The sequence below is a fragment of the Kitasatospora sp. NPDC089913 genome (genome assembly GCF_044748625.1).
Taxonomy (GTDB): Bacteria; Actinomycetota; Actinomycetes; order Streptomycetales; family Streptomycetaceae; genus Kitasatospora.
Window position 1 is genome coordinate 199,512 of the sequence record NZ_JBIVGI010000004.1, and the last position, 56,557, is coordinate 256,068.

A 56,557-nucleotide genomic window follows, 5' to 3' on the forward strand; every position below is an offset into this window, starting at 1 on the left:
AAAGGCGAGTTGGAATCCCCTGCCGTGGCTGTCGGGCGCCTTCGACGATACGCGGGGCCGGCTGTCGCTGTGCGGGTGACCTGTCGGCAGGGGTTTCGTTGAGTGGATCATGGACTTAGTACAGGAGTCGTACCACCGCATCCCCGACGGCCGCACCGAGAACCAGGAGACCGTGCCCGCGCCCTCCGAAGGCCCCGTGCCCGCGCCCTCCGAAGGCCCCGGGCCTGGAGAGTCGGGACAGGAGGGGCTGGAGCGGATGACCGCACTGCCCGCCGTCGCGACGATGGGCACCAGCCAGCACCTCGACGGCGCCCAGTGGCTCGCCAGGCTCGGCACGGGCCGGGTCTACATGATGGGCGACAACCCGGCCCTGCCGCCGATGCCCGACCGACCGACCCTCGCCGACTTCTTCCGCCTGCGCCTCTCGCAGGACCGGTTCACCGGCCTGCACCTGATCCACAGCGCACGCCGGGCCCGTGCCCTCGACCTGGGCGACACGGTCGTCACCGCGTGCCTGCTCCACGACATCGCCGTCGGCGGACTCCTGCGCAGCCACCACGGCCACTGGGGCGCCCAGTTGGTCGCGCCCTACGTCAGTGAAGAGGTCGCCTGGGCGATCCGCCAGCACGAGATCCTGCGCTTCTTCCCCGACGCCACGGTGGGCTACGACTACCCGCAGGCCTACAACGCCTTCTTCGGACCCGACTACCGCCCGCCGGCGCACGTGCGCCGCGCCTACCACGAGGTCCGTGCCCACCGCTGGTACATGACGGCCAGGTTGGTCACCCTCAACGACCTCTACACGTTCGACTTCGACCCGGCCGAGGAGGTCGACATCAGCGAGTTCGAGGACATCCTCGGCCGCTGCTTCCGCCAGCCCCGTGAAGGGCTGGGATTCGACGGCTCACCGGTGGCCCACATGTGGCGCACCATGATCTGGCCCAACAACTTCCTCTGACTCCAGCGGTGATGGCGGCGGGAATCCACGTGCAGCCCGGTCGACGGCGGCCGACAGGACCGACCTTCGTCACCGGGTGCCGAGTGCCGGTGGACCGAGCACCGGGGCGTCGTACGCCGACGGGCGCATGCGCGACCGGCACCGCCACGTCCATCGCAGCCTCATCCGTAGCCGTAGCCGTAGCCGTAGCCGTAGCCGTAGCCGTAGCCGCAGCTGCAGCCGCAGCCGTTCCGCTCCGAGTCGGGGGGCGGGCGGGGCCCCCCCCGCCCGCCCCCCCCCCCCGCGGCCCCCGGCCGGCCCCCCCCGCCCCCCCCCCCCCCCGCCCCCCCCCCCGACCCGGGTCCTCCGGGACGGCCGAACGTCGAGGTCCGATTCACGCCGGACCGCCGCCCGCCTGCCTGGTGGACTCCGTGGTGACACCCACCCCTCACGGACAGGACCTCCGGCATGGCCGACACCGCTCTCCGTCCCGCACCGCACCCGCCCGGAAGCGGCCCCCGCCGCCCGTACTCCCGTGCGCGCAAGGGCGGTTGGCCCGCCGTGCTGGCCGTCACCACGGGTGTGTTCTCCATCGTCACCACCGAGATCCTGCCGATCGGGCTGCTGACCCCGATCGGTGCGACCTTCCGGATCTCCGACGGCACGGCCGGGCTGATGATGACGCTCCCGGGCCTCGTCGCCGCGGTCGCCGCACCGGTGCTGACCGTCGCGACCAGGCACGTCGACCGGCGGACCGTGCTCGCCGCCCTGCTGCTGCTCTTGGTCGCGGCCGACCTGCTCAACGCCCTCGCCCCCGCCTACGGGGCCGTGCTGGCCGCCCGGGTGGCCCTCGGCCTGGTCATCGGCGCGTTCTGGTCGATCGGCGCGGGGCTCCCCGCACGGCTCGTCCCGGAGCGCCGGCGGGCCCGGGCCACCACGCTGTTCTTCACCGCCGTCCCGCTCGGCTCGGTCCTCGGCGTACCGGCGGGCGTGTTCCTCGGCTCGCTCGCCGGCTGGCGCGCCGCCTTCCTCGTGATGGCCGCGCTGACCCTGCTGACCCTGGCCGGCCTGCTGCTCTCCCTCCCGCCGTTGCCCCCGCTGACGACCACCGGCCTGGGCGTGCTGCGCGGGCTGCTCGCCGGTCGGGGCACCCGCACCGGGCTCGCCGTGACGTTCTTGATCGTGCCGGCCCACTTCGGCGGCTACACCTATGTCACCCCGTTCCTCGAGGGCACCGTCCAGGCCGGCCCCGGCCTGGTCACCGGGCTTCTGCTCGTGTACGGCGCGGCCGGAATGCTCGGCAACGCGCTCGCCGGGGGCCGCGCGGCCGCCGCGCTGCGCCCCGTGTTCGGCACGGCCGTCGTGCTGCTCGCCGCCGCGGCTCTGCTGATGCCCGTGCTCGGCACCGGCGGCCCGGGTGCCGCCGTGCTGCTGACGGTCTGGGGCGCGGCGTACGGGGCGGTGCCGGTCTGCTCGCTGACGTGGTTCCTCGCCGCGGCCCCGCAGGCGCCGGAGGCGGCCGGTGTGCTGTTCACCTCGTCCTTCCAGGCGACCCTGTCGATCGGCGCCCTGTCCGGTGGCCTGGTGGTGGATCGTTCCTCCCCGGCCACGGTCATGGTGCTCGGGGGAGCGGTCGCCCTCCTCGCCGCCGCCCTCGTCCTGGGTCACGGCCACCGGGTGCGACCCGATTCGGCCGCCGGCCCCGTGCGCGGGGCCGGCGCCTGACGACGGACGGACTCCGGTCGCGGCGCGAGGGCTCGCGTCCGGCCGGGAATCCGCGCGGCTCGGACTCCTCCGCCGGGGCACGGATCCCGATCGGTTCGGGCCCGGCGCCGGGAGTCGTGAGCGGATTCGGGCACGATCGAGTTCACCAGGTGGGACGATCGGGCCCCGTGCTGGGCCCCGTGGCGGGTCCCTCGCCCCGCCGTGCCGCCGCTCGCGCGGCGTGCGTCGGCGAGCCGCTCCACGGCCCTCCGGCCTCGTCCCGCCCCGCCGGGCCTTCTGCCGTCCGTGCTGTTCCGAGGACGGGCAGGCCGGGCCCGGGGCGCGGGTGAACCCGATAGCGGATCGTGACATGTCTACGGCCCGTCGAGGCAGAAACGGATGGCAGGATTCCGCCTCCCGGTCGCTGCCGCTCCCTCGTGGATGCCGGTCGCGCCACCCTGCCTCGCAGAGGAGCGCCATCGTGGTCCATCTCCCCGGCTCGTTCCCCCACCGCCGGGCCCTGCCGGCGGCCCTCACCACCGCGTCGGCCCTGCTGCTCACCGCCTGCGCCGGGCCGGAGGCCCCGGTGAGTGTCGAGGACAAGGCCCGGGCGGCCGTCCCGAGCGCGCAGCGCGCCGCCGGGGTCCTGCGGATCGGGTCCGACCTCAACTACCCGCCGGTCGCGTTCCGCGGCACCGACGGCAGGCCGACCGGTCTCGACCCGGACCTGGCGGAGGCCCTGGGGAAGGTCCTCGGCCTGCGGATCGAGATCGTCGACACGCCGTTCGACAAGCTGATACCGGGTGTCAACGGCAAGCAGTTCGACCTGGCGATGTCGGGGATCAGTGACACGCCCGCGCGTCGCAACGCGCTCGGCGACAACGGCATGCCGACGGGTCGGCCGGGCGTGGACTTCGTGGACTACTTCATCGCCTGGACCTCGATCATCGTGCAGAAGGGCAACCCGAAGGGCATCCGGACGCTGGACGACCTCTGCGGCCGTACGGTCGCCGTGCAGCGCGGCACGACCCAGGACGAGATCGTCAGCCGCCAGGTGGGGGCCTGCGAACGGACGGGCAAGCCCCTGCAGGTCCACCGCTTCGACGACGACACCGTGGCCCTCGCCGAGGTGGCGGCCGGCCGGGCGGTCGCGGACTTCAACGACCTCCCGGTGGCGGCCTACGCGGCCAGGACCACCGACGACGGCAACCGGTTCGAGGTGACGGGCGCGCTGTCGCAGTCGAGCCCGTACGGGATCGCGGTGAACAAGAGCGACACCGTTCTGCGTGACGCGGTGGCGAAGGGGCTGGACGAGCTGATGCGCAGCGGGGAGTACGACGCGATCCTCGCGAAGTGGAACGTCAGTGCCGGTGCGGCCCGGGTGGCGGCGGTCAACGGGGGACTGTGATCCGGACGGCGGGCGGTGGCGCACGCAGCTCCTCGGTCCGGGAGCGCGGCGACCCACAATGCAGCGTGACAATACGATTGTTGGTGTGCGACGCTGCACCTCGCGCGGTGCCCTCCGTGCTGCGGGGGAACCAGGGGTGGCCGCATGAACGACGAAGCGCAGCCGAGCGGGCCTCGGTACGACGGCCGCGAGGCACCGGGCGACAGCGCGGAGGAGCCCGCCCGCCGGTCGGGCGGCCGGATCACCGGTGCCCTGGTGACCGTCGCGGGTCTGCTGCTCGCGGCCTCGGCACTGCGGCCGGACGGCGGACTGCTCGGTGCGCCCCTCGCCAGGGTGCCGGTCCGGGCCATCGGGTTCGTCCTGCTGCTCGCGGTCGGCTGGCTGATCGTGGCCGGCCGGTTCGCGCTGCGCTTCCGGGCGGAGGTCCGCCACCTGGACGGGCCCACGCCACGGGCCGAGCGCCTGCGGGAGGCCGCCGCCGTTCTGCTGCCCGGGGCCGCCGTCGCGGTGCCGGTGCTGATGTTCCTCTTCCACAACCGGGCGGACACCGGGTCGGACGGGCCGCACCGGGCGCGGCCGTTGCCGGACTTCGCGCTGCCCCCGGTGCCCACGGTGTCGCCGCCCGAACCCGGCGAACCGGTCTCCGACAGCTCGCTCTCGGGCGTGGTCCCGCTGCTGTTCGGCGTGCTCCTGGTCCTCCTGGTGATCGCGGTGGTCGTCGGCGCCGTCCTGCTGCTGCGGCTGCGGATCGTCCGCCGGCGGCCGCCGACGCCGTTGCCCGCCGCACCGGACCGGAGCGAGGACGCCCTGGCGGCCGCGGTGGTGACGGGGCGCCGTGCCCTCACGGGCGCCGACGCGCGGGCGGCGGTGATCGCCTGCTACGCCGCGATGGAGACCTCGCTGGCCGCCTCGGGGCTCTCCCGCCGGGCTCCTGACAGCCCGACCGAACTGCTGGAGCGCGCGGTGGCCGACGACCGCGTCGACCCGGTCCACGCGCGGGCTCTGACCGCACTGTTCCGAGAAGCCAGGTACTCCACCCACCCGATGGACGAGACCCATGTACGCCGGGCGCGGACCGCCCTGGACGGCCTCGCCGCGAGACTCGCGGAGCGGGCAGGCCCGCTGCCGGAGCCCGCGGCGGCGGGAGCGTCCGGGGGCGCCGACCGGGCCGGAGGCCGGCGATGAGCGCCCGCCGGGACCGACGCACGGCCGGTCCTGCCGCGTCCGCCGCCCCGGAGGATCCGATCGCCCCGGCCGGTCGGCCGGAGGATCCGACCGCCCGGGCCGGTGGTGGCCTCGCCGCGCCCGGCTCCGTCCGGCACAGCCTGATCGAGCTGACCGGGGCGGCCGTGCTGGCCGAGGTCCTGCTCGCGCTGGTCGGCGGCGCTCCCGCGGCCGCCGCGGGCGCGGTCCTGCTGACCACCGGTGCCCTCGTCACCGGGCGGTACGTGGCCGGCGCGGGCTTCCTGGACATCGGCCTGCGCAGGCGGCAACGCGTGCTGGACGCGCGCGAGTTGGGCCTCGGCGACTGGCGCTGGACCGTCCGCGAGGGTCTCGACCCGAAGGGCGACGCCGGGCCGTTGCGCGGTCGCCTCCGGAGGCTGTTCGCGGCACGCCTGTCCGAGACCCACGGCGTCTCGCTGACCGCCGACCGCGACCGGGCCGCCGAACTGGTCGGGCCCCGGCTGTGGCCGTGGATCGATCCGGAGGCCGCGGACCGGGACGGGGCCGTGCCGGCGGCCGTACTCCTCGCGCTCGTCGACCGGCTCGAAGCCCTGCAACCGCCCGGCCCGCCGCCGCCGAAGTCCGGTTAGCGGGCGCCGGCGCGGTGTCCACCGCTCCCCGCACTCCGCTCACCGCCCGCCTTTCCCGCACCCCCGCCTTTCCCGCACCCCCGCATTCCCGTACTTCTCGCCGGTTCCGACAGCCGGCTGACCGACGCCGTCCTCCAGGAGAGTCATGACCGCCGTTCCCCAGGCCCCCGCCCCGGACACCGAGCAGGCCCGGGCGGCCGGGACGAGCCCGGGCCGCCCGACCGAGGCCGCCGTGCTGACGCCGCAGGAAGCGGGTCGGCGTGCCCGCGCGGTGGTCGAGGAGATCGAACGCGCCGTGGTCGGCAAGCCCGAGGCCCTCCGACTGGTGATGCTCGGCGTGCTGGCCGGCGGCCACGTGCTGATCGAAGACCTGCCGGGGCTCGGCAAGACCCTGCTGGCACGCTCGTTCGCCACCACCCTCGGCCTGGACTTCCGCCGGATCCAGTTCACCCCCGACCTGCTGCCCTCGGACGTCACCGGCGCGCCGTTCTACGACCGGCGCAGCGGCGAGATGGTGTTCCGTCCCGGGCCGCTCTTCACCCAGCTCCTGCTGGCCGACGAGATCAACCGCACCCCGCCGAAGACCCAGGCGGCGCTGCTGGAGGCGATGGCCGAGGGCCAGGTCTCCGTCGACGGGGCCACCCGCCGGCTGCCGCAGCCGTTCGTGGTGATCGCCACCGCCAACCCGATCGAGTACGAGGGCACCTACTCGCTGCCCGAGGCGCAGCTCGACCGCTTCCTGCTCCGGGTGCGGATGGGCTACCTCTCCACCGGGCTGGAGGCCTCGATGCTCCGGGCCCGGCTGGACCGGGCGACGCCCGAACCTGAGCTGGAGACGGTCAGCAGTCCGGCCGAACTGCTGGCGATGCGCGCGGCGTTGGAACGCGTCGAGGTCGACGACGACCTGGTCGACTATGTGATCGCACTGGTCCACGCCACTCGCGACGACGCGCAGATCCAGGTCGGCGCCTCGCCGCGCGGCGGTCTCGCGCTGGTCCAACTGGCGCGTGCCCGCGCGATGCTGGAGGGCCGCGACTACCTGACGCCGGAGGACGTGAAGGCGCTCGCGGTTCCCGCGTTGGCCCACCGGATCACCCTGACACCGGAGTTGTGGGTGCGGCAGGTCGAGGCGGACGAGGTCCTGGCGCGTCTGGTCGCCACCGTTCCGGCGCCGCGGACCCTGCCGCGCGCGGGCGGCGGTGCGGAGAGCGGTCCGGGGAACGGTCCTGGGAGCGGTCCGGTGGACACCCCGGGTGCCGCCCGGTGAGCCCCGAGCCCGCCGCCGGCCAACGGCGCGGGGGGCGGGCCGGCCGACTCGCCGCCCAGAGCGCCGCGCTCGGCACACGCCCGGTCCGGCGGCTCGCCGGCCCTGCCGCCAGCCCCGCCACCGGCCCCGCTCCGCGCCCCGCGCAGAAGCGTCCGGCCCGGACCGCGGGCCCGACCGGCGCAGGGAGCGATGCCCGCACCGACGCCGGCCCCGGCCGTCGTACAGGTCGTCGGACGGGCCCGGCGGGCCCGGAGCGGGCCTCCGCGCGCCTGGTCGCCCGCAGCGCCAGGGCCACACTGGCCGGACTGCCGACCGCACCGCCCTCCCCGTACTGGCGGCCCGGCGAGCGGACCCTGCGTCTGCTCACGGTGGCCACCGTCGCGGCCGTCGCCGCACTGATCACGGGTCACCCCTGGCTGCTCGCGCTGGCGGCCGGCCCGGCCGTCCTGCTCGCCCTGGCCGCCCCGGGCAACGACCGGCCGTCCCGGCTGGACGCCGGGAACACCGTCACACCCCGCCGCTGCCTGGAGGGCGAACCGATCACCGTACGGATCACCGTCCGCCACGACGGGCGGATCGGCCGGCTCGATCCGGCCGCGTCCCTCGGCCCGGGCGTCACCCTGACGGCGGTGACCGTCGGCACCTCCGAGGTCGACCTGGTGGTCCGGGCCGAACGATGGGGCCGCTGGACCCTGGGCAGCGTCGACATCGACGTCTACGACGCCGGCGGACTGGCCCGCCGGACGGTGCGCACCGACCTCGGCACGGTGGACGTCTTCCCGGAACCCAGCGCGGCCCGCCTCACCCCGATCCCGGTGCGGCTGCCCGAGCGCCTCGGCGAGCACACCACCACGCACGAGGGCACCGGCGTCGAGGTGGTCGGCGTGCGCCCGTACGTGCCGGGTGAGCGCCAGCGGCGCATCCACTGGCCGTCGACCACCCGCCGCGACGCCGTCCAGATCAACCAGTTCGCGGCCGAGCGGGCCACCGACGCCGTCGTCCTGCTGGACACGCTGGCCGACTTCCGCGACGCGGCCACCGGCCGCTCCAGCCTCGACGAGACGCTGCGCGCGGCCACCGGGCTGACCCGTGCCTATCTGCGCCGGCACGACCGGGTCGGCCTGATCGCGGTCGGCGGGAAGCTGCGCTGGCTCACCGCGGGCAGCGGGGAGCGGCAGTCCTACCGGATGGTGGAGAGCGTGCTGGAGGTCCGTCAGGACCGCGGCCACCGCGGCCTCCTCGCGCCCCGGCTCCCCGTCGCGGCACTGCCCCGCCACGCGCTGGTGTACGCGTTCACCTCGCTCGCCGACCAGCGGATCCTGGACGTGCTCGGCCGGGTCCGCGACCTCGGCAATCCGCTGGTCGTGGTGGAGATCCCGGCCGGCGAGCCGGCGGTCGAGCCCGGTGACGAGATCGATGCGGTGGCCCTGCGCCTCTGGCGCGCCGAACGCGAGGCCATGCGGTCGGCGCTCCGGGCCAGGGGCGTGCCGGTGGCCCGCTACACCCCGGGCGAGGCGCTCGACCTGGCGCTGGCGCCACTGCTGCGCCGCCGGATCGGGGGAGGAACGCGATGACCGCACCCGATCACGTCCCGACCCCGGCCGCGATTCCTGCCGCGGTTCCGGCCGTGCCCACTGCGCCCAGCGCGCCCACCACGTCCACCGCGCCCGCCTGGTCCACCGCGTCCACCACGTCCACTGCGGCTGCGGCCCCGTGGGCGCGCTGGACCGAGCGGGCCGCGCTGCGCTGCACCGGTGTCGCCCTGGCGCTCACCGCCGCCGGGGTCGGCGCCGCCGACGGTGCGGCGGACCGGTTCGGGCCCGCCGCCGCGGTGGCCGCCGCGGGCTTCGCCCTCTGGGCCGCCCCGCCGCCCGAGGAGCCCCCGCACCGCCCGCACAGCTGGCCCGGTCGGCTCGTCGCGTCGCGCACCACCGTGCTGGCGGGCGGGAGTGTCCTGCTGGCCGCGCTGGGCGAGCCCGCGTTCGGCCGGATCGCGGCGGTGGCCGCGCTCCTGATCGGTTATCTGCTGCTGGTCGACGTCCTCGGCCCGCAACGCGAGCGTGCCCGGCCCGCGCACGTGCTGGCCGCGGTCGCGGCGTCCGGGCTGGTCCTGTGCGTCGCGTTCGCCCCGACCGGCGCGGGGGAGTGGTTGCGTCCGATCGCCCTGGCCGGTCTCGCGGTCGCGGGCTGGGGCGTCGCGCGGGCTCTCCGGCCGCGCGGCCGGAGGGAGCGTGCGCACGGGCCCCGCCCCGGCGGCTGAGCGGCGCCGGGGCGGTCGCGGCGGCGGCCGGACGGACCCCGCGAGCGTACGGCCGTCCGCCGCCTCCCGCCGCCGGAGAACCGTCCGCCGGAACCCGGATCCCGGCCGATGTCAGTGCCGGGCGCCATGCTGGTGGGCATGGACGAGGAGGCATTGATGCGGGGCCGGGTGTACGGCGCGGACCACGACGACCCGGACCCCGGCCCGCGGCCCGGCCGCGTCTACCGGGAGCTGTGCGGCGGGCCGCTCGACGGTCTGCTCCTGGACGTCACCGGTTGGGGCGCCGAGGCTCTCGCCGACGGCGCCGCGCTGCCCACGGAGATCGGCCGCTTCGGCTCCGGCGGCCGGGCCCACTACGAGCCGCGCCCCGTGGACCCGCGCCGGTGGGACTGGACGGGGGACAGCGCCTGACGATCTTGAACCGGCCTCCCGGTCCGGGCCCGCCGCCGGTTCGGGTCGGCCGCCGGTCCGGGCCTTCCCCCGGTCCGGTCCCGCACCCGCTCCCGCTCGCCCCGTCGGAAGGTCAGCCGGTGTACGTACCGGCGGCATCCGTGCCGATCGGTTCCAGAGCCTCGGCGACGACCTCACGGAGAGCCTCGTCGTCGTCCTCCGCGAGCTCCTGAAGAAGAGCCCGGGGCCGGGGATTGGCCGACCACAACAGGGCCGGCAGCCTGACGGCCCGGACCCTCACCTCCGTCGACTCGTCGCGGCGCGCACGCTCCGCGGCCGGGCAGATCGTGGGCCGCCGTCGAGCGAGCAGCACCAGCGCGGTGACGCGCATGCTCGGATCGGCGGCCACGACCCGGCGAGGAGTGCGCGGCACGTCTCCTCGCGCTCGCCCCACCGATCGGTCAGCCTCGCCCCACCGATCGGTCAGCATCTCGAGCGCGGTGGTTCCGACCCGCTCCCGGACGTCGCCGGATGCGGCGAGGGTGGCGGCGAAAGCCTTTTCCCGCTCACCCCAGTGGGTGGCGAGCAGCGCCGGGGCGATGCAACAGACTGTCCCATGGGTGTCGGTGGTTGCGGCGAGGGCCGCGGCTGAAGGCCTCCTGCCGGCCGCCCCACCGAACGAGGTCGTGGGGACGGGGACGGGACGCGTGGTCGGTGGCAGCTGCCGGAGCCGTGGTCGAGCTCTTCCGCGCACGTGACCCGGCCCCCGATGGCGGCGTGCGGGGCCGTGGTAGTGCTGGCCTGTGGCGGTGACTTGGTCCCCGTACGGCCCCACGCCGGGCCGGACCGGGGGCTCCCTCGAGCGTTGGGGTGACCGAGGACGGCAACAGCCGGTGTACCACGGCCCTTTCGCCGTCCTCATTGCTGCCGCCCGGTGGTCCCGTGGTGCGTTGTCCGCTCAACGGTGAAGCGCGGCACGAACGTTCGGTTGCCGTCGCCCTGACGCGGTGGGAGTGGAGCGCGACATCCGGCGTGCCGGTTATGCGGACCCGGGTGGGTTCGGCCGACTCGTCCGATGCCACTGGATCCCAGGAGGCGTCGACTTCGCGGCTGCGGTTGTGTTTGTCGGACGGCTCGAACCAGGAATACCGGTACCGGATTCCTTGCGACTACCCGGTCGGCGAGATGTTCTTCCCGTACTGAAAGGGGAGTTGGAGGGAAGGCCGTGCGGCGGTGCGGGTGGACCGGGATCGCGCGGGGCCGGCCGATGCGGCACGACGCCGGCAACTATGTGGGATGAATTCTGCTTACTCCTGTGGCATTTGGGAATGCAGGTCGTAGATTTACCCACAGGAAGCGTGATTGACGAGGCGACAGGGAGTCCTTGTGGAAGACACAGAGGCGTTCGGCGCGGACAGCGGTGTGGGATCGACGATCGCCCTGTTGGAGGCGAGGCTGCCCGGCGTGCGGGAGCGGCGCCGACAGTTGGAGGGCGAGCTCGCGGCCGTCGTCGCACAGGAGAACGCCATGGTCAGCGTGCTGCAGGGCCTGGAGACCCTCGCGGACACGCTGCCGGCCGGCGGGAGCGCGACGGTGGAACCGGCCGAGGTGGTCGAGCCGGCAGCCACGGAGGCCGAGCAGGCGACCGCGAAGGACGAGCCGGCAGCCACGCAGGACGAGCCGGACGCCGCACCGGCGCCCGCGGAACCGGCCGGCAGCGCGGACGTGCCGGTCGCGGGGGAGGCCGAACCGCCGACCATCCCGACGCAGACCGCCCGTAGGCGCACCGGCACGACCCCCGCCCGGAAGCCCACGGCGAAGAGGGCCCCGGCCAGGAAGTCCGCCGCGAAGACGACGGGCGGGCGGACGACCCGTCCGCGGAATACGGCAACGGCGAGTGCCCCGGCCACCGTCGCCCCCGAGCAGGACATCGCGGCGGAGCCCGTCCTGACGGAGAAGACAGCCGCACGAGGCGCGGCCAAGAAGGCGGCCGCGAAGAAGGCAGCCGCGACGAAGACCGCGGTGACGAAAGCAGCGGTGACGAAAGCAGCGGTGACGAAGGCAGCGGCGACCAAGAGCGCGGCGACGAAGAGCGAGGTCAAGAAGACCACGGCGAAGAAGGAGGTCACGAAGCCGGCCGCGGACGCCGCTCCGGCTCCTGACGCCCAGCCGCAGACGGTCTCCGCGCCGGCCGACGAGTCCGGCCGTAGGCGGCGCACCGACGCCGGCAGCGTGCTGGCCGTCCTCACCGGCACCAGCGATTCGCTGCGGGCCCGCCAGGTGGCCGACCTGCTCGGCCTGGACGGCACCGACACCGACGTGAACGCGGTGCGCACCATGCTGGAGCGCCTGACCAAGAGCGGCACCGTGCAGCGGACCGGCCGAGGTCTTTACACCGCCGTGTCCGGCTGACATCACGGCAGGAATCACGGGCGAACGGTCCCGGCCGGCGTGCGAGGCCCCGGCCATGGTCCGCCACCAGGAGTTACCGTTGCGGCTGAGGGTGCGACGGTCCCACCACTGACCTGTCGCAGCAGGCCGGTGAAGGCCGAGGGCGGCTGCCCGGCTGCCCGGCCGGAAGCCCGATTGGCAGGGCGCGCGGGACCCTCCGGGCGAACCGGCCGACGACTGCGCCGGTCCGAGCAAGCGCAGGTACGCTCCCGCAGCCCGGCGCACGCGGGCGGCGAGGGACCGCACCCGCTCGGGTACGAGCATCCGCCGGCAGCCGACGCCGCGAGGGCACCGGGCCGTTCGTGGCTGTACACGCCCGGCCCCGCTCCGCACGCATCTGCGCCGGAGCGGGGCCGGTCCCTGCCGCGAGACGCCGCCGTCGGTCGGCTCGGTCCGGCCGACCGGCCGGCTCGGCGCGGGTGATGGAGAGTTTGCTCCGGGCCGAGGGGGCGGTCCACCGGTGGACCGCCCCCTCGGCCCGGAGGCGCTGGGTCGCGGTTCAGGGCCTGCTGTGCATGATGCCGCCGTTGGCCTCGATGAAGCCGATGTAGTAGAGCACCGCGGCGATGGTCGTGACGGTGTGGCCCATGACGCTGACGCTCTGGCCGGAGGGGTTGGCGCGGGCGTTGCGGATGAACTGGCTGATGGCTCCCCACTGGTTCTGCACATTGGCGGCCAGGACGGTGCCGCGTGCCGGGTCGGGGTCGACGTAGTTCAGGGTGCGGTTGCGGTTGGGGTTCTGGATGTTGCCCCGGACGACGTCGAAGACCACGCCGAAGCGCGCCGCCTCGGAGAAGATCTGGGTGGCCATCAGCACGGCCCGCCCGGTCGCGTCGTTGTAGGCGGTCGCGCGCCCGAGGGTGCGCATGGCGTTGTAGATGTTCTCGGGAGCGGGGGCGAGGCTCCCGCGGTTGTTGCCGCCCGGGATGTCGGAGTAGTTGCCGCTGGCGATCCGGCGGTTCTGGGGCACGGTGACGCCCAGCGCCGTCTGGAACTCGTTGATCCGGTCCTGGAACGCCCAGTGGGTGTTGGTCTGCGGCGCGTAGAACCCCGCGACGTAGAGGTCGTTCGCCCAGAGGTAGACCGAGGCCAGGTGGGTGTTGTTGGTGTCCAGGACGCGGACCTGCACCAGCCTGCCGCGTTCGGTGGTGGTCTCGGTGACGTTGTTGACACCGGTCACGTCACCGTAGGTGTACCGGTGGATGGCGTCGATCAGGTTCCAGTAGTTCTGGTGGTGGGTGTTCCCGCCGGCGGTGATGTTCGAGATGTTCCAGTCGATCACCTGGTAGTTGGTCGCGGACGCGGTGCCGCTGAAGGCCGTCACCAGGCCCAGGGAGAGGGCGAGCGTCAGCAGGGCGGAGCAGAGGCGTTTCAGCACGGTGTTCTCGATGTCCTCGACATGATGGCCTGTCAGGCCCGTTGCGGCACGACACTAGGAGCCACGGCGGCGGCGGGCTCGGCCGACCGTGCATCGCCGTTCGCCCGAGAGCGCACCGATGGTCCGGGGCATCGCCCGGTGTCGTCGCGCAGCTCCCGCCCGGCGGCCGGCCCGAGCCGGCCGAGACGTTCGGCCCGGTCCGGACACGGCCTGGGGCGAGGCCTCCCGGCAGGGCCGGTTAGGCTGCCGCCGAGGAGGCGGTCATGGGGATCGAGATCGAACTGCACTCCGCTCGACTGGCGCTGATCGACTGGGACACGTCCAGGGCCTCACTCCTGCACGGCTCCTACGAGCACGGCGAGGCGCTGGGGGAGGTACTGGCGGGACTCGCGGTGAACCACCCGGGCAAGCTCCGGACAGTGGATCCGTACGGCGACACGCAGTTCGACGAGCAGGACGCGCGAGCCGCGCTCGGCGAGATCGCCGGACTGCGGAAGCAGTGCGCCGACGCCGCGCAGGAAGCTGCCGTGCGGGACCTCGCGATGCTGCTGGAGTCCTGTGCGACGACGCCGGGAAGCCACCTCTGGTTCATGGGCGACTGAGGCGGCCCGCCGGGGACAGCGCGACCCCGCCCCCGGCGGCCCTGTCAGAGGTGGTCGTTAGGCTGCGGGGGTCGCCGGGCGAGCGTTGCCCGGCCGCTGGACAGCACGGGGGAGTGGCGGGTCGTGGTCGGGGAGATCGGTGCGCAGGGTTACGTCGCGCGGCTGGAGGACGAGAAGGTCGTCTTCCGCAACGAGCGCGGGCGGGTGCTGAAGAAGGTGCCGCCGGCGCTGGCGGGGCATCCCGGTCTGCCGCGGCTGGTCGCGCTCGCCGCCGGTGCCGAGGCGCATCGCCGGGTGTGCGGCCAGGAGGCCGAGCGGTTGGTGCGCGACGGTGTCGCGGTGCCGGCCGGAGTGGTGGAGCTGCTCTCGGTGGACGCCGCCTGGACGGACGCGCTGGCCCGGGCCGGAATCACGCCGACCGGAAACGCGCGGGTCGGAACCGCCCGGGCCGGAGCCGTTCCCTCCGCCGGGGAGCCGGACGACGAGGGCGCGCTGCTCGCCCGCCGCTACCGGCACCAGGCGCTGCCAGACGCCGAACGCGTGCTGCTCACCACCCCCGACGCCGCACGCCACCGCGACCGGCTGATGGCCCACCAGGGCTGGCAAGCGGTCGGGCCCCTGGCACCGACCGGCCTGCCGGCCGACGGAGCGGTGCCGTTCCCCGAGGCCGCACTCGCCGGGCATCCCGCCCGCGAGCAGGAGGTACTGCGGTACGTCGAACGCCTGGAGGAGGTCACCTCGGTCTGGCGGGTGTGGGTGAAGCGCGACGTCGACGCCGTACTGAAGGCGATCGCCGCCACCGATCCGGTGCTCTCGCGCTGCTTCCTGGACGGCGTCGCGGACCTGTGCCTCCGCCACGGCGGGGAGCGGGCCGACGCGGCGGCGTGGTTCGCCCGCGCCAGAACGGCGGAGCGCGCCGCCGGCGAGCACGTCGACCAGGAGTGGCTGGACGCCCGCTACGCCGCCGCGGACGCGGCCGGCGCGCTCACCGACACCGCGCTGCGCGAGCGCGTGCGGCAGGTCACCGCGCGCGGTGCCGACCGCGACGCGGCGCGTCGCACGCTGACCCTGCTCGGCGACCGCACGGTCCGCGAGGGCACCCGTCCCGGACTCGTCGACGACCTCGTGCGCACCGCCCGTGCCGCCGGCCTGGATCCGTCCCGCGAGCTGGCCCGGCTTGCGGGCCGGAGGTTGCCGGCCCGCGACCTGTGGCACACGGCGGCCCGCGAGTTCTGGTCCGCGCTGCTGACCGGCCCCGCCTGGGAACTGGTCCTGGCCGAACGTCCGCACCTCGGCCGGGAGGTGGTCGCGGCGGGACCGCAGTCCGGGATGCCGGAAGCGGATCTGACGCTCGACTACCTGGAGCGGACCGGCGCGCTGGCGCACCTCACCACCGACGCCGAGGCGGGCGGCGCCGCACCCGGCACCGCCGCCGACTGGCTGCGCGCCCTGGTCGTCCTCGCCGACCGCTCGCTCCGTTCGAGGGTCGGTCCGGTCGTGCACCGGCTCGCCGCGCTGCTGGCGCCCCGCATCGCGGCCGACGGCGTGCCCGTCGACCTGCCCTACCCGAGCCGGTGGGACCGGCGGGTGCCGGGGAGCCCGGTCCTGCGACTCGGTGTCCTGGACGTGCTGCTGGCCGCGGGCGCGCCGGTGGCCGACCCGCCGCCCAGGCTCGCCGACCCGCGCCTGCACCGCGTCGACGCCGCGCCGCGTCCCGGGCTGCCCGCGCTGAGTGCCGATCCGAGGTTCGCCCGGGAGCTGCGGGCACTGCTGCGGGCCGAGTTCGAGCTGACCAACGGCGGTGACGCGGACAACCTCTGGTACCAGCCGCACGACCCGAAGGGGTGGACGGAGACACCGGCCCTGGTGGACACCGAGCCGGGGCGCGCCGAGCTGGCGCAGTGGTGCGAGGAGGAGCTCACCGAGTTGCCCGTGCTCGACCTGGACGGGGTGGCGCTGACGCTCGCCCGCTTCCAGCACATCGGCGCCGCCGCCGCACTGCTCGCCGACCCGGAGCGGGCCCGGCGACTGGCCGCCGTCGACGTCCCCGCCCTGCTGCTCGACGCGGTGCGGGCGGAGACCCCGGACACCGGGCTGGACCGGGCGGGCGCCGAGCTCCTGCTCGGCGCGGTCGAAGCGCGGTCCGTGTTCCGCGACGCCGCCGCCGGCCCGGTGCGCCAGCGGATCGGCCGACTGCTGGGGATCGACGACGACCTGGTCGGCCGGGAGTTCACCCGTCTGGTGCAGATCGCCGCGAACTGCCGGGACGGTCTGGCGCACCTGGTGCCGCTGCTGACCCCCGCGGCCGCGGCGGCCTCCGTGCCTCCCGTGCCCGCCCCTACCGCGCCCGCCCTTCCCGCGCCCGCCGCCCCGCCTGCGCTCGCCGCTCCGCCCGCCGCCCCGCCGTCCCCGCCCGCCGCCCCGGCACGGGTGCGGGTCGGCCGGCTGCTGCGCGACGCGGCGACGAGCAGCCCCCTCTGGGACGGCGACCTCGACCGTCCGAGCGCGATCGTCCCCGGGGCGTCCGCCGCCTTCCCCTACCTGGTCGTCGACTGGCAGGCCGAGCTGCTCCGCGGCGACACCACGACTCCCGGGCGACTGCGTGAGTACGCCGACCTGGCGTTCGTGGCGGAGCGGGGCGAGGGCCGCTGGCGCACCGTCACCCTCTCCCGCCCGGACCACCGGCCCACCCCGCCGGCCGGCCACCTCTTCCGGACCGCGCTGTCGACCGCGCTCGTCCTCCACAGCACCTTCAACCGCGCCGTGCTCCTGGAGTACGCCCCCGGCGGCACCTTCCCCGAGAACGGTCCGGCGGCCGCCGCCGGCTGCGAGGTCCGCGCCGACGCCGACCTCACCGCCGAGCTCGACCCCGACCTGCTGCACGCCTACCTGGAAGGCTTCGCCGAACGCGGCCCGCTGCCCGCCCACCCCGGGACGGTCGAGCACCTGGCCGAACGGCTCGCCCTCACCCCGGCGGAGGCGGGCGCCCTGCTCGCCGTCCGCACCCACCACCGGGACTACGAGAGCGCCGCCGAGAAGGCCCTCACCCGAAGGATCGGGGCGGACGCCGTCCGGGAGTTCCGCACCCGACTGGTGCCCGCCGAGCCGGAGCGGCTGTGGACGCACGGGCCGGACGTGGACCGCGCGGTGGCCTGGTGGCACGAGCGGTACGGCGCGCCGCCGGCCGACGCCGACCTGATCGCCCTGGCCCGGCGCGAGCTCCGCTTCCCCACCGGCGAATGGACGCCGGCGGGCCCCGGACCGGCGGCCGACCCGGTCCCACCGGGCCTGCGCCGGCGCTGCCGCCACCCCGAGGCCCTCCTCGCCGCCGCTCTCGCCACGAAGAGCGACCCCGACCACGCACCCGCGCCCTACGCCTCGCCGTACGCGATGGCCTGGCTCGCCTACCGCACGCCCGCCGGCCACCCGCTGCGCCCCGCGCTCGCCGCGGCCGCACTGCGCGTCAGCTCCGAGCGGGAGGATCCCCGAGCGGTGTGGCGAGTCTTCTCCGTCGACCGCCGCAGCGCCGCCGGCAGGCCGCCGACCCCACCGGCCGACCTGCCCGGTGTGGAGGTGGTGGACGAACCGGCTGTGAGCCGGTGGCACGTCCTGGTGCGCCCCGGCCTGCTCACCGGCGCCGACGACCCGGTCCTGGACGCGCTCGACGACTACTACGACCGGCTGAAGCCCTCACAGGCCCGCCCGTCCGGTTCCGGGCTGCCCGCCCTCGCGGACCTGCGCATCCTGCTGTCCGGCGACCTGGCGGCACTCGGCCACCACCTCGCCGCCGACGCCGACCGCGCCCCCGGTTGGGAACAGGACCCGCGCCGCAGCGCCCCGGACGTCGTTGCCGCCTGCGCGGACGCCCTCGACCTGACCTCGGACGCCGCCGCGCTGTACCTGATGCTGCTGGCCCTGCCCGATCCCACCGACCGGCAGGTCCGGCAGTGGACGGGCTGGACCCCGGCCGTGCTGAAGGCCGCCCGGCAACGTCTGTCCGCCACCGGCCGGGTGGTCACCGCCCGCCGCTCCCGCGCCGGCCGGACCCTCGTCCTGCCCGGCCCCTGGCTGGACCTGAAGGCCCCCCGACTGCCCGTCGAGGCCGCCAAACTCGCCCACCTCACCCTCGCCCCCGAACGCGCGAGCACCGCCCACACCGCCCTCGTCCCCACCCGGCCCCTGCCCACCCTCTTCACCACCGCCTGGCACACCACCTACCCCTGACACCGCCGCCGGGCGCCCGGGCCCGGCTGTCGGAGGCCTCCTCCCGACCGCCCGGCGCGGGAGAGAGGTCCATTGCGGCGGTCTACGGTCGGTCGAACGTCCAGGTGAGTACCACCTGTCCCGCTTCCGTGACACCGCCGGCGCGGCGGTACGTCGCCCGTGCCGCCGCGTTCTCCTCGTCCGTGACCGTCCAGACGCCGTAGCAACCCCGCTCACGTGACAGGTCCGCGAGCGCGGACACCAGCGCCCGGCCGACGCCACGCCCACGGAAGGACTCGTCCACGCCCAACTCGTACAGGAACATCTCGGTCCCCTTGTCGGGGTGGGTCATCTCGACACCGGTGACCATCCCCGCCGGGACGTCCTCCACGTAGGCGATCAGGAGGTGATGGCGCTCGTCCGTCAGGAACCGTTCCGTGGCCCGCCGTTCCGGAGCGGAGTCGAAGAGATGCCCGGCGGCGTCGACCGCCTCGACCTGAGTGACACGACGGATCTCCATCCAGGAATCCTGACACGTCCCGGTGCCGGGGCCGGCCGTTTTTCGGCCGAGCGGTCCCGCCCCGGGCCACCGCCGGACGGACCCGCGCCGGCCCTGCCGCGGCCGGCCGCCACCGCCCCCCGACCACTCCCGTCGTCAGGGGCCTCGCGTGTCCTCGTGCGGCCTCGCCGGGTCGTCGCGCACCGCGCTCGCCTACTCGGCCCTGCCGCTGCTGGCGCATCGCCTTCTCCCGGCACCACCTGGAGCTCGGCGGACAGGCCCGGGCCAACTTCCGCGCGCAGGTCATCGACGCCCTCGCCGCCCGGCTCGCCGGGCCGGACGCCGCGCTGCGGGCGGAGATGGCCGTCGGCGTGCTGCTCGGCCTGGGCGCCCTGTACGCGACCGTCCAGGCCGACCGGCTGACGGGCCTGGCCCCCGACGAGGTCGCCGACCGGTACGTCCCGCTCCTGCAACCCCTGCTCGACGGTGAGGCTCCGGCGCGTCGCTGACCGGTGCGTTCCCGGCACCACGGACGGCGATCCTCCCGCCGTCAGACGGGCGGCAGCAGATCGCTCTCGCTGATCGTGTACGCCAGCACCGGCTGGACGAAGTCCGTCTCGCGGTTCTCGCGGCGCCGCAGCCGGAAGAACTCCTGCCGCTGCTCCTCGTCGGCCGTCACCAGGCGCTCGCCCTGCGGCAGATGGGGATGCCCGTCGCGGAAGCGCAGCAGGGTCTTCGACGTCCGGAAGGTCACGCCCAGCCACCGGTTGTCCGCGGTCCGGGCCGGCGCGTCCAGCACGATCCGGTGCCGCAGCCGCCGGTTCGCCTCGACGGAGAACACGACCGCACCGTGGTGGAGCAGCGGGACCTCGAACGTCCCGTCACCGTCGCCACCGGGTTCCTTCGACTCGACGATCAGCTTCCTCGGCGGGTCGGCGTCGGGGTGGCGGTAGCAGGAGAAGACGGCGATGAACGACCTGTCGGCCAGGTCGAGGGCCTGGTCGGAGTGGCTGCCCATGGTGGTGTACGCGTTGGTGCAGCTCTCGACGAGCGCGTTGTTGAAGCCGACCGTGAGCCCCGCGCGTTCCTGGATCCGCCGCGCCAGCCGCTCGTGCAGCGGCCGGAAACGCTGCGCCGGGCCGCTGTAGCGGGTGGTGGTGCGGACGAGCGGCACGCCGCCCGTTCCGTCGACCAGGGTGAGGGTGGCGCCCTGCCGGCCTTTGCCGGTGTCCTCCAGACGGACCGACGCGGAGAGTTCCGTGAAGAGGTTCCGGTCGGCGGGCAGGTCGTAGGAGCGGACCTGGTCCGGGATGCTAGGGGTGCGGGGCAAGGTAGTCTCCCGTGTTCATGCTGAAGCGGAATCCGTCGCCGTAGTCGATGAAGGACGAGGTCCTGTTCTCCTCGGCGTACAGGCCGCGCAGGTCGTCCATCCCGGCCGGTGTGGGCGGCTCCAGGGGCACCGGATCCCCGGCGGTCTTGAGGAACGTGCGGCCGTCCCGGTGCACGGCTTCGGCCTTCGAACAGCGCACCACGTACCCCAGACGCGTCGGCAGCAGTTCGGCGTCCAGCGACGACGGCCGGATCTCGTGCGTGTAGAGGCGGTTGGTGGACAGCGGCATCAGGAACACGGAGCCGGGGTGGAGGGTCAGGGTGAACTGCGGCGGCAGTGCGACGCCGTCCAGCACGGCCGCCGGGTCCTTGAGGTGGAAGCGGAGCCTGGTCAGCCCGCTGACGCCGTTCACGCCGAGGTCGAACGGATCCCCGGCCGTGGGCCGCAGCCCGTCGAGCCGGTCGTAGAAGGTGCAGAAGGCCATGATGCCGTTGACGGGCATGTCCTTGGTCTTGTCGGCATGGGCCGAGATCCGCGCCTTGGACTGCCTGCGACCGTCCGTGGCACGGGTGTTGTGGTACGTCTGGGCGAGGACGTGGTTCAGCGGCGCCTGGTCGCGGAACACGGCCGCGGCCTCGCGGTTGAGCGCCCGGACGATGCCCGTGTCGGTCGGGCCGAAGCCCTCGGTCGGCCCCGAGAGGTTGGTCGAGCAGCGCAGCAGCCGGAAGTGCAGGTCGTCGCCGTCCCGGGTGACCGGCGTCAGATAGATCCCGCTGCGAAGGGCCGTTCCGGGCTTGGTGGACTCGGTCAGCGACTGGAACGCGTGCTCCGCGCGGATGCGCCCGAAGTGATCGGCGTCGGGTTCGAAGAAGCGCGGGTAGTACACGCCGACGCCGTGCACCCGGAGGGGGAGCCGGCCGAGCCCGACGACACTCCACGGCGTCCCGACGTCCCCGCCCACCTCCCCGCCCACGTTCCCGGCATAGCCGTGCGACAGCTCCCGCACGACGAACACCCGCGCGGCCGCTCGCAGCCGGTGGCCGCTGACGGCGCCGATGTCCCCGCACAGGTGGACGGTCCTCCCCGCGAGACCGACCGCACCGGAGGCGAGCTCCTCCGGTGTGACGACCGATCCGAAGAACCGGGCCACCGCGTCATGGCCGTGCAGCAGCGAAGGCGCGACCAGGACACTGCCCGCGTCCTCGATGCGGGCCTCCGCCGACTCCGTCGCGTCCATCAGGAACCACCGCCGTTCGCAGACTTCGGTGATTCGCCCACCACCGTCGACCGCCGATGCTCTCATGCGGGTCGGACAACGGGTACGGCAGCCGGCCGCTCGGTACCGCCCCGCCACCGAGGGGAGCCTGGACCGTGAGACCTGGATCCGGCTGATCGACATCCTCACCGCGCACAGCCCCGCGGGCCCGGACACCCGCTGCCTGGCCCACTACGACCCGATGACGCTCGGGGCCGTCGACTTCGACAACCTCCACGTGCGCCCGGGGCGGCTCGGCGACGCCGTGAGCCTCTACGACGCGCCCGAGGCCGACCTGACCGACTTCAGCCCCGCCAACTTCCGGGCCGAGGACCGATCCTGGGTCCTGTGCACCGACCACGACCTGTGGGGTGCCAAGGTCGCCGGCGCCCGACGGCCCTGGTCGAGGCCCCGCTGAACGACGCCGGCGTCGAAGCGGTACGGCTGCCGTGCGCGACCTGAGGACGAACCGGACCGATCACCCTGCCGCCCGCGCGGACGGCGCTTCCGTCGCCCCGCCCGGCGTGCCGGTGTTCGTCGCCGGGCCGACCGCCGGGGAGACTGGGCGCCGTGACTGACGTGCGAGAGAACCTGACCTATCAGAAGTTCGGCCTGGCAGTGCGTGAACTCGCGCGGACCATCGCCGACGACGGCTACGAGCCCGACCTGATCCTGAGCATCGCCCGCGGCGGTGTGTTCGTGGCGGGCGGTCTGGCGTACGCGCTGGACTGCAAGAACATCCACCTGGTGAACGTGGAGTTCTACACGGGCGTGGGCACCACCCTGGACATGCCCGTCATGCTGGCGCCCGTCCCCGCCGCGATCGACTTCACCGACAAGAAGGTCCTGATCGCCGACGACGTCGCCGACACCGGCAAGACCCTGAAGCTGGTGCACGACTTCTGCCTCGACCATGTGGCCGAGGTGCGGTCCGCGGTCATCTACGAGAAGTCCCACTCCCTCGTGAAGTGCGAGTACGTGTGGAAGCGCACGGACGACTGGATCAACTTCCCGTGGTCGGTGGAACCCCCGGTCGTCCGCCGTGAGGGCCAGGCGCTGGACGCCTGACCGGAGGAGCGTGCCGCCGACACCCCGGACGGGGGCGGGCAGCCGTGCGACAGCTGCCCGCCGCCTCATCGAGCGCCCGGAGACTGCGGGCCGCCCGACCACCGAGGGCAGCGCGGCCCCTCCCTCCGGCCGGCCGCCCCTCGGGCCCGACCTCGGACCGGCGCAGGGCGCGAGGTTGACTGCAGCGGCCGCCGAGCCCTACTTTGAACGCGTTCAATCTCGTGGAGGGGGCATGGGAATGAGGCACAACGCCGGACCGGTGGCAGCTGTGGCGGGCGGAGGACACGCCGGGGCGAAGGAACGCGGTGTTCTGTGCGACACCGCGCACTCCCTGACAGTCACCCTGCTCGCTCTCCTGCCCGCGGCCTACCTCCTGGTGTTCGAACTCGACGACGGCTACCCCGGCGGGGACCCGGCGATGTACCTCCTGTGCGTGCTGCCGCTCCTGCTCCTCCCGTTCGCCGTCGGCGCGCGCGGGTGGGCGGACCACGGCGGGGCGGCCCTGCGCTGGTTCCTGCGCGCCGCCACCCGTTACGCACTCCGCTTCCTGACGCCCACGATCCTGCTGCTCGACGCGGCCTGCCTGGCCGTCCGGGCGGCCTACGGCGGCACCTGGACCTCGAGCGAGTCACTGCTGACCCTGTTCGGTCTCTCCGCGCTGGTCATCGGCGGCCCCGTCGTGCTGGCCCTGCTCATGGTGGCCCCGTGGGCCGCCCGGGGCCGTGACGCCCGCTGCGCCCTCGCGGTGCTGGCCAATCTGTTCCCGCTGTTCCTGCTGATGATCGGCGGCATCCCAGCGGTCCTCGTCATCATGGTCAACCTGGTCTTCACCTGCCGGTTGACGGCCCCCAGGGCGGCGTGAGCGGCGCGGTTCAGGTCTGCTCGTGGTCGCCACCATGCCGTTCGGAGCTCCGATCGGGCCGACTCCTGCGGAGCCGCCGGACGACCGGTCCCGGCCCGACGTCAGAGCAGGAGCACGCCCACGACGGCCCCTGCCGCGACGAGGACCAGGAACACCACGTTGACCGCGATGTCGGAGCGTACCGAACGCTGCCGGGTCGCGTGGTCGAGGACGAACCCGGCGGGGTCGTCGGCTGGGTAGTGGACCGTCAGGTGCCGCTCGTACGAGTCCGCCGGATCGGGCACGCCGGCGTCGCAGTGCGCGGTGACGGCCGTTCCCTCGCGGGTGGTGAACGCCACGACGGGCGTGATCGTGGTGGAGGTGCTGCCCTCGCCGTCCGTGGTGACGTCCCGGAGTACCGCGACGATCCGGCCTTCGGCGGCGGTCATCGATGCCAGCCGCTCACGGCGGCGCCTGGTGTCACGCACGTTCCCCGGCAGGTAGCAGACGCCGATCAGGGCCCACGGTCCGCAGACGCCGATCAGCGCCCACGGCCAGCCCCGGTCGACCGCGGCGGCGACCACCAGGCTGCCGTACAGCAGGAACAGCGCCGTGTTCGGCAGGCCCAGGCCGCGACCGCCGCCGTGCGGGTCGTCGGTGAAGCGGTAGTCGTGCGGCCTGCCGCGCGGGTAGCGGACGCCGACCTCCCGGCCCGTCCACGCGGCGGTGATCGCCTCGCCGTTCTCGCCGTGCTCGCCGTCGTTCGTCACGAGGACCCGCGCACCGCTGGACGGATCGCGGTAGGACACGACCACCGCGATCCCCCCGCGCCGGGAGCCGCCGTGCCGGGGCGTCCGCACCTGCTCGATCCGCCCCGGGACCCGCACCGCCCGCTGCTCGCGCGTCATCCCGGCCAGCGACCGGCCGTACCCCACCAGCGCCACCGCGCCCAGCACCCCGCACCACAGCGCCAGGTACCCGTGCCACCCCATCCGCCCGTCCCTCCTGTCGTTCCGACCCCGTCGCTCCACCGGCCCGCGCCGTCCCGGTCACGCGCCCCGGCACCCCGGTCCACCCCTGCGGCACTCCCTCAACGGACCGGGCTGCGCCGCACCACCACGCCTTGCCCGTCCGCCTCCAGCGAGGCCGATCCGCCGGCCCCGGTCACGCCGATCCTGATCGTGAGGGCACCGGCCAGGCGTTCCGCGGAAAGCTGCCAGGTGTGCGGCGCGTCGACACCGAGCGTGGTCCTGGCCTCCTCGACCAGCGCGGGCACCCGGTCGAACGGCAGCGACCGCGGGTCGAACGCCGGGGCGCTCACCCCCTCCGGGGCGAACACCACCGTCAGCAACTGCTCCCGCACCACGACGGTCAGCGCCTGCTTGCCGTCCCCGCCCCCGGTGAGCGACTGGACGGCCTCCCGCAGCACGCCCCGGTCCAGCACCGACCGGCCGGGGCCGAAGGTCACCGTGCCGGTGGCCGAGGAGGTGACCGTAGCCGTCACCGTCAACGTGCTCGTACTCGTACTCGTGCTCGACGAGGCGACGGGCCGGGCGGCGGGTGCGTCGGTGTCCTTCCCGAACAGCTCGGCCCGCATGAGCAGGACCACGGCGGCCGCGCCGAGCAGTACCCCGAGGAGGGTGGTCAGGCTCCAGAGACAGCCGTCCTTGCGGTCCGCCACCACGACCGGTCCGGGTGCCGGCTCCAGGACGGCGCCCGCCGCGCGGTCCTCCCACTCCGGGGTGGGCCGCTTGACGATCCGCAGCAGCCACGGCCGGTCCGGAGCGTAGCGGACCACCAGGACCGCGCCGGCCCGGTGGTCGGCGAGCTCGGAGACGTGCACGTCCTGGGTGAACCGGATGCGGAAGGGGGGTGCCCCGTCCGGGGCGACGCTCAGGTCGAAGCGCACCGGGACGTCCGTCTCCCGGCCCGTACGCAGCACCTCCCGTCCGTCGATCAGTGCCAGCGCTGTGAGGGGGGCCCGGGCACCCTCCCGGGCCCGGCGCGGCGCGCCGGCGAGGCGGAACAGCAGTGCGTAGGCCGCGAGCAGGGCCGGCCCGGCGATGATCAGCGGGACCCTGCCGAGAGTGCAGCCGACGACGAAGGCGGCCAGCGATGCCCCGATCACTCCGCCGGTGAGGAATCCCCTGGCGAGGTCCAGGGGAGCGGCGCCGGTGGGAGGTTCGACCGTGGCGGTTGTCATACGGGTGATTCTGTCCGTCCTGAGCGGCTGCCGACAGGGGTCGGTGCGCGTTCGATCGATCATTCTGCCCGGACGGGCGTCATAGCGTCCGCCCGGCCACCCGCCCGCCCGGCCACCCGCCCGGCCGGGCGACCCGGTCCCGGTCCCGCTCGCGGTCTCGTCCCGGTCCCGGTGCCGCCTCCGCCGAACGAACCGCTGTCAGACGCTCTCGTCCGTCAGCCACTCGGGCGCGACGAAGCCGCCGCCACCGTACATGGGCAGTCGGATCGCCTCGCCGTAGCGGGCGAGTTGGCTCCAGGGGCGGTTGAGGCCGGCGGAGCCGTACCGGCGGACGCGGGTGACGGTGTCGAGGTCGAGGACGTCGACGAGGATCTCCTCGCCGGGGCCGGCCTGCTGGCGGACGATGCCCTCGGGGTCGACGATCGTGCTGGAGCCGACGCCCGCCGGGTCGGAGGCGTTGACGTTCACCACGAACACCTGGTTGGTCCAGGCGTTGGCGCGTGCGCACACGAGTTCCATCTCGCGGTCACGGGTGGGGGTGAGGGTGGGCTGGATGACGATCTCGGCGCCGAGCCATGCCAGTTGGCGCACCGTCTCGGGGAACGAGCCGTCGTAGCAGACGGCCAGGCCGACGCGGCCGGTGCCCGGGATGTCGAAGACGGTGAACTCGCTGCCGGGGACCGACTTCTCGTAGGGCTGCCAGGGGAAGACCTTGCGGTAACGGGCGGCGATCCGGCCCTCGGGGGAGACGGCGATCGCCGTGTTGTGGATCCGCCCGTCCGGCCCGCGCTCGTAGATGCTGCCGGGGACGAGCCACAGCCCGGTCTCCTCGGCGAGCGCGCAGATCCGGTCGGTCAGCGGGCCCGGGATCGTGACGGCGGTGTGTTCCGTCCAGTCCTGCGGGGCCGGCCGGAGGAGGGCGCCCTCGGCGGCGAGCAGGAGTTCGGGGACGACGACGAGCTGGACGTGGGGGAACAGCTCGCGGGTGGTGCGGACCTGGTGGGCGAAGCGTTCCCAGGTGGCCTCGATGTCGTGGGGGACGGGGGCGGTCTGGACGGCGGCGACGACGAGTGAGCGCATGGGTCGGTTCAGTCCTCGATGGTGGTGGTGGTGGCGACGGCGGGCTCGGCGACCGCGGTGCGGCCGTTGCGGAAGAAGGGGCGGAACCGGGTACGGGCGACGGCCAGGGCGAGGGCGCCGGCGGCCAGGGAACCGGCCCCGAGGAGGAACACCCCGCCGACGCCGTGGAAGGAGGTGGCGCCGTAGCCGGGGTCGTACATGTCGTAGGCGCTGCGCGCGAAGGCGGCCAGCATCATCAGGCCGCCGGCCAGGGGAAGCACGCCCCGCAGCACCAGGTCGCGCGGCGAGGTGCGGAGCCGGGAGCGGAAGTACCAGACGCAGGCCAGGGCGGTGGTGCCGTAGTAGCAGGCGATGAGCAGGCCGATGCACAGGATGGCGTCGCCGAGGAAGCGGCCGGAGACGAGGGTGAGCAGCACCAGCAGTCCGGCCGCCGCGGTGCCGAGGAACACGGTCCCGAAGCCAGGGGTTCGGTGGCGCGGGTGGATGCGGGCGAAGGCACGCGGCAGGGCTCCGTGCGCGGCCATGGACAGGGTGCCGCGGGAGGAGCCGACGAGGCAGGTGAGCAGGGCCGAGACGGCCGAGACGCAGACGGCCAGCTGCATCACCTTGGACAGGGCCGGGCCGAGGACGGGTGGTGCGAGGGCGGCCAGGATGTCGCCGGCGTTGTCGGCGTTCCCGAGTCCGGTTCCGCTGTCGCCCGTTCCGGCGAAGCCGATGGCCGCGAAGGCGGTGAACAGGTAGGTGCCCAGAAGCACCAGGGTGGAGATGACGGCCGCCTGGCCGGCCACGCGTTCGCCGTCGCGGGTCTCCTCGTTGGCCGTGAGGAGGGCGTCCCAGCCCCAGTAGATGAACAGGCAGAGCATCACGGCTTCGGTGAGTTGCCCGGGACCGGTGAACGCGAACGGATCGAGCCAGCCCAGGGACGGACCGGACGGACCGGTCGCGCCGGGACGGGCGAAGGCGGCGATGCCGAAGCCGAGCAGGGCGGCGAGCTGCAGGGCGAGCATCACGTACTGGACGGAGGCGGCCAGCTGCAGGCCGCGGTGGGCGATGGCCGTGACGGCCGCGAGCAGGAGGACGGCGGTCGCCGCCACGGCGGTGCTGTCGCCGGCCAGGACGTGCAGGCCGGTCAGGTCGAGCAGGTAGGTGGCGCCGACCTGGGCCAGGGCCGTCATCGCGATGAGGGTCGCGCACTGGACGATCCACCCGCCGGTGAGCCAGCCCGCCAGAGGTCCGAAGGCGCGGGTGACCCAGACGAAGGTGGTGCCGCAGTCGGGCATCTCGCGGTTGAGCTCGCGGAAGGCGAACGCGGTGAGCAGGATCGGCACGAACCCCAGCAGCAGGGCGGCCGGGGCGAGGTGGCCGGCGACGAGGGTCACGAAGCCGAGTGTGACGGCGATGCTGTAGGCCGGGGCGACGGAGGACAGCCCGAGGGTGACGGCGGCGAACAGGCCGACCGAGCCGCCGCGCAGTCCTTTGTCGGTGGGGGAAGGTCTGGACGGTCCGGTGGTCGCCCCGACGTCGGTCGCGTTGGTCATGGTGCCTCCGTGAGCCCTGCGCGTTTGTTAAACGCAGATTTAAATCATGGGGCTCTCGCCAGTCAATAGGCGGTGGGGTAGCGTTAAATATTCGTACAGTAGAGACGGCGACAGGAGAGCGGCGCACCGTGGCTGGCAGGAAGAGCGTGGGCAAGGAGGCCCGCCGGGCCGAACTCGGCAGGGCCGTGGAGCAGGCGCTGGCCGCCCGCGGCCTGGAAGGACTGCGCCTTCGCGACGTCGCCGAGGCCGCCGGCATCACTCCGGCCGCGGTCCTCTACTACGGAGACCTCGACGAACTGGTCCACACCACCTACCGACAGGCCATCGAGCGCTACAGCGAGGAACGCGAAGAGGCCGCGAGCCGTTTCACCGACGCCCGCGACCAGCTGCGCGCGTGCATCGACCGAGGCGTGGCGACCGGCCCCGACGACACGCTGACGCGCCTGCTCTTCGAGTGCTGGCCCCGCTGCCTGCGCGATGCCAGGGCCGCCGTCCTCGACAGTGCTCTGACCGAGCGTCAGATCGCGTTGTATGCGGCGATCCTGATCCTCGGTCAGGTACAGGGTCACTTCACCCTCCAGGACCCGCCCCGTCTGCTCGCCGCGAACTTCGTCGCGCTGGAGGACGGCTACCAGATGGAGATCCTCGCCGGCCGGCGCACCCGCGACGAGGTCCTCGCCGCCCTGCACGCCCAAGCCCGCGCGGTCACCGGCCACACCCTCGCCCAGCACCCCTGACCCGCGTGGGCCGGCGCGGGGTGTCGTGCGCCGATCGCCCCGCGCCGCCCTCCCCGGAGCCGCGCCGGACGGCGTCGGGGGCCCCGGCCGGATTGCCGTGCGACGGCGGCGGCGCGGGCGGCAGTGCTCGCCGCCCGCGCCCGGCTTCACCCGGCGGGCGCGCCGGTCCGCTCCTGTTCGAGCGCGGTCAGGCGCTGCCGCAGTGCCAGCGGTGTGACCAGGAGGGCCGTCAGCGCGCAGCCGAGGGCCAGGGCGTCGTAGCCGCCGGCCGTGACGACCAGGCCCGAGAGCAGGCCGCCGGTGCTGCCCGCGACGGCGAGGCCGACGTCGGCCAGACCCTGGGTGCTCGCACCGCGCCCAGGCGGCAGCGCGGCCGTGATCACGGCCGTTCCGCTGACCAGGCCGAGGTTCCAGGCGATGCCGGCGAGGGTGAGGGCCAGGGCGAGGAGGGGCACGGAGTCGCCCGGTGCGGCGGCGGCCAGGAGTGCGGCCGCGCAGAGCAGGACGCCGGAGGCGGCGGCGACGGGGAGGGCGCCGAGACGGTCGGTCAGGAGGCCGGTGAGCGGGGAGGGCAGGAACATCGCGGCGATGTGGAGCGAGACGACCAGGCCGATCGTGCCGGTGCCGTGGCCGTTGGCGGCCAGGTGGACGGGCGTCATGGTCATCAGGGCGACCTTGGGCAGCTGGCCGAGCAGCATGATCCACAGGCCGGTGGCGAATCCCGGCCCTCGTCGCCGGTCCGCGTCCTTCCGTAGCTTCCGTACCGGGTGGGCCCCGTCGCCGGAATCGGAGCCGTCACTCGTGTCCCCGTCGGGAGCCGGGGCCTGCGGGGCGGGGAGCCGGGCCTGCGCCAGGTGGAGGGGATCGGGCCGCAGCAGCGCGGTGAGCAGGACGGCCGCCGCCGTGTAGCCGAGGGCGGCGAGCAGGAAGGGCCCGGCCAGTGGGGGGATGCCCCAGGCGCGGGCGAGGTCCCCGGTGAGCGGCACGAGGTTGGGGCCCGCGACCGCGCCGAGGGTCGCGGCGAGCAGGACGCGACTCAGGGCGCGGGCGCGGCGGTGGGGTGCGGCGAGGTCCGCGCCGGCGTAGCGGGCGAGGAGGTTGGTGGCGGTGCCGGCGCCGTAGACCAGGAGCGAGGGCAGTAGCAGGGCTACCTGGTCCAGGGCCACGGCGGCGACCACACCGACGCTGCCCAGGGCGCCGATCGCGTAGCCGGTGCCGAGGCCGGGGCGGCGCCCGCGCCGCTGGCACAGCCGGCCGACGACGAGCGCGCCGAGCATCGATCCGCCGGTGAACAGGGCGGTGGGGATGCCGGCGAGGCCGGTGGAGCCGAGCATCTGTTCGGCCAGCAGGGCGCCGACGACGATGCCGGCGGTGAGCCCGGCGCCGCTGACCAGTTGCGATGCGACCAGTACGGCGAGGACCCGCCGCTGTTCGGGGGCCTCGGCGGCCTCCGGTGCCTCGGGGGCGCCCGGTGCCTCGGGGGCGTCCGGGGCCTCGGCGGCCTCGGGCCCCGCCGGTCCGTGCCCTGCCCGTGCGACCCCGGACGGCTTGGAGTCGGACGGCCCGGCGCCGTTCGGCCCGGACTCGTCCGGTCCGGCGCCGCCGCGCCCCGGCGGGCGGCGGGGCGCGGCGGCGGCCGGCGGGGTGGCGGTCACGAGGACGCCAGGGGGCTCAGCGCCGAGATCTCCTCCAGTGACATGCCCATGTGCTCGTGGAGGTAGCGGACGATGGTCCAGTGGGCGAGCGCACCCTCGTCGAAGGGGCCGAAGGCGCGGCAGTAGAGCGGGATCCAGCGCAGTGCCTCCTCGGCGGCCTGCCGACGGCCGGGCTCCTCCTGGTAGGACTCGTACGGGATGCCGCGGTGGTGGACGAAGAACCGGCCGGGCAGCCGCTCCTCGCACAGTGCGCGGTACTCGCGGGTCTGCAGGATGAGGTAGTGCCAGATCTCGTCGATGTGCTGCTCGACGGGGAGGAAGAGGCCGGCGAGTTCGTCGCGGTGCCGGGACACGAGGTAGAGGTAGCGCAGGCACTCGGTCACCTGGCGTCCGGCGTCGGCGGGTGTGCAGCCGGTCCGGGTGACGGTGTGGGCGACCACCTCGGCGTGGAGGTCGGCGCCGAGCAGTTCCTCGAGGTCCGTGGCCGTGACGGTGACAGGGTCCGGCGCCTCGGACCGGGCCGGGAATCCGGATCGGGACTCGGACCGGGAATCGGATCGGGTGGTCATCGGGCACCTCCGGCCGACGTGGTCGGGATCGTGGTGGCGGTCGGGGGCGCGGTCGGTGATGCGGCCCGTGACGCGCTCGGTGACGCGGCGAGCCAGGCGTACTTGCCGGAGGCGCCGACGGGAAGGTGGTCGTGGTGTTCCACGCGGCAGCGCCGGCCGGTGACTTCGCCGGCCGCGGCGGCCAGGGCGTCGCTCTCGGCGCGGGTGAGCGGGGCGGCGTCGAAGGTGGTGCAGCGCAGCACGGCCCCGCCCGGTTCCTCGAGGTGCAGGCGGGTGAGGAAGACCCGCGGCGTGACGGCGCTGACGGCTTCGTCGAGGTCGCCCTGAGCGCGGGGGCCGTGCGGGGTGGCGAGCAGTTCCTTCTCACGGCCGCAGAAGCGGGTGATGCGCTCCGGGTCCGTGCTGCCGTCCGCGGTGCGGACGCAGTCGCCCGAGCGGTAGCGGACCAGCGGCATGAAGGGATTGCGCACGCTGGTGACGATCAGGCTGTGGATGGTGCTGCCGGGGGCGACGGGCAGCAGTTCGACGCTCATGTCGTGCAGGTAGGGCCGGTAGTCGCCACCGCGGTCGCTGTAGTAGAGGTAGCCGAGTTCGGTGCTGCCGAACAGGTCGACGATCGGGCAGTCGAAGTGCTCGCGCAGGTACCGGGCCACGTTCGCGGGCGTGTACTCGTAGGCGTGGACGACGGCCGCCGGCGGCGGGAACCCCTCCCACAGGCCCCAGGCGCGGGCCTTGCGCACCAGGTGGGCGAGGTGGGAGGAGGAGCAGTCGAGGAGGTAGTGGCCGCGCGGGTGCGCACGGGCGGCGTCGCGGATCTCGGCGAGCATGCGCTCGACGTCGGCCCGCTGCCAGTGGTCCGGGTCCAGCCGCAGGTTGAGGTAGCGGGTGCGGTCGTCCAGCCGGCGGTCCTGCGCGTCCGGTTCGGCCGCTGGTTCCTCGCCCCGCTTGCGGGCGTTGACGCGGGCGACGTGCTCGGTGGCCAGGACGGTGGTGAGGGAGACCCGGTGACAGCCCTCCCGCCAGGTGTCGGCGAGGTCGGGGTGCTCGCTCCACAAGCGGTAGTAGGACTTCAGCAGGAAGTAGGGCGGTCGGATGATCTGCATGCGGGCGTGGTTGGTGCCGGTGGAGAGCACGAACTCCGCCTCACCGGCCGCGAGGGCGGCGGACAGGCGCGGGGTCATCCAGTTGCCGGGAAATCCGCGGGCGATCTCGGGCTTTTCCAGAATGGGGAAACAGCCCTGCTCGATCGAGTCGCGGTAGAGGGGAATGTCCTTGATCCGGTCGACCACGTCGGCGGTCGGCTGGCCGTTCAAATGTCACCTCCGGTCGGTGCCCGGGGCTCCGGTTCGCCGGCCCCGGGGCAGGATGCGGACGGCGCGCGGCACGCAGCACGCTGCACGCAGCGCGGGCGGCACGCGTCGGCGGGCCGCGCCGCAGGTCCGGGCCGACCGGCACCTGCCGGTCGGCCCGAACCGCGTCGGCGCAGCTCAGGGCAGATCTGTGCCGTCAGGATCCGGTCGGCGCGTCAGGAGATACAACCGGCCTTGGCCACGCTGATGCACCCGGACTTGGGGGCCGTGCTGATGCAGCCGTCCTTGGCGGTGCTGCTGGAGTTGGCGGCGACCCAGCCGTTCCACTTGTCGTCCTGGGTCATCTTCTTGATGAGCTGTTCCATTCGGACCTCCGAGATATACCGGTAATCCGGCGGCGCGTTCTTCGCCGCCACTTCGACATTAAAGTGATGGTCAAGCATGTGTCAATGACGGGTCATCAGGTCGCGATCCCAGGTGCCTGGCCGGTAATCGCCGTCCGGGGGAGCGGAGTCCGTGGGCGGACGGTGAACCGGAACGGCATGTTCATGCCCTAGCCTCGTGGCAGGTCCGCGATTCCGTCCCGGGAGAGAGGCTGGTTCCATGAACTCACGTCCACCGGTGGCCCGTTGGGCTGCTTCCCTGCTCTCGGCCGCCCTCGTGGCCGCGGGCGTTCTGGTCGGGCCCGCAGTCGGCCCGGCCGCCGCTGCCACAGTCGGTGCCGGTGCCGGTGCTGCTGCCACAGCCACAGCCACTGCTGCAGCCGCTGCCACTGCCACAGCCGCGCCTGCGGCGGGCCGGCCTCCCGTCGGCGGCGTGGAACGACTGGTGCCGCTGCCCGGCGTCTCCTGGGCGCAGCGGGCCCTGATCAGCGGTGACGGACGGCGCGCCTACGTGGGGGAGGAGTTGCAGTCGGGCAGTCGGCTCGGTGTCGTCGACACGCAGAGCGGCGCCGTCCTCGCCGAGGTGCAGACCAGCCCGGAGTTCTGGAGCGGGCCCAAGACCCTGGCCCCGGACGGCCGGTCCGTCTACCTGGTCACCGCGACCGCCCTGAACGTCTTCGACACCGCCACCAACACCGTGACGGCGCACGTGCCGCTGCCTGACCAGCCCCGCCCGGACGGTTGGCAGGCGGGCTCGCCGTACAGCCTGGCGGTATCGCCGGACGGGACGACCGTGTACGTCGGCCAGGGCGGCCCGTACTCCCCGGCTCCGCCGAACCCGTCCCTGCCGGGGCGCCTGCTCACCTTCTCCGCCGCCGCGCGCGCGTTCACCGGGCAGACCCCGCTGCCGACGTCGAACCCCCGCGACCTCGTGGTGCGCCCGGGTGGCGCCACCGGCTACCTCTCCAGTCCCGAGGGCCTGATCCGCCTCGACCTCACCGGGGCGCACCCGGCCGTCGTACGCACCATCACCTCCCCGGGGTTCATCGACGACCTGGCCCTCGCCCCGAACGGGTCCACGGTGTACGCGATCACCAAGCCCGAGGGCCGGATCCAGGTGGTCGACCTGACCACCGACACCCTCGCCGCCACGATCGACCTCAACACGGGCTTCCGCCAGATCGCCGGCCTGGCGGTGAACCCCCGCGGCAACCGGCTGTACGTCCTGATCCAGACCGACCTGCCCAGCCCGACCGTGGCCGCGTACAGCACGGCCACCAACCGGCCCGTCCCGAAGGAGGACTTCGCCGAGTTCGACCTCGAGCACGGCGCCACCCTGACGGTCGGCCCGGACGGCCACACCTTCTACGTCACCGGCACCAACTACAACGACAACCCCGGCACCTTCCTGCAGATCGTCAGCTTCTAGCCTTTGCCGGCGCGCCCGTAGCCGGCGCGCCTCTGGCCCGCGCACCCGTAGCCGCCACGTCCGGGGTCGTGGCCGCCGACCGGCGGTCACGACCCACGGGACCGACCGGCGTCGCGTCGGACCTGCCGCCGGGCCCGCCCCTCCACCGCCGTCCCGCCCTCGCCCCGGTTCCGCAGTGGGCGAGGGCGGGGCGGTCCTGGTCGGGCGAGCGTGACGCCGGGACGCATTGCTCGTCCCTGCCCTGATCCTGACGCCGTCGTCGGTGGCTCGGGGCTCGGGTGCAGGTCCTGCCCATCGGACCGCTCCGCGCGACGCAGGACAATCGAGAGGTCGAGGCGCCGTGCCACGCCGGGCGTGACGTCGTGGTCCAGATCACTCGGGCGAATCCCGTCAAGATCCCACGTGCCGGTCCCGGCTGTCCTACGCTCGCGAACAAGGCATGCACATGTCACTCATTCGACCTGCACAGGAGCATCATGCACGGATCCCTGACGAAGGCCGCGAAACTCCTCACCGCGCCGGCCGTCGCCCTGTGCCTCTCGGCACCCGTCCTCGCCGCCACCCCCGCCGCCGCCACCCCCGCCGCCACCCCGGCCGGTGCTGCGGCCGTCGCCGCGGCGACCGACGCCTACACTTTCACCAACCCCGACGGCACTCTCAACGCCACCGGCACCGGCGACGGGAACCAGATCTCCGTCACCCCCGACGGCGCCAACTTCACCGGCTGGCGCCTGATCAGGCTCGGTGAGCCCGGTGCCTTCAACATCGCCAGCACCTCGTCCGGGAAGTGCGTCTACGCCAGCCAGCCCGCGGTGCAGCAGTCCTGCGGCAAGGACGGCGAGCAGTGGCACTTCCGCCCCGTGGACGGAAAGCCCAACGCCTTCGGCATCGTGCGCCGCGACGACACCAGCGGCACCGAGTACTGCATGGACAACCGGGGCGGCCTCCATCTCTGGGGCATCCTCGCGCAGCCCAACGTCTGCAACGGCAGCGCCGGCCAGGAGTGGACGGTTCCCGCGTCGAAGGCGGCCGAAGCACGCAGCCTGGCCCTCGACTACTACGCGGACCTGTGCTCCAGGAAGACCTCCACCTGCTCCTGGACCCAGAGGTCCGAAGGGCAGCCGGAGCCCCTGCCCCGGGTGAAGGCGTCCTCGGTCTGGTACAACGACACGGCCGACAAGGTCAGCCAGGTGTTCACCACGGTCTACCACTCCGGCTGGTCGCAGTCGTTGTCCGCGAGCGTCGGCACGTCCTTCGGTGTCTCCGTCCCGTTCCAGGCCATGGTCTCCGCCCAGTTGACGTCGGGCGTCACCTACTCCTCGGACTCGACCACCATCAACGGCGTGGTCGTTACCGTCCCGGCCAGGAACTACGGCTGGGTCGACTTCGCCGCCGTCGGCAAGAAGGTCACTGGCACCTGGACCTTCGACACCGACAACCAGCCGTGGACCACCGACGCCACGGTAACCGTCCCCGTCGTGGACTCCCCGGCGGGTACCACGATGTACGTCGCCCACACCAGCGCCGACGCGCCCGGCAGCGGCACCACCCCAGCACCCGCCCCCGTCGTGCAGACTTTCGCCACCACCACCAGCGCCAGGTTCGACCTCCCGGCCGGAACCCGCCTGACGGCCACCGCCGACGGCGCCGAGATCACCGACGCGAGCGGCAACCCCGTCATGCGGATGCGGCCGGGCACCGTGACCGACACCCAGGGCGTCAAGCACGCCTACAAGCTGGCTGTCGACGGGAACACTCTGACGCAGACCGTCGACGGGGCCCCGGGCCCGACCGTCGACGGTACCGAGACACCCTCGGCCGTCACCATGGGCCCGGGCGCGTTCCCCGGTGGGACGGCGGCACGGCCCAGCGCCCTCGCGGCGCCGGAGTCGCTGTCGGCGCCGACGGTGCGGACGCCGACGCTGCGGGAGCAGACCGGGGACGACGTCGGTGCGGCCTGCGCCAGGGCTCAGGGCCACACCTGCTCGGACGCGGAGAAGAAGGCGTACGAGGAGAAGCTCAAGAAGGCCGCCGCTTGGGACAAGTGCGTGGCCCAGTGGACCGTCGGCACCGCGATCACCGGTGCCGTGGCAGGCGCCCCCGCGGCCGGCGTCGGTGCTCTCGCGGGCGGTGTGCTCGGCCTGATCGGCGGTGCGAGCGCGGGCATGGTCGTCTGCAGTTTCTGAGTCGACGTCCGCCCACTGACGTCCGCCCCGGCTGACGTCCCGAGCCGTCGGACCCGACCCCCGCCCGGTGACCGGACAGCCACGAGACCGGGCGGGGGAGCAGGCGCGGAGCGTGCCACCCCCGGCGCCCGCGGCGCCACGGAGCGGATCACGACCGCCGCGTCCCCGGTGCCGGCGCGCCGGGGACGCGGACGACGAGGACTACGTCCGGCTCGCTGTCAGGGGCACCGGGCCGAGTCGGTCGAATACGCTTGACCAGGGTGTCGAGCAGGAGGTCGACGGCGTCGGCCCAGGAGCCCGCGAGGACGGCCGGGCCGGCGCCGATCCCGGTGTCGTAGGTGGCGAGGACGCGGACGAGGCGGGCGACGTGTCGGCGATGGTGGGGTTCTTCGCTCCTGCCGCGGTCTGTCGCCGGCCCGGCTACGCCCCGCTGGTCGGCCGCCGGGCGCTGGCGCACTTCTTCACCGTCACCGCGAGCGCCGCGTTCGGCAGCCGCGACCCGTTCTTCCTCACCCCTCTCGTCCGGCCCTCGCGCCCGGCTTCTTGGTGTGCACCGCCGACAGGTGCGCTTCCAGGGACCTGCTCAGCGGGTAGACGCGCTCCGCCGGAATCAGCCGTTGGGCCTGGGCGGCGCGTCCGTCGCGGACGAGCGCCGCGGCCCTGCGGACCTGCGGGGTGAGGTCGGTGAGGCCGACGGCCCATTCCTCCGCGAACGTGCGGACGAGGCTGCGACCGATGCCGACCTGGACGCTGTAGTGGTTCAGGGCCGCGCCGCGCAGCGAGCGCTCGGGGTCCCACTGGAGGTGCACGGCGGCCTGCGCCACCGCCGCGGGACCAGCGGTCGTGTGCACGGCCCGGGCCAGGGCCTGTTCCCAGCCGTCCCGGGTCATCCGCACGGCGAGGATGCGCTCCTGACCCGGTTTGCGGGCCCAGTTGCTGCGGTGCATCAGCCACCGGAACGAGGGCTTGATCCACGTCATCCGCTCGAACGAGAACGGCGCCACGAAGCGCCCCGCCCGCAGAGCGGCGTCGGCGATCGCGGACGAGTACGCCTGGTAGACCACGACGGTGCGGGCGTCGTAGTCGGCGCGGATCTGGTACGGCGGGGTCATGCACCGCACCCTGCCATCCGACGCGCCGGCACCGCCAACGGTTTCCCTCGCGGGGGGTGGACCGTCGCGGGAGGGGAGACCCGGCTCGCCCTCGGGCGGTCGGGCCGTCGGGCGGCCGGTCGGGGGCGAGCGTGGTGGCCCGGCCGAAGGCCCGGGGGCGCGGTTCCGGCCTCCGTGTGACTCTTCGGGTGCGATCCGACATGATGGCACCCATCATGCGTCCGTGTGTTCGACATGACGGCCGGTCATGTCGTCCGCGGAGAAGAACCCTGGGGGAATCTCATGAACAGACGGGCATTTGCCGGGATGGCGACGACCGTCGTCGTCGGCCTCGGCGTCGTCGCGCCGACCGGTGCCGGTGCCGCGGACCTGCCGACGATCCACGTCGATCAGAACAACTGCTCCAGCCGGCCGGACGGCAGCGCCGCGTACCCGTTCTGCAGCATCCAGGCGGCCGCCGACGTGGTCCAGCCCGGGCAGACCGTCCTGGTCGCGGGGGGCATCTACCGCGAGAACGTCACCCTGCGCCGCTCGGGGACGCCGGACCGGCCGATCGTCTTCGCCGGGGGCGCCCGGGACCGGTACCTCAACGAGGCCCGGCTCACCTCCCCCTACGGGACCGACGGGACCGCGACCGGCTTCCTGTTCTCCGGGGTCCACGACGTGGAGGTGCGGAAGTTCACCTTCGGCGGGCTCGGTACCGCGGTCGCGGTCGAGGCGTCGACGCGGGTGCGGATCGCGGACAGCACCTTCCACCCGGAGATCCTGAACGGTCAGCCGGCGAGGCCCCTGCTGTCCGTGCGCAACTCCTCCGTGGACGTCACCGTCCAGCAGAACGACTTCGACTACGCGCCGTTCGGCGGGATCGAGGTCGGCTCCGGTGCTCGGGGCACCCTGATCACGGCCAACCGGATCGAGGACACCGACGGCACCGGCATCGCGGTCGTCGACGCCCCCGGAACGAAGATCACCAACAACGACGTGACCGGGTCCTGCGGCAACAGCGTCGCCCTGGCCGGTGCCTCGCGCGGCTCGCTGGTCGAGAACAACATCCTCGACAAGGTGCGGCCCGGCGCGGACCCGGCCGTCTGCCCGGCCGGATCCTCGCCCGCCGGGATCGCGGTGGCGGACGCGGCCGCCGAGGGGCTGACCCTGGACTACAACATCGTCCGGGCGGGCGCCGGAGCGGCGGCCTACCGGTGGTCCGGAACGGCGTACTCCTCGGCCGCCGAGCTCCGGGCGGCCACCGGCCAGGGCGCCCACGAGTACAACGGCGACCCGCGGCTCGATCCGAACGGCGTGCCGCTCGCGGACTCGCCCGCGCTCGACTCGGGCGACCCGACGGCGCCCTGGGCCGGCTCCGACCGGCGGCAGCAGCCCGAGGCCGACAACCCGCTGGTCGCCTCCCCGGCCGGTCAGGGCCCGCGCGACCGCGGGGCGTTGGAGATGCAGGCCGTCCAGCACCTCACCCTCGACCCGAGCGTGCTCGCCGGGGCCGCGCCGCTGGCCGTCCCGCTGACGCCCGGGGCCGTCCTCAACTGGCCGACGGAACTCAGCTACCGCATCGACTTCGGCGACGGCTCGCCGATCGCGTCCAGCACCGGGCAGCCCGTGAACCACGTGTACACCCGGCCCGGCACGGAACCGTACATCACCGTCACGGCCACCGCGCCCAACGGCCACCGCGTCACCGGCCAGGTGCAGGCACACGTGCGCTACCCGGCGGGCGGCTACGTCGCGGTCGCGCCGACGCGGGTGCTGGACACCCGGACCGGCCTCGGCGGCGCCGGCGCCGCGGCCTTCACCGACGGCGAGCAGAGGGACCTCACCGTGCCGGGGATCCCGGCCGGCACCACCGCTGTGGTGCTCAACCTGACGGCCGTCACGCCCACGGCGAACGGCCACCTGGACGTCTGGCCGGCCGGCGACCCCGCGCCCGGCACCTCCAACCTGAACTTCGCGCCGGGCCAGATCCTCTCCAACCTGGTCACCGTGCCGGTGAACGCCGACGGCACCGTGACACTGCGCAACAGCGCCGGATCCACGGACGTGGTGGCCGACCTGTCCGGCTACTACCGGCAGAACGACGGCCGCCGCTTCACGGGGATGCTCCCGCAGCGGCTGGTCGACACCCGCGACGGTGGCGGCGCGCTGGACGGTGGCGGCGCCCTCTCCGTCCAGGTCGCCGGCAACGCGGGGGTGCCGTCCTCCGCCACCGCGGCCGTCCTCAACGTGACCGCGACGCAGGGCGAGCGGGACAGCTTCCTGACCGCCCACGCCTCGGGCTCGCCCCGGCCCGACACCAGCAACGTCAACTACGCCGCGGGCCAGACCGTCGCCAACCAGGTGATCGTCCCGATCGGCCCCGACGGCCGCGTCACACTCGACAACAACGACGGTTCCGTCCACGTCGTCGTCGACATCGCGGGCTACTACGACATCGGCGGCGCCGACCTGTTCACCCCGGTGCGCCCGGTCCGGCTGCTCGACACCCGGCAGTTCTACCCGGGTCTGATCGGCCCCGACCGGTCGCAGTACGTGAGCCTGTCGCCGGGTCTGGAGAGCGGGGTGAACCCCGACTCGGTCGTGCTGAACGTCACGGCGGTCCAGCCCACCACGGACACCCACCTGTCCGTGTGGGCCGGCACCCGGACGGTTGCCAGCAACCTCAACGCGGCCCGGGGCAGCACGGTGGCCAACCACGTCACCACGCGGGTCGACGGCAACCGCGTGTTCAACGTGTACAACCACGCCGGGTCGACGCACGCGGTCGCCGATCTCTTCGGCTACTTCGGCAAGGGCTGACACACACCCGCACCACCCCGGGCCGGTACCCCGAGCGGGGTGCCGGCCCGGGGCCGTTCCCCCCGCGGCGCCGGTTCGCGCGGTGGTGCCGGGCTCTCCTGCCGTCCGGGGGCAGCACCGACCCTTGGTCGTGGCAGTGGTCCGCCGGCCTCCGTCCCGTCGGAGTCCCCACCGCGACGACTCCGAGGCGCTGAACCGCTGCCGCGCCGCGCCGCGCCCGGCGGCTCCGCCCCGGGCGGCTGCCACCGGGCCGGGGCCCGTGCCAGGACTCCGGGGGCCGGGCGGGCGGCGGTGCGCGGCCCGGCCGCTCCGGTGCGTGCCCGAGTGCGGTCAGCCGCCGCTCTTGCGGCGGAAGTTGCGCTTCCCGCCCGCCGCGGCGTGGGTGCCGTGGATCTTCGAGTCGCTGTTCGGGCCGCCGGCGGTGCTGCCGCCCTTGGCACCGTGCTTGCGCTCCAGCGCGGCGAGGAACCGGGCCTTGACGTCGTCCGGGGCGGCGGCCGCGGGGGCCTCGGCGGCGGCCCCGGTCTCCGGCTCCCCGGAGTTCTCGGGGTTCTCGGGTGACGCTGCGCTGCTGGTCATGCGGGCCTCCTGATGGGTCGATACCTTCAAGGGACACCATGTCATGTTCCGGAGCCGGCCCGGCCCGCCGGTCCACCCGGGACGCGTGCCGGACCCGTGCCGGGGCTGCACCGGACCCGCCTCGGGGTCGTCCTGGGGCCGCGTTCGTGCTGCCCCCGCCGGTCGGAGTGTCCTCGACGGCGGCGCTCACCGCACCCTCGGGGGCCGGTTCGGTGTCCCGGGTCCACGACCCGTGCCGGGACACGGACCAGAAACCTGGGATGTCGCCGAGCCGGCGGGTGCGGCGAGGATTCGGTCCACGGCGTCGGTCACCGAAAGGTGCCGGGCGCGGGTGATTCCGTTCCCTTGAAGGAGAGTTCTTCCCATGAGTCTTCGTCGACCGCTCGCCGCGGCGGCCACTGCGGCCGTGCTGGCCCCGCTGCTGGCGCTGGCCGCCGGAACCGCGAACGCCGCGCAGGGGCCCGCCACCGATCCGGGCCCGATCAATGTCGCGCAGGTGCCCGCTCCCACGTTCGACACGCTTCCCTCGAACCCCTCGATGCTGCAGCTCACGCGGCGCGACCAGTGCATGGCCTCCTACAACGTCAACTACTGGGTCGGCGGCATGCCTTTCGCCCTCACCCAGCTGAAGCTCTGCCTGAGCGCGCCGGCCACCCTCGTGCGCGGCGCGCAGATCTACTTCCCCGGCGACGTGAACTACCTCCCGGGCGAGCCCGTCCTCGTCCCGACCGGGCCGACGGTGCCCGTCCTCGTCCCGACGGAGCCGACCGGTCCGGTCCTCGTTCCGGGCGTGCCCCTCTTCCCCTGACCGTCGGAAATCCGGCTGCCGGTCGCCAGTAGCCGGTCGCGCTGTCGAACCGTCGGAGCGGTGTGGCCCGTACCGGTCCGGTACGGGCCACGAGCGGCTCCGGGAGCCTCCCGCTCACCCGCGCCGAGCACGGCGGCAGGTCGGTCGGCCCGGGGACCCGGGGGTGTGTCAGTGGCCGAGGTAGTCCTCCAGACGGGCCACGGCGAAGCCCTGTTCGCCGATGCGGCGCAGGAGTTCGGCGAACATGTCGGTCATGGTGGAGCCGTTGAGTTCGGCGGGGCCGCGGAAGTGGGCGAGGAGGATGTCGCCGGGGCGGAGTCTCCGGTCGGGTTCCTGGTAGCGGAGGTCGTGGATCTGCATGGTGGCGTGCCACAGGACGACGGCGCGGGGTCCGCAGGCCCGTACCGCGTGGTCGAGGTCCTCGGTGCGGGCGGCGTCGCCGTAGGGGGGACGGAAGAGCAGCGGCGCGCTGCCGTACTGCTCGGTGAGGACGGTCTGTGCGCCGCAGATCTCCGCCTGCTGCTGGTCGGCCGTCAGGGTGCTGAGGTGGGGGTGGGTGAGGGTGTGGTTCTGGATGCGGTTGCCGAGGCCCTGCAGGGGACGGAAGTAGGCGTAGTCGTCCTGGACGAGGTCGCGGGTGAGGAACATGGAGACGGGCACGCCCAGGTCGGTGACCATCCGGACGAAGGCGGGGTCCTTCTCCTTGCCGTCGTCGATGGTGATGAAGACGACGCGGTCCGGGGTGGGGACGGTGCTGATCACGGGCACCGGCCCGGTGACGGGGAGGTCGAGCGGCGGGTCGGCGGGCGGGTCCGGCGGCGGGGGCAGGGGAGGGATGCCCCAGGCGGCCCAGGCGGCGGGGTCGCCCTGCCGACGGGTGACGGCGTCGCCCGGGGGCGAGGAGGCTGCGGTGGCGAGCGGGCTGCTGCCGCCGCCCGTCGGTACGACCGCCAGCACGAGCGCGAGAGCGGTCCCGACGAGCGGGTGTCTCAAGGCCGGTCCGGTCCCTTCGGTGGTGCGGGTGCGGGTGCGGGTGCGGGTGCGGGCGAAGGCGAGGGCGGCAGTGCCGCGCCCGCTTTCCGCGGTCCGGCCGCGGGTGCCGGGTAGTGGTCGACGACGTTGTCCCGGGCCGGACGGTCGATTCCCGCCGGGCCGGCGGCGAAGGCCCGGAGCACGTTCGTGGTGACGGTACGGGTGAAGGCACCGGCGGCGCCGTCCAGACCGTGGTTGCGCGGGTCGGCCGGTCCGTCGGCCTCCAGCGACTCGACCCAGCGCATGGTGCCGCTCGCGAACACGGCCGCCCCCGTCGGCAGGGTGAGGTAGGTGCTGTCGCTGTGGTCCGGGCGGCCTTCGCAGACGACGGGGGAGTGGGCGAGGATCTCGACCGGGCGCGGGGTCGGCCAGGCGGTGTCGACGCGGTCGTACTCCACGCCGACCAGGTGCTCGAAGGAGTCCCCGGCCCGTACGCCGGTGCCCTCGTAGAGCCAGTGCCCGGGGTTGGTCACGACGAAGGGCGCGTCCACCGGGTAGTCCCCGTAGAGGACGCCGAGCAGGGTGCTCTCCGGGTCCGGCGCGGGTTCGGCCCGGAAGTCGGTGGTGGGCGGGAGTCCCTGGAGGTACCCGGGGTCGCGTTCGTAGTCGCCCTTGTAGCAGACCACCGTGCGGCGTGCGCCGAGCGGGGAGTCCTCGTAGCGCACCCGGCGGAAGCAGCAGTTGGCGCCTAGGACGGCGAGGTTGGTGCCGCTGTCCCGGGCAGCCGCCACCCGCTGTCGTTGGTCGACCGACCAATACTCGTCGTGGCCCGGTGACACCAGACAGTTCGCGCCGGTGAGCAGGTGCTCCTCGCGGTCCAGGTCCGGACCGGTGGCGTAGGCCAGTGGCAGCCCGAGGCGTTCGGCCAGGGCGATCAGCGGCGCCTCGTACACCAGGAACAGCCCGGCCCCGTCGGCATACCGGTAGGGGCGGTCGAAGCCGACCGTCAGCGAGCGGCTGTCGCGCCGGCCCGTCGGCCCGTAGTAGAGGTTGTACCCGCCCCACAGGTTGTACGCCTGCCAGGTGGCGACGGCGTTCACCAGCAGGGTGCGGCCGGCCGCCGAGGCGCAGCGCACGGTGACGGGCACGTACCGCTGGCCGGTGCCCCCGACGGCGTCCAGGCGCAGCAGGTAACTGCCCTCCGGCCAGCCGTCGGTGGGAACGGTCAGGCTGCGTGGCCAGTCGGTGCGGACCGTACGGGTGGCGGAGTCCAGCGTCGGCCCGTTCCGGCGTACGCCCGGCAGCGGTTCGGACTCGTACACCAGGCGGGCGCGTGCACCGCCGTACCAGCCCGTCCGGTAGGCGCGGACGGTGAAGCCGGGCGCGGTGGTCGACACGTGCAGGCCGAACGGCTCACCGGGCAGGACGCTGACCCGGTCGGCGAAACCTTCGACGGCCTCCGGCGGGCCGGGGTCGGTGATCCGCCAGTCGGCGTTCCCGGGCAGGGCGTTCTCGGCGAGCACGTCCAGCCCCGCCCCGGACGCGGAGACAATGCCGGAACCCCCGTCGCCGGAAGTCCCCGTGCCGGCCCTCACCGTCGCCGTGGCCGCCCACGCGGGCCGGGTGCCCGCCAGGAGCCCGGCCCCGGCGGCGAGGGCGAGAAACGCCCGGCGGCGGGTGCCGTCCGGGCCCGGCGCGGTCACCGCCGCTGCTCCCGTCGTCCGGTCGCGCCCGCCCGCGGCCGGAACGCCCGCGGCCGGAACGCCCGCCCCGAGTCCTCCGGTGGCGTCCCACCGCTTCGCTGGATCGATGACCCGCCTCCTGCCTTTCCCCTGCCCTGACACGGCGCCGCGGCGCGACCATCGGCCCCGCCGCGCACCACCACCTACCACCTGCCCGGCCACCAGGGCGCCGTTCCCGGCCGCCGACCGGTCGTGGTCCACCCGAAAGCACGGCGCCGCGGGGGCCGTGCTTCGGCGCGGGGCGCGGCGGAGCGATTCGGCCATCGCCGGACAACGCCCTGTCCGGCCGCGCCGTCCCGCTTACGGTGGTCGGAAGGCCGCAGGGGGCGGGGCGGGGACGTCGGGGCACCCGTGGCGGTGCTCGACGCGGAGGGGGCGGGATTGCTGCGTATCCATTTCACCCACGAGGATCTGGCCAGGGTCCGGATCGCGCGGGCGCCCGATCCGCTCGCCGAGACGATGCTGAGCCTGTCGCTGGTGCAGACGCGCGGGGCCGGCGGTGTGGCGCTGGAGGGGTGGCGCAGCCGGACCCGCAACAGCATCCGCCCCGAACTGCGGATGCTGTTCGACCTGGCGACGCCGCTCGGGGCGGCGGAGGCCGCGGAGGCGTTCCTGCACGCCGGCAGCCACACCCTGGCGGAGAGCCTGGACCAGACCTGGTCACTGCCCCGACCGCGGTGGAGCGCGGACCTGCCCGTCCTCAGCGCGATGCGTCCCCGGGCGCCGAGGTGGGTGCACGAACTGTGCGGAGGCGGGCACTCGCAACGCGAGCTGGTGGACCGCCGGCTGCGCGAGTACCACGCCTTCGCGCTCGCGCCGTACTGGTCCCAGCTGCTGGCCGCCGCGCACGCCGACCGCGCCCGGCGGGCCGCCCTGTTGGTCGAGCGCGGTCTGGACGGACTGCTCGCCACGCTCCACCCCGGCATCCGCTGGGAGTCACCGGTGCTGACACTGCCCTGCCCCGCCGACGCGGACGTGCGGCTGTGCGGCGCGGGCGTCATGCTCGTACCGACCTTCTTCTGGCCCGAGCCGATGGCCCTGACGGACACCCGCGGCCTGGAGCACCCGCTCGTCCTGCACTACCCGCTCACCCCCGACCTGGCCACCTACCGGGCGATCTGGTCCCCGGACGCCGGGCACGGGCCGGACGGCGCGCTCGTCGCGCTGCTCGGCACCACCCGTGCCCGCACCCTGTGCGCGGCGGCCGACCCGGCGGGCACCGCCGAACTCGCCCGCCGCACCGGCACCTCGCCCGCCACCGCGAGCCACCACACCACCGTCCTGCGCTCCGCCGGGCTCCTGACCACCGAACGCACGGGCCCCGGGGTGCGCCACACCCTCACCCCCCTCGGCCGGGCCCTCCTCGAGGACCGCGCCCCCGACCACGCGTAGCCGGTCGCGGCATCACCGACCGGTCACCGCCGACCGGCCGTCGTCGTACCGCGGGACGCCCCACGGCACGTGGACGGCGCGGATCCGCGATCGCTCCGGGTGCGCGCCCGGGCCGGTCAGGCTCCGAGCAGTTCGGTGACCAGTCGGACCGCTTCCGGCACCTCGACGTGGTCGTCCGGGGTGGCCCCGAAGTGGGCGCCGGTCGCGGTCAGTACCGCGGTCGCGCCGAGGCCCTCGACGAGCAGCCGGACGTGTTCGGTCGGGTCGGGCCGGTTGACCGGGTCGTCCATGGCCTGGAGGACCCGGAACCGGCGGGCGGAGCGGCGGATCCGCGCCCAGTCGAAGCCGCCCTCGAAGAACTCGGCGAGTGCGTCGTAGCCGACTTCGTGCGCCGAGGTCGCCACCAGGAGGACGCCCGCGAACACCCCCTGGGTGTCGGGGTCGTGCTGTTCCAGGAAGCGCAGCACGTTGACTCCGCCGATGCTGTGACCGACGAGCACGGTGGAACCGGTGGGGCCGGCGGCCAGGGCGGCGTCGCCGTAGGTCTTGCGCCACGGCTCCAGCCGGGGGGCGGCACTGTCCGGCAGACGGGGCACGGTGACCCGGTGTCCGGCGGCCGCGAGCTGTTCGGTCAGGTACGGGAACCAGACGCTGTCGTCGCCCGCGCCGTAGCCGTGCGACACCACGATCTCGCTCATGATCGATCCACTCCCCTAAATCAAAACGATCCGTCGCGTTTCGATTAAAGCTAGCACACTGCTAGCGTGTTCACGTGCCTACCGGACAACCCCCAACCCGCCGCACCGGCGGCCGGATCCGCAACGAGGACGCCCGCGACGCCGTCCTCGCCGCCGCGATCGAACTCGTCGAGGAGCTCGGCTACCAGTCCGTCACCGTCGAACGCGTCGCCGCCCGCGCCGGTGTCGCCAAGAGCACCATCTACCGCTGGTGGAAGTCGAAGGCCCCGCTGGTCATGGAGGCCTACCGCACGACCGTCCAGCAGCGGATGCCCGAACCCGACACCGGCGCGGTCGCCGACGACCTGACCGCCTTCGCCACCGCCCTCTACGGCGTCACCGCACACCCGCTCCGGGTGCGGACCCTGCGCGGCCTGATGGCGGAGGCCCAGCTCGACCCCGCCTTCGCCGAGCCGTTCCGGGAGTGGGTGGAGAGCAGGCGGGCCGTCGTCCTCACGCTGCTCGGCCGCGGCGTGCAACGCGGCGAACTCCCGGCCACCGCCGATCTTGACGCCGCCACCGACCAGCTCTTCGGCCTGTTCTGGTACCGCCTCCTGGTCGGCCATCGGCCGCTCGAACCCGCCCGGGCCGCCGAGCACGTCGGCCAGCTGCTGCACGGCCTGCGCGCACAGCACCGGCGGTAGGCCGGTCGACGGACGGGGCCGCTCCTCCGGGACCGGCGGATGTCGATGGAGGCGCTGTCCTGTGCGCCCCGCCGACCCGCCGACCCGCCGGGCCGCCCACCCGCGGCGGCCCGCCCGGACGCGGGTCGCCGCGGGGTCCGGCTGGATCCCCCGTGCCTATTCGCCGATGGCCTTCCTGTAGCCGGCCGCGTCGAGGAGCTGGGCGATGTCGGTCTTGTTCGTGGGCTTGACCTTGAAGATCCACGACTCGTAGGGCTCCTCGTTGAGGAGTTCGGCGGAGTCGGAGAGTTCCTCGTTGACGGCGGTCACCTTGCCGCCGACGGGTGCGTAGATGTCGGAGGCGGCCTTCACGGACTCCACGACGCCGGCGGGCTCCCCGGCGGTGAGGGTGCTGCCCACCTTGGGGGGTTCGACGAAGACCACGTCGCCGAGCGCGCGTTGGGCGTGGTCGCTGATTCCGACGGTCACGGTGCCGTCGGCCTCCTGACGGGCCCATTCGTGGGTCTCGGCGAACCGCAGGTCGGTGGGGATGTGCGACATGGCTGCTCCTCGTGGCGTGGCTGTCGGCCGGTCAGGCCATCGTCACGGATCCGGTGCCCGATTCCGGGGGACCGGCCGACGAGGTCACCGGATCCAGGGACCGCCATCCCGCCCAGAGCCCGCCCGGAGCCCGCCCCGCGGCCCGGTGCGGGCAGCGGCGCCGAGGCAACGGGCACCGGTGGACCACCGCGTGCCGCCGCCCGCCCCGGGTGTGCGTCGGAGTGTGCGTCGTCAGAGGCCCAGGACGCGGGCGGCGTTCTCCTTGAGGATCAGGGGGCGGACCTCCGGCTTGATGTCGAGGGTGTCGAAGTCCGCCAGCCACCGGTCGGGTGTGACGACGGGGTAGTCGGAGCCGAACAGCACCTTGTGCCGGAGGAAGGAGCCGGCCGCCTTCACGAGCTGCGGCGGGAAGTACTTCGGCGACCACCCCGACAGGTCGATGTACACGTTGGCCTTGTGGGTGGCGACGGAGATCGCCGCGTCCTGCCAGGGCACCGACGGGTGGGCGAGGACGATCGTCAGGCCGGGGAAGTCGGCCGCGACGTCGTCCAGGAGCATCGGGTCGGACCAGCGCAGCTTGATGCCGCGCCCGCCGGGCAGGCCGGCGCCGATCCCGGTCTGCCCGGTGTGGAACAGGGCGGGGACGCCCAGTTCCTGGATCGCCTCGTAGAGCGGGTAGTGCTCACGGGCGTTCGGCGCGAACGCCTGCAGGCTCGGGTGGAACTTGAAGCCGCGCACGCCGTGGTCGAGGACGAGTGCGCGGGCCCGGGCGACGGCGTCGGGGCGGTGCGGGTCGACCGAGCCGAAGGGGATCAGGACGTCCGGGTGGGCGGCCGCGGCCGCGGCGATCTCCTCGCTGGACAGGGCGGGGTGGCCCAGGCCGGTGGTGGCGTCCACGGTGAAGACGACGGCGGCCGTGCGGCGCTCGCGGTAGTAGGCGGCCAGACGCTCCACGGTCGGCGTGCGGTCCTGGCCGGAGCGGAAGTAGGCGGCCGAGGCGTCCATCAGCTCCGGGTCGAGCGCGAGGTGACCGTGGGCGTCCTGTTCCACGTGGACGTGGAAGTCGATGGCGATCGCGTCGGCGGGGGTCATGGGGGTGCTCACAGGTGGTGGGTCCGGTTCTTGGCGTCGAGGAGGAGGGACAGGAGGGCGTCGCGTTCCGCGACGAGGTCGGCGGCCGTCGTCCCGGCCAGCGCGTCGTCCACGCCCTCGGCGATCGCGTGCTTCAGCGCGGGGGTGAGGCGGGGCGTGCCGAGGTCGGCCCACCACTCCTCCATGGGCGGGCCGAGGTGCTCCAGGACGTGCGCGATGCCACCCGGGCCGCCCGAGAGGTGCTGGTTGAGGAAGGGCCCGAGCAGTGCCCAGCGCAGGCCGGGGCCGTGGGCGATGGCCGCGTCGATGTCGGCGACGCTCGCCGCGCCGCGTTCGACCAGGGAGTACGCCTCCCGCCAGAGTGCGGCCTGGAGGCGGTTCGCGACATGGCCGGGCAGTTCCTGGCGCAGCCGGATCGGGCGGCGGCCCAGGCTGCGGTAGAACCGCACGGCCGTCTCGACGGCGGCCTCCGCGGTCCGCTCGCCCGGTACGACCTCGACCAGCGGGACGAGGTGGGGCGGGTTGAACGGGTGTCCCACGAGGACCCGTTCGGGATGGGCGGTGCAGGCCCGCTGGATCCGCGACGGCGTCAGCCCGGAGGAACTGCTCGCCAGGACCGTCCCCGGCGGGGCGGCGGCGTCGAGGGCGGCGAAGAGTTCGTCCTTCAGGTCGGGCCGCTCGGGGCCGTTCTCCTGGACGAAGTCGGCGTCGGCGACGGCCTCGGCGAGGTCGGGGACGAACGACAGCCGGCGCTGGTCGGCGGCGACGGCCGCCCGGAGCCGCTCCTCCGCGCCGGGCGCGGGGTCGCAGGCGAGGACCTCGTGCCCGTGCAGCAGGAAGAGGGTGGTCCAGGAGGCGCCGATGACCCCGGTGCCGACGACGGCGACCTTCACGACGCGCTCCCGTGCCCGGCGCCGGTGGCCTGCCCGGATCCCGCGGCCGGCCCGCTGGCGTCGGCGTCCGGTTCGGCGGCGTCGGCGTCCGGCTCGGCGGTGTCCGCGGCCCGTGCGGCGGCGTACTCGACGAAGGGGTCGAGGGAACGCGGGTCGGCGAGGACGTCGGCGCCGGCGACGGACTCGGGAGGCGCGCCGAGCAGGATCCGCTTGACCGGCACCTCCAGCTTCTTGCCGGTGCGGTTGCGCGGGACGGCGGGCACCCGCTCGATGACGTCCGGGACGTGCCGGGGCGAGAGCGCGGACCGCAGCGCGCGGGCGATCCCCGTGCGGAGGGTGTCGTCGAGTTCCCCGGGTCCGGCGACGAAGAGCAGCAGTTCCCCGTTGCCGCCCTCGGGGTCCTCGAGGTGGACGACCAGACTGTCCTCGATCCCGGGCAGGTCCTCGACGACGGCGTAGAACTCGGCGGTGCCGAGCCGGACCCCGCCCCGGTTCAGGGTGGCGTCGGAGCGTCCGGCGACGACGCAGTGTCCCTCGGGGGCGAACCGGACCCAGTCGCCGTGCCGCCACACGCCCGGGTACTGCTCGAAGTACGCGGCCCGGTAGCGGGAGCCGTCGGTGTCGCCCCAGAAGCCGAGGGGCATCGACGGCATCGGCTCGGTGATCACCAGTTCGCCCAGCTCGCCGACGACCCGTTCGCCCCGGCTGTCGTAGGCGTGGGCGGCCACCCCGAGGCAGGGGCCGGAGATCTCTCCCGCACGCACCGTCTGGAGCGGGCCGCCCTGGAGGATGCCGGTGCAGACGTCGGTGCCGCCGCAGCCGACGTTCAGCAGCACCCGGTCCCCGAACTGCTCGGCCACCCAGCGGAATCCGTCGGCGGCGAGCGGGCTGCCCGCCGCGCCGATCTGCCGCAGCCGGGAGAGGTCGAACTCCTCCGCGGGCCGGATCCCGGCCCTGCGGCAGGCCATGAGGTAACCGGGGCTCACGCCCATCAGCGTGGTCCCCGTCTCCTGCGCGATCCGCCACTGCTCCCGCAGGTCGGGGTGGACCGGGTTGCCGTCGATCATGACGATCGAGGCGCGGACGAGCAGTGCCGAGACGAGGGTGTTCCACAGCATCCAGGCGGTCGTGCTGAACCAGAGCATCCGGTCGCCGGGCTTGAGGTCCCAGCTCAGCGCGTTGTTCTTCAGGTGCTCCAGGAGGATCCCGCCGTGCCGGTGGACGATCGCCTTGGGGATGCCGGTGGTGCCGGAGGAGAAGAGCACGAACAGCGGATGGTCGAACGGCAGGGGTGCGAAGGACAGTTCGCCCGGCTCGGCCAGCAGCTCGGTCCAGCCCAGCGCGTCGGGAACGGTGTCCGGACCGTACGGGACGTGGACGACCCGCTCGACGGTGGGCAGCCGGGCGGCGATCTCCGCCACCTCGCTGCGGCGGTCGACGTACCGGTCCCCGTAGCGGTAGCCGGCGACGGTCAGCAGCACCTTCGGTTCGAGCTGGGCGAACCGGTCGACGACGCTGCGCGGGCCGAACTCCGGGGCGCAGGCCGCCCAGACGGCGCCGATGCTCGCGGTGGCGAGGAAGGCCACCAGTGTCTCCGGGATGTTCGGCAGGTAGGCGACGACCCGGTCGCCCTCGCGGACGCCGAGGCGCAGCAGCCCGGCGCGGGCCCGGGCGACCTGGTCGCGGAGTTCGCCGAAGGTCAGTTCGACCGGCGGCCGGGTCTGGGAGCGGGCGACGACGGCGACGGCGTCGAGGTCCTCCTCGCGGCCGAGTGCGTGCTCGGCGTAGTTGAGCGTCGCGCCGGGGAACCACTCGGTGTCCGGCATCGACCGGCGGCCCAGGGCGGCCGTGGGCGGGGTGTGGGGGCGGACGTCGAAGAACTCCCAGACCGAGGACCAGAAGCCGTCGAGGTCGGTGACGGACCACTGCCACAGGCTGTCGTAGTCCGGGAGGACCAGCTGCCGCCGGGACTCCAGCCAGCGGAGGTAGCGGCCGATCTCCGACTCGTCCCTGACGGCGGGGCCGGGGGTGCTGAGGATCTCGCTCATCGGGCGGTGTCCTTCCGGTGGGAGCCGTGCGCGGGGGCGACCTTCGCGGCGCGGCCGTCGAGGAACGCCCGCATCCGCTGCTGGGCGTCCTGGCTTCCGGCCGCGACGGCCGACACGAGGGATTCGAGCAGCAGGCCGCCGGCCGGGGAGGCTTCGGCGATCCGGGGGAGCGCCTGGAGGACGGCGAAGTTGGTCAGCGGCGCGTTGGCCGCGATCCGCTGCGCGAGCTCCAGGGCCCGGGCGCGCGCCCCGCCCTCCTCGGTGAGGTAGTGCGAGAGGCCGAGGGCCTGGCCCTCGGCGGCGTCGAGGACGCGGCCGGTGAGCATCATGTCCGCCATCCGGTGGGCGCCGATCAGCCGGGGGATCCGGACCGAGCCGCCGCCGCCGACGAAGAGGCCGCGCTGTCCCTCGGGCAGCGCGTAGAAGGCGGACGGCTCGGCCACGCGGATGTGCGCGGCCGCGGCCAGCTCCAGTCCGCCGCCGATCACCGCGCCCTTGAGCGCGGCCACCACGGGAACGCGCCCGCCCTCGACGGTGTCGAGGACGCGGTGCCACATGAGCGAGTGCTCCAGTGCCTCCTCGGTGGACCGCTCGGTCAGCTCGCCGAGATCGAGCCCGGCCGAGAAGTGGTCGCCCTCGGCGTCCAGGACGACGGCCCGGACGTCCGCGCCCGGCTTGCGGAAGAACCGCTCGACGCTCAGCACGGTGGCGTCGTCCAGGGCGTTGCGCTTGGCCGGGCGGCGGAGTGTCAGGACCGCCACCCCGTCGCGGCGGTCGATGGAAAGCGTGCTCAAGGGAGGCTCCTCAATCATCAGGAATCCTGAGTATCGGAGGGCGCGGCGCCGGTGGGCAAGGGGGTCGGGCTAGAATTTTTGACAGGTTTCCTGATGATGAAGGAGGGCTTGTGACGGACACGGCTCCGCCGTCGTTGCTGTACTCGGTGAAGCAGGTCGAGCTGGCCACCCGGGCCCGGCTCGACGAGCTGCTCAAGCCCGCGGGCGTCACCGCCCTCCAGTACACCGCGCTGACCGTGCTCGAACGCCGGGACGGCATGTCCTCGGCCGAGCTGGCCCGCAACTCCTTCGTCAGGCCGCAGTCCATGGCCGACCTGGTGGGCTCGCTGGAACGCCGGAACCTCGTCACCAGGTCCCCGGACCCGGCGAGCCGGCGCCGCCACGTCATCGGCCTCACCGACGAGGGCCGTGCCCTGCTGGCCCGCTACGCCCCGGCCGTCGGGGAGTTGGAGGAGGAGATGCTCACGGGCTTCACGGCCCGCGAGCGCACCGCCTTCCGCGCGTACCTCGACCGTGCCCGCGCCGCACTCGGCTAGGGGTTGTCCGGCCTCGTGCCGACCCGGCTACCCGATCGCCTCCATGCCCCTGGCGCGGGCGATCCCCGCCGCCGCCTCGGACCCGAGGAGGTCGAGGACCTCGCGGGCCCGGCCCGGCCGCCCGGACGAAGCCAGGACGCCCCCGCCGAAGACCGAGCTGATCGCGGTGTCGCCCGGCAGCGGGCCGACGACCACGACGCCCGGCAGGTCCGTCAGCTCGCTGCGCTGCTGGAACGCCAGGTCGGCCCGGCCGGAGGGGAGCAGACTGCCGGCGGGCACCCCCGCCGGCGCCTGTACGAGTCGCTCCGAGAGCGCGTCGGTGAGCCCCAGCCGGGCGATCAGCCCGATGAGGGCCGTTCCGCTGGGACCGGTGGAGTACGCGATCCCCGTCGCGGACAGGAGCGCGGCCCGCAGGTCGGACACCGAGTCGAGGGCCGGTACCGGCGCCCCGGCCGGCACCGCGGCGACGACCTGGGAGACCCACAGCGGGCGCGCCGTGCCCCTGAGCACGAGCCCTTCCCGCTCCAGTTCGGCCAGCGCTCCTTCGGCGAGGACGAGCAGGTCGGCCTCGGCGCCCTCGCGCACCCGCCGGGCGACCACGACCCCGCCCGCGGACTCGAAGCGCACCGGGATGCCGCGGGTGTGCCGGAGGTGTTCGGAGAGGTCGGCCAGGACCGGCCGCGTCGCCATCGAGGACAGGCCGGAGATCTCTTGCTTCACATCGCCTCCTGGGGAGCCGGCAGCCGGTACGACGCGTGCCGGGAGGCTTCGCGCCGGTCTGCGAGACTGGCCGGATGATCACACCCCGGAGCACGGCGGCCGGAAAGGTTCTCGAGGTCCTCGCGGCCTTCGACCGTGAGCACCCGTCGCAGACACTGTCGGAGATCGCCCAGCGTACGGGCCTGGCGCTGAGCACCACCCACCGCGTGCTGACGGAGCTGGCGGCCTGGGGGGCGCTGGAGCGCGCGGAGGACGGATCGTGGCACGTCGGGCTGCGGCTGTGGGAGATCGCCTCGGGATGTCCGAGGACCCAGATCCTGCGTGACGCGGCGCTGCCGTTCATGCAGGACCTCTACGAGGCGACCCACGAGAACGTCCAGCTCGCGGTGCGCGAGGGCACGGAGCTGGTGTTCGTGGAACGGATCGCGGGGCACGGGTCGGTGGAGGTGGTCACAATGGTCGGGTCGCGGTTCCCGGTCGGTTCCACCGGGATGGGCCGGGTGCTGCTGGCGCACGCGCCCGGGGAGATCCAGGAGGAGGTCCTCGGGGCGCCGCTGCGGGCCTGGACCCCGTACACCGTCACCGACCCGAAGGCGTTGCGCGCGCAGCTGGACCGGATCCGCCGCGAGCAGGTGTTCGTCAGTGACCGGCAGCTCTCGGAACGCTCGGTCGCGGTGGCCGCGCCGGTGCGGATCGGTCGGGCCGGCCCGGTGAGCGCCGCCCTGGGAATCGTCGTCGCCGCGCGGGGGGCGAGCCGTGCGCGGGGGCTGCGCGAGCCGTTGCTGAGGGCTGTGCGGGGGATCTCCGAGGAGCTGGGCCGGCGGGCCCGGACGACGGCCTGACAACCCGGGGTTTCCGCCTGGCGGAAAGAGCGGCGACGGGGCGGGGGGCGGGATGCCAGCGTTCGGGGTGTCCGCAACCCCGTACCACCGCTCAGGAGATGCCATGGCCGATGCCGTTGACGCCGCCGACGGCGTTGATGCCGCCGATGCCGATGCCGACGCCGTTGATGCCGCCGATGCCGATGCCGACGCCGTTGATGCTGCCGATGCCGTCGTCGACACCGTCGCCACGGTCCCCGTCGCCGTGGTCGGTGCCGGCCCGGCCGGACTGATGCTGGCCCACCTGCTCGGGCGTGCCGGGGTGGAGACGGTCGTGCTCGACACCCGCACCCGGCAGGAGATCGGGGCGACGCACCGGGCGGGCATCCTCGAAGCGGACGTGGCCCGGGACCTGGTCGAGACCGGTGTCTCCGGGCGGATCCTGCGGGAGGGCCACGAGCACGAGGGCGTCGAGCTGCGGTTCGGCGGCCGGCCGTACCGGGTCGACTTCAGGGAACTGGTCGGCGCGTCGGTGTGGCTCTACCCGCAGACCGATGTGTTCACCGACCTGGCGGACGCCCGGGAGCGCGACGGCGGCACGGTCCGCTTCGGTGTCAGGGACACCGAGGTCCTGGACGTTGCGACCGACGCTCCCCGGGTGCGCTGGACCGCGCCCGACGGGGCCCGCCACGAGGTCCGGGCGCGTTACGTGGTCGGTGCGGACGGATCGCGCAGCATGTGCCGCGATCTGGTCCCCGAGGACCGGCGGGTGCGTTACGGCAAGGACTACCCCTTCGCGTGGTTCGGCATCATGGCGCAGGCGCCGACGAGCGCACCCGAGCTGGTCTACGCCCACTCCGGGCACGGGTTCGCGCTGATCAGCCAGCGCACCGAGAGCGTGCAGCGGATGTACTTCCAGTGCGCCCCCGAGGAGAGCGTCGACGCCTGGCCGGACGAGCGCATCTGGCGGACGCTCCAGGAACGGGTGGCCGGCGAGGACGGCTTCCGGCTCAAGGAGGGGCCGATCCTCGAGAAGACGGTGCTGCGGTTCCGTTCCTTCGTGCAGGAGCCGATGCGCTGGGGCTCGATGGCGCTGGCGGGCGACGCCGCGCACACCGTACCGCCGACCGGCGCCCGCGGGCTGAACCTGGCGCTGCACGACGTGAAGGTCCTCGCCGGTGTGCTGCTGCGCGCGCTCGGCAGCGAAGGCGCGGCCGCGCTGGACGACTACCAGCCGCAGGCCCTCCAACGGGTTTGGCGGGCACAGAACTTCTCGTCCTGGATGACCGGGCTGCTGCACACCGCGCCCGGTGCCACGCCGTTCGACCTGCGGCGCCAGCTCGGCGAGCTCGACAACGCGGTGGGCACCCGGGCCGGTCGCACCTTCCTCGCCGAGCAGTACACCGGCTGGCCCACCGGCAGCCGGGCCTGACCCGGACGTCCCCCTTCCAGGAGAGCGCAGCCATGATCATCGACTGTCACGGTCACTTCACCACCGCACCCGCACAGGTGGCGCAATGGCGGGAGCGGCAGGTGGCGGCGGCGGGCTCCGCCGCCGAAGCACCCGACCCCGGGGACCTGGTCGTCACCGACGACGACCTGCGCCGGGCGATCGAGGACAACCAGCTGAGACTGATGGACGCGCGCGGCAGCGACCTGACCGTCTTCTCCCCGCGGGCCAGCTTCATGGCCCACCACATCGGCGGCTTCGACGTGTCGTCGGTGTGGGCGCGGATCTGCAACGACCTCGTCCACCGCGTCAGCACGCTCCACCCCGACCGCTTCGCGATGGGCGCGATGCTCCCGCAGTCGCCCGGCGTCGACC

The 56,557-nt window shown here is 74.1% G+C and carries 52 protein-coding genes (1 of these 52 running past the window's edge); 27 read left to right on the plus strand and 25 right to left on the minus strand.

Features of this window, described 5'->3' with window-relative positions; translation table 11 throughout:
* Positions 1-109 precede the first annotated feature (109 nt).
* The 9 genes from ACIPYS_RS09065 (at position 110) to ACIPYS_RS09105 (ending at position 9,801) form a co-directional block, all read left to right on the plus strand.
* Complete coding sequence (locus tag ACIPYS_RS09065; protein WP_400744961.1) at positions 110-958, plus strand: hypothetical protein; 849 nt, start codon at positions 110-112, stop codon at positions 956-958.
* 447 nt (positions 959-1,405) lie between these two features.
* Positions 1,406-2,662 carry an MFS transporter gene (locus ACIPYS_RS09070; RefSeq protein ID WP_400744963.1) on the plus strand — a complete coding sequence of 419 codons (1,257 nt, stop codon included), beginning with the start codon at positions 1,406-1,408 and terminating at the stop codon, positions 2,660-2,662.
* Positions 2,663-3,122: 460 nt separating this feature from the next.
* Complete coding sequence (locus ACIPYS_RS09075; protein ID WP_159424717.1) at positions 3,123-4,049, plus strand: ABC transporter substrate-binding protein; 927 nt, start codon at positions 3,123-3,125, stop codon at positions 4,047-4,049.
* A 144-nt stretch (positions 4,050-4,193) separates the two neighbouring features.
* The gene (locus ACIPYS_RS09080; protein WP_400744965.1) at positions 4,194-5,234 is read left to right on the plus strand and encodes a DUF4129 domain-containing protein; all 1,041 of its coding nucleotides are present in this window, start codon (positions 4,194-4,196) and stop codon (positions 5,232-5,234) included.
* Entirely contained in the window at positions 5,231-5,863 is a 633-nt protein-coding gene (locus ACIPYS_RS09085; protein ID WP_231978197.1) for a hypothetical protein, read from the plus strand. Before ACIPYS_RS09080 ends, ACIPYS_RS09085 begins: the two co-directional genes overlap by 4 nt.
* Before the next feature lie 145 nt (positions 5,864-6,008).
* Entirely contained in the window at positions 6,009-7,130 is a 1,122-nt protein-coding gene (locus ACIPYS_RS09090; protein WP_093858342.1) for a MoxR family ATPase, read from the plus strand.
* On the plus strand, positions 7,127-8,704 hold the full coding sequence (locus ACIPYS_RS09095) for a DUF58 domain-containing protein (protein ID WP_400744967.1): 1,578 nt from the start codon (positions 7,127-7,129) through the stop codon (positions 8,702-8,704). The genes ACIPYS_RS09090 and ACIPYS_RS09095 overlap by 4 nt, the downstream gene beginning before the upstream one ends.
* Positions 8,701-9,390 carry a hypothetical protein gene (locus ACIPYS_RS09100; protein ID WP_400744969.1) on the plus strand — a complete coding sequence of 230 codons (690 nt, stop codon included), beginning with the start codon at positions 8,701-8,703 and terminating at the stop codon, positions 9,388-9,390. The genes ACIPYS_RS09095 and ACIPYS_RS09100 overlap by 4 nt, the downstream gene beginning before the upstream one ends.
* Positions 9,391-9,528: 138 nt before the next feature.
* A complete protein-coding gene (locus tag ACIPYS_RS09105; RefSeq protein ID WP_093864562.1) occupies positions 9,529-9,801 on the plus strand; it encodes a hypothetical protein in 273 nt (90 codons plus the stop codon).
* A 112-nt stretch (positions 9,802-9,913) separates the two neighbouring features.
* On the opposite strand, the gene ACIPYS_RS09110 is transcribed toward ACIPYS_RS09105, so the two are convergent.
* The gene (locus tag ACIPYS_RS09110) at positions 9,914-10,213 is read right to left on the minus strand and encodes a HEAT repeat domain-containing protein (RefSeq protein ID WP_400744971.1); all 300 of its coding nucleotides are present in this window, start codon (positions 10,211-10,213) and stop codon (positions 9,914-9,916) included.
* 953 nt (positions 10,214-11,166) lie between these two features.
* Between ACIPYS_RS09110 and ACIPYS_RS09115 the strand changes: the two genes are divergently transcribed.
* Positions 11,167-12,192: a hypothetical protein gene (locus tag ACIPYS_RS09115; protein ID WP_400744973.1), complete on the plus strand. Its 1,026-nt coding sequence runs from the start codon at positions 11,167-11,169 to the stop codon at positions 12,190-12,192.
* 538 nt (positions 12,193-12,730) lie between these two features.
* Here the strand turns inward: ACIPYS_RS09115 and ACIPYS_RS09120 are convergent.
* Positions 12,731-13,609 (minus strand): ribosome-inactivating family protein, encoded by an 879-nt coding sequence (locus ACIPYS_RS09120; protein WP_159424715.1) that lies wholly within the window; start codon positions 13,607-13,609, stop codon positions 12,731-12,733.
* 263 nt (positions 13,610-13,872) lie between these two features.
* On the opposite strand from ACIPYS_RS09120, the gene ACIPYS_RS09125 reads away from it, so the two are divergent.
* Both ACIPYS_RS09125 and ACIPYS_RS09130 read left to right on the plus strand, forming a co-directional pair.
* On the plus strand, positions 13,873-14,211 hold the full coding sequence (locus ACIPYS_RS09125; protein ID WP_093858336.1) for a hypothetical protein: 339 nt from the start codon (positions 13,873-13,875) through the stop codon (positions 14,209-14,211).
* 123 nt (positions 14,212-14,334) lie between these two features.
* Complete coding sequence (locus ACIPYS_RS09130) at positions 14,335-18,435, plus strand: hypothetical protein (protein WP_400744975.1); 4,101 nt, start codon at positions 14,335-14,337, stop codon at positions 18,433-18,435.
* A gap of 82 nt (positions 18,436-18,517) precedes the next feature.
* Here the strand turns inward: ACIPYS_RS09130 and ACIPYS_RS09135 are convergent, their stop codons facing one another.
* Positions 18,518-18,934: a GNAT family N-acetyltransferase gene (locus tag ACIPYS_RS09135; protein ID WP_093858334.1), complete on the minus strand. Its 417-nt coding sequence runs from the start codon at positions 18,932-18,934 to the stop codon at positions 18,518-18,520.
* Between the two features lie 239 nt (positions 18,935-19,173).
* Here ACIPYS_RS09135 and ACIPYS_RS09140 point away from each other — a divergent pair, with 239 nt between their 5' ends.
* On the plus strand, positions 19,174-19,422 hold the full coding sequence (locus ACIPYS_RS09140) for a hypothetical protein (RefSeq protein ID WP_400745205.1): 249 nt from the start codon (positions 19,174-19,176) through the stop codon (positions 19,420-19,422).
* A gap of 41 nt (positions 19,423-19,463) precedes the next feature.
* Here ACIPYS_RS09140 and ACIPYS_RS09145 read toward each other — a convergent pair whose 3' ends face one another.
* Both ACIPYS_RS09145 and ACIPYS_RS09150 read right to left on the minus strand, forming a co-directional pair.
* Positions 19,464-20,243 carry a hypothetical protein gene (locus tag ACIPYS_RS09145; protein ID WP_400744977.1) on the minus strand — a complete coding sequence of 260 codons (780 nt, stop codon included), beginning with the start codon at positions 20,241-20,243 and terminating at the stop codon, positions 19,464-19,466.
* Positions 20,227-21,480 (minus strand): hypothetical protein, encoded by a 1,254-nt coding sequence (locus tag ACIPYS_RS09150; RefSeq protein ID WP_400744979.1) that lies wholly within the window; start codon positions 21,478-21,480, stop codon positions 20,227-20,229. The genes ACIPYS_RS09145 and ACIPYS_RS09150 overlap by 17 nt, the downstream gene beginning before the upstream one ends.
* Before the next feature lie 64 nt (positions 21,481-21,544).
* Between ACIPYS_RS09150 and ACIPYS_RS09155 the strand changes: the two genes are divergently transcribed.
* The 3 genes from ACIPYS_RS09155 to ACIPYS_RS09165 all read left to right on the plus strand — a co-directional run bounded on the left by ACIPYS_RS09155 (position 21,545) and on the right by ACIPYS_RS09165 (position 23,428).
* Positions 21,545-21,916: a hypothetical protein gene (locus ACIPYS_RS09155; RefSeq protein ID WP_400744981.1), complete on the plus strand. Its 372-nt coding sequence runs from the start codon at positions 21,545-21,547 to the stop codon at positions 21,914-21,916.
* Between the two features lie 152 nt (positions 21,917-22,068).
* Positions 22,069-22,566: a phosphoribosyltransferase gene (locus ACIPYS_RS09160; RefSeq protein ID WP_093858332.1), complete on the plus strand. Its 498-nt coding sequence runs from the start codon at positions 22,069-22,071 to the stop codon at positions 22,564-22,566.
* A 232-nt stretch (positions 22,567-22,798) separates the two neighbouring features.
* On the plus strand, positions 22,799-23,428 hold the full coding sequence (locus ACIPYS_RS09165; protein WP_400744984.1) for a hypothetical protein: 630 nt from the start codon (positions 22,799-22,801) through the stop codon (positions 23,426-23,428).
* A 101-nt stretch (positions 23,429-23,529) separates the two neighbouring features.
* On the opposite strand, the gene ACIPYS_RS09170 is transcribed toward ACIPYS_RS09165, so the two are convergent.
* From ACIPYS_RS09170 to ACIPYS_RS09185, 4 genes are all read right to left on the minus strand, one after another.
* Positions 23,530-24,399 carry a DUF3592 domain-containing protein gene (locus ACIPYS_RS09170; RefSeq protein ID WP_093858330.1) on the minus strand — a complete coding sequence of 290 codons (870 nt, stop codon included), beginning with the start codon at positions 24,397-24,399 and terminating at the stop codon, positions 23,530-23,532.
* A gap of 98 nt (positions 24,400-24,497) precedes the next feature.
* Complete coding sequence (locus tag ACIPYS_RS09175) at positions 24,498-25,610, minus strand: hypothetical protein (RefSeq protein WP_400744985.1); 1,113 nt, start codon at positions 25,608-25,610, stop codon at positions 24,498-24,500.
* A 198-nt stretch (positions 25,611-25,808) separates the two neighbouring features.
* On the minus strand, positions 25,809-26,690 hold the full coding sequence (locus tag ACIPYS_RS09180) for a carbon-nitrogen hydrolase family protein (RefSeq protein WP_093858328.1): 882 nt from the start codon (positions 26,688-26,690) through the stop codon (positions 25,809-25,811).
* 8 nt (positions 26,691-26,698) lie between these two features.
* Positions 26,699-28,228: an APC family permease gene (locus ACIPYS_RS09185; protein WP_400744988.1), complete on the minus strand. Its 1,530-nt coding sequence runs from the start codon at positions 28,226-28,228 to the stop codon at positions 26,699-26,701.
* Positions 28,229-28,356: 128 nt separating this feature from the next.
* Here ACIPYS_RS09185 and ACIPYS_RS09190 point away from each other — a divergent pair, with 128 nt between their 5' ends.
* Positions 28,357-28,965, plus strand: coding sequence for a TetR/AcrR family transcriptional regulator (locus ACIPYS_RS09190; protein WP_400744990.1), 609 nt, complete (start codon positions 28,357-28,359; stop codon positions 28,963-28,965).
* A 146-nt stretch (positions 28,966-29,111) separates the two neighbouring features.
* Here ACIPYS_RS09190 and ACIPYS_RS09195 read toward each other — a convergent pair whose 3' ends face one another.
* The 4 genes from ACIPYS_RS09195 to ACIPYS_RS09210 form a co-directional block, all read right to left on the minus strand.
* Positions 29,112-30,620, minus strand: a complete 1,509-nt coding sequence (locus ACIPYS_RS09195; protein WP_400744992.1) for an MFS transporter — start codon at positions 30,618-30,620, stop codon at positions 29,112-29,114.
* Positions 30,617-31,189 (minus strand): hypothetical protein, encoded by a 573-nt coding sequence (locus ACIPYS_RS09200; RefSeq protein WP_400744994.1) that lies wholly within the window; start codon positions 31,187-31,189, stop codon positions 30,617-30,619. The genes ACIPYS_RS09195 and ACIPYS_RS09200 overlap by 4 nt, the downstream gene beginning before the upstream one ends.
* Complete coding sequence (locus ACIPYS_RS09205; protein ID WP_400744995.1) at positions 31,186-32,502, minus strand: hypothetical protein; 1,317 nt, start codon at positions 32,500-32,502, stop codon at positions 31,186-31,188. Before ACIPYS_RS09205 ends, ACIPYS_RS09200 begins: the two co-directional genes overlap by 4 nt.
* A 212-nt stretch (positions 32,503-32,714) precedes the next feature.
* Positions 32,715-32,942 (minus strand): hypothetical protein, encoded by a 228-nt coding sequence (locus ACIPYS_RS09210; protein ID WP_400744997.1) that lies wholly within the window; start codon positions 32,940-32,942, stop codon positions 32,715-32,717.
* A 373-nt stretch (positions 32,943-33,315) separates the two neighbouring features.
* Here ACIPYS_RS09210 and ACIPYS_RS09215 point away from each other — a divergent pair, with 373 nt between their 5' ends.
* The gene (locus tag ACIPYS_RS09215; protein ID WP_400744998.1) at positions 33,316-34,311 is read left to right on the plus strand and encodes a YncE family protein; all 996 of its coding nucleotides are present in this window, start codon (positions 33,316-33,318) and stop codon (positions 34,309-34,311) included.
* Positions 34,312-34,787: 476 nt separating this feature from the next.
* Entirely contained in the window at positions 34,788-36,497 is a 1,710-nt protein-coding gene (locus ACIPYS_RS09220; protein WP_400745000.1) for a hypothetical protein, read from the plus strand.
* A gap of 509 nt (positions 36,498-37,006) precedes the next feature.
* Here ACIPYS_RS09220 and ACIPYS_RS09225 read toward each other — a convergent pair.
* Positions 37,007-37,609 carry a DUF4291 domain-containing protein gene (locus tag ACIPYS_RS09225; RefSeq protein WP_400745001.1) on the minus strand — a complete coding sequence of 201 codons (603 nt, stop codon included), beginning with the start codon at positions 37,607-37,609 and terminating at the stop codon, positions 37,007-37,009.
* Positions 37,610-37,915: 306 nt separating this feature from the next.
* On the opposite strand from ACIPYS_RS09225, the gene ACIPYS_RS09230 reads away from it, so the two are divergent.
* Positions 37,916-40,414: a right-handed parallel beta-helix repeat-containing protein gene (locus ACIPYS_RS09230; protein WP_400745003.1), complete on the plus strand. Its 2,499-nt coding sequence runs from the start codon at positions 37,916-37,918 to the stop codon at positions 40,412-40,414.
* Between the two features lie 330 nt (positions 40,415-40,744).
* On the opposite strand, the gene ACIPYS_RS09235 is transcribed toward ACIPYS_RS09230, so the two are convergent.
* Complete coding sequence (locus ACIPYS_RS09235; RefSeq protein ID WP_093858320.1) at positions 40,745-40,993, minus strand: DUF5302 domain-containing protein; 249 nt, start codon at positions 40,991-40,993, stop codon at positions 40,745-40,747.
* Between the two features lie 364 nt (positions 40,994-41,357).
* On the opposite strand from ACIPYS_RS09235, the gene ACIPYS_RS09240 reads away from it, so the two are divergent.
* Positions 41,358-41,801 (plus strand): hypothetical protein, encoded by a 444-nt coding sequence (locus ACIPYS_RS09240; protein ID WP_093858319.1) that lies wholly within the window; start codon positions 41,358-41,360, stop codon positions 41,799-41,801.
* Between the two features lie 168 nt (positions 41,802-41,969).
* Here ACIPYS_RS09240 and ACIPYS_RS09245 read toward each other — a convergent pair whose 3' ends face one another.
* Positions 41,970-42,794: a polysaccharide deacetylase family protein gene (locus ACIPYS_RS09245; protein ID WP_400745005.1), complete on the minus strand. Its 825-nt coding sequence runs from the start codon at positions 42,792-42,794 to the stop codon at positions 41,970-41,972.
* On the minus strand, positions 42,791-44,476 hold the full coding sequence (locus ACIPYS_RS09250) for a N,N-dimethylformamidase beta subunit family domain-containing protein (RefSeq protein ID WP_400745007.1): 1,686 nt from the start codon (positions 44,474-44,476) through the stop codon (positions 42,791-42,793). Before ACIPYS_RS09250 ends, ACIPYS_RS09245 begins: the two co-directional genes overlap by 4 nt.
* A gap of 420 nt (positions 44,477-44,896) precedes the next feature.
* On the opposite strand from ACIPYS_RS09250, the gene ACIPYS_RS09255 reads away from it, so the two are divergent.
* A complete protein-coding gene (locus ACIPYS_RS09255; protein WP_400745009.1) occupies positions 44,897-45,907 on the plus strand; it encodes an ArsR/SmtB family transcription factor in 1,011 nt (336 codons plus the stop codon).
* Positions 45,908-46,023: 116 nt separating this feature from the next.
* Here the strand turns inward: ACIPYS_RS09255 and ACIPYS_RS09260 are convergent, their stop codons facing one another.
* A complete protein-coding gene (locus tag ACIPYS_RS09260) occupies positions 46,024-46,605 on the minus strand; it encodes an alpha/beta fold hydrolase (RefSeq protein ID WP_093858316.1) in 582 nt (193 codons plus the stop codon).
* A gap of 74 nt (positions 46,606-46,679) precedes the next feature.
* Here ACIPYS_RS09260 and ACIPYS_RS09265 point away from each other — a divergent pair, with 74 nt between their 5' ends.
* Entirely contained in the window at positions 46,680-47,288 is a 609-nt protein-coding gene (locus tag ACIPYS_RS09265; protein WP_400745011.1) for a TetR/AcrR family transcriptional regulator, read from the plus strand.
* Positions 47,289-47,444: 156 nt separating this feature from the next.
* Here the strand turns inward: ACIPYS_RS09265 and gcvH are convergent, their stop codons facing one another.
* From gcvH to ACIPYS_RS09290, 5 genes are all read right to left on the minus strand, one after another.
* Positions 47,445-47,828 carry a glycine cleavage system protein GcvH gene (gene gcvH / locus ACIPYS_RS09270; protein ID WP_400745013.1) on the minus strand — a complete coding sequence of 128 codons (384 nt, stop codon included), beginning with the start codon at positions 47,826-47,828 and terminating at the stop codon, positions 47,445-47,447.
* A gap of 231 nt (positions 47,829-48,059) precedes the next feature.
* Complete coding sequence (locus ACIPYS_RS09275) at positions 48,060-48,920, minus strand: amidohydrolase family protein (protein WP_400745206.1); 861 nt, start codon at positions 48,918-48,920, stop codon at positions 48,060-48,062.
* Between the two features lie 8 nt (positions 48,921-48,928).
* A complete protein-coding gene (locus tag ACIPYS_RS09280) occupies positions 48,929-49,813 on the minus strand; it encodes a 3-hydroxyacyl-CoA dehydrogenase NAD-binding domain-containing protein (RefSeq protein ID WP_400745014.1) in 885 nt (294 codons plus the stop codon).
* A complete protein-coding gene (locus ACIPYS_RS09285; protein WP_400745016.1) occupies positions 49,810-51,861 on the minus strand; it encodes an acetoacetate--CoA ligase in 2,052 nt (683 codons plus the stop codon). Before ACIPYS_RS09285 ends, ACIPYS_RS09280 begins: the two co-directional genes overlap by 4 nt.
* A complete protein-coding gene (locus ACIPYS_RS09290; RefSeq protein ID WP_400745018.1) occupies positions 51,858-52,655 on the minus strand; it encodes a crotonase/enoyl-CoA hydratase family protein in 798 nt (265 codons plus the stop codon). The genes ACIPYS_RS09285 and ACIPYS_RS09290 overlap by 4 nt, the downstream gene beginning before the upstream one ends.
* Before the next feature lie 110 nt (positions 52,656-52,765).
* Here ACIPYS_RS09290 and ACIPYS_RS09295 point away from each other — a divergent pair, with 110 nt between their 5' ends.
* Positions 52,766-53,191, plus strand: coding sequence for a MarR family winged helix-turn-helix transcriptional regulator (locus ACIPYS_RS09295; RefSeq protein WP_400745020.1), 426 nt, complete (start codon positions 52,766-52,768; stop codon positions 53,189-53,191).
* A 27-nt stretch (positions 53,192-53,218) separates the two neighbouring features.
* On the opposite strand, the gene ACIPYS_RS09300 is transcribed toward ACIPYS_RS09295, so the two are convergent.
* A complete protein-coding gene (locus ACIPYS_RS09300; protein WP_400745022.1) occupies positions 53,219-53,911 on the minus strand; it encodes a substrate-binding domain-containing protein in 693 nt (230 codons plus the stop codon).
* A gap of 74 nt (positions 53,912-53,985) precedes the next feature.
* Here ACIPYS_RS09300 and ACIPYS_RS09305 point away from each other — a divergent pair, with 74 nt between their 5' ends.
* Positions 53,986-54,753 (plus strand): IclR family transcriptional regulator, encoded by a 768-nt coding sequence (locus ACIPYS_RS09305; protein ID WP_093858308.1) that lies wholly within the window; start codon positions 53,986-53,988, stop codon positions 54,751-54,753.
* Positions 54,754-54,844: 91 nt separating this feature from the next.
* On the opposite strand, the gene ACIPYS_RS09310 is transcribed toward ACIPYS_RS09305, so the two are convergent.
* The gene (locus ACIPYS_RS09310) at positions 54,845-55,036 is read right to left on the minus strand and encodes a hypothetical protein (protein WP_400745024.1); all 192 of its coding nucleotides are present in this window, start codon (positions 55,034-55,036) and stop codon (positions 54,845-54,847) included.
* On the opposite strand from ACIPYS_RS09310, the gene ACIPYS_RS09315 reads away from it, so the two are divergent.
* Both ACIPYS_RS09315 and ACIPYS_RS09320 read left to right on the plus strand, forming a co-directional pair.
* Positions 55,025-56,164, plus strand: coding sequence for a 4-hydroxybenzoate 3-monooxygenase (locus tag ACIPYS_RS09315; RefSeq protein WP_400745026.1), 1,140 nt, complete (start codon positions 55,025-55,027; stop codon positions 56,162-56,164). The two genes, ACIPYS_RS09310 and ACIPYS_RS09315, sit on opposite strands and share 12 nt — an antisense overlap.
* 32 nt (positions 56,165-56,196) lie before the next feature.
* Positions 56,197-56,557: the 5' end (the start) of an amidohydrolase family protein gene (locus ACIPYS_RS09320; protein WP_093858306.1), read on the plus strand. 677 nt of this gene lie beyond the right edge of the window; only the first 361 of its 1,038 coding nucleotides appear in the window; the start codon lies at positions 56,197-56,199; its stop codon lies off the right edge, out of view.

Coding starts and splice junctions, on each gene's coding strand:
- ACIPYS_RS09065 (WP_400744961.1), top strand. CDS start 110: ATGGACTTAGTACAGGAGTCGTACCACCGCATCCCCGACGGCCGCACC.
- ACIPYS_RS09070 (WP_400744963.1), top strand. CDS start 1,406: ATGGCCGACACCGCTCTCCGTCCCGCACCGCACCCGCCCGGAAGCGGC.
- ACIPYS_RS09080 (WP_400744965.1), top strand. CDS start 4,194: ATGAACGACGAAGCGCAGCCGAGCGGGCCTCGGTACGACGGCCGCGAG.
- ACIPYS_RS09085 (WP_231978197.1), top strand. CDS start 5,231: ATGAGCGCCCGCCGGGACCGACGCACGGCCGGTCCTGCCGCGTCCGCC.
- ACIPYS_RS09090 (WP_093858342.1), top strand. CDS start 6,009: ATGACCGCCGTTCCCCAGGCCCCCGCCCCGGACACCGAGCAGGCCCGG.
- ACIPYS_RS09100 (WP_400744969.1), top strand. CDS start 8,701: ATGACCGCACCCGATCACGTCCCGACCCCGGCCGCGATTCCTGCCGCG.
- ACIPYS_RS09105 (WP_093864562.1), top strand. CDS start 9,529: ATGGACGAGGAGGCATTGATGCGGGGCCGGGTGTACGGCGCGGACCAC.
- ACIPYS_RS09125 (WP_093858336.1), top strand. CDS start 13,873: ATGGGGATCGAGATCGAACTGCACTCCGCTCGACTGGCGCTGATCGAC.
- ACIPYS_RS09135 (WP_093858334.1), bottom strand. CDS start 18,934: ATGGAGATCCGTCGTGTCACTCAGGTCGAGGCGGTCGACGCCGCCGGG.
- ACIPYS_RS09150 (WP_400744979.1), bottom strand. CDS start 21,480: ATGGACGCGACGGAGTCGGCGGAGGCCCGCATCGAGGACGCGGGCAGT.
- ACIPYS_RS09155 (WP_400744981.1), top strand. CDS start 21,545: ATGCGGGTCGGACAACGGGTACGGCAGCCGGCCGCTCGGTACCGCCCC.
- ACIPYS_RS09165 (WP_400744984.1), top strand. CDS start 22,799: ATGGGAATGAGGCACAACGCCGGACCGGTGGCAGCTGTGGCGGGCGGA.
- ACIPYS_RS09170 (WP_093858330.1), bottom strand. CDS start 24,399: ATGGGGTGGCACGGGTACCTGGCGCTGTGGTGCGGGGTGCTGGGCGCG.
- ACIPYS_RS09175 (WP_400744985.1), bottom strand. CDS start 25,610: ATGACAACCGCCACGGTCGAACCTCCCACCGGCGCCGCTCCCCTGGAC.
- ACIPYS_RS09180 (WP_093858328.1), bottom strand. CDS start 26,690: ATGCGCTCACTCGTCGTCGCCGCCGTCCAGACCGCCCCCGTCCCCCAC.
- ACIPYS_RS09185 (WP_400744988.1), bottom strand. CDS start 28,228: ATGACCAACGCGACCGACGTCGGGGCGACCACCGGACCGTCCAGACCT.
- ACIPYS_RS09200 (WP_400744994.1), bottom strand. CDS start 31,189: ATGACCACCCGATCCGATTCCCGGTCCGAGTCCCGATCCGGATTCCCG.
- ACIPYS_RS09210 (WP_400744997.1), bottom strand. CDS start 32,942: ATGCTTGACCATCACTTTAATGTCGAAGTGGCGGCGAAGAACGCGCCG.
- ACIPYS_RS09220 (WP_400745000.1), top strand. CDS start 34,788: ATGCACGGATCCCTGACGAAGGCCGCGAAACTCCTCACCGCGCCGGCC.
- ACIPYS_RS09225 (WP_400745001.1), bottom strand. CDS start 37,609: ATGACCCCGCCGTACCAGATCCGCGCCGACTACGACGCCCGCACCGTC.
- ACIPYS_RS09230 (WP_400745003.1), top strand. CDS start 37,916: ATGGCGACGACCGTCGTCGTCGGCCTCGGCGTCGTCGCGCCGACCGGT.
- ACIPYS_RS09235 (WP_093858320.1), bottom strand. CDS start 40,993: ATGACCAGCAGCGCAGCGTCACCCGAGAACCCCGAGAACTCCGGGGAG.
- ACIPYS_RS09240 (WP_093858319.1), top strand. CDS start 41,358: ATGAGTCTTCGTCGACCGCTCGCCGCGGCGGCCACTGCGGCCGTGCTG.
- ACIPYS_RS09260 (WP_093858316.1), bottom strand. CDS start 46,605: ATGAGCGAGATCGTGGTGTCGCACGGCTACGGCGCGGGCGACGACAGC.
- gcvH (WP_400745013.1), bottom strand. CDS start 47,828: ATGTCGCACATCCCCACCGACCTGCGGTTCGCCGAGACCCACGAATGG.
- ACIPYS_RS09275 (WP_400745206.1), bottom strand. CDS start 48,920: ATGACCCCCGCCGACGCGATCGCCATCGACTTCCACGTCCACGTGGAA.
- ACIPYS_RS09285 (WP_400745016.1), bottom strand. CDS start 51,861: ATGAGCGAGATCCTCAGCACCCCCGGCCCCGCCGTCAGGGACGAGTCG.
- ACIPYS_RS09305 (WP_093858308.1), top strand. CDS start 53,986: ATGATCACACCCCGGAGCACGGCGGCCGGAAAGGTTCTCGAGGTCCTC.
- ACIPYS_RS09315 (WP_400745026.1), top strand. CDS start 55,025: ATGCTGGCCCACCTGCTCGGGCGTGCCGGGGTGGAGACGGTCGTGCTC.